We start from the raw sequence: 57,671 nt of genomic DNA on the forward strand, positions 1-57,671 counted from the left end.
GTGGTTCGGCGCGTTGGCGCAACTCGTCATCGCTGAGGAATCCTTGGCGCCAAGCGACCTCTTCGGGAGAACCGATTTTCAGGTCTTGCCGGTTTTCAACTGTCCGGACAAAGTTGGAGGCATCATTGAGATCACTGAAAGTCCCGGTATCCAACCATGCTGTGCCGCGCGGCAGGATTTCCACCTGGAGTTTTCCTCGCTCGAGATAGGTCTTGTTCACATCGGTGATCTCCAGCTCGCCACGGGGCGAAGGTTCGAGGTTCTTGGAGATTTCAATGACGTCGTTGTCATAGAAGTATAGGCCGGGCACCGCATAGTTGCTCTTGGGTTTGGCAGGTTTTTCCTCCAAAGACAGCGCCTTGCCATTCGCGTCGAACTCGACGACACCATAAGACTTGGGATCCCGGACCCAGTAGCCGAAGACCGCGCCGCCGTCGATATTGGCATGCCGGCGAAGCTGTGAGCCCATGCCTGCACCGTAGAAGATGTTGTCGCCAAGAACAAGAGCGACTGTTTCATTGCCGATGTGTTCTTCACCGAGGATGAATGCCTGGGCCAGGCCGTCGGGGGAGAGCTGCTGGACATACGTCAGGTTGACACCAAATTGTGAACCGTCCCCAAGGAGCCGTTGGAACTGCTCGGCGTCGTGGGGTGTCGTGACGATGAGGATGTCCTGGATTCCTGCCAAGATCAGGGTCGACAAAGGATAGTAGATCATCGGTTTGTCATAGACAGGCACCAGCTGTTTGCTGATGCCCAGAGTGATTGGATGAAGCCGTGAACCGGTCCCGCCGGCCAAGATTATTCCTCGCATGGATTTAATCATGGCCCAGATGGCATGCCACAGCAAACTGGTGGGCTAGTGGATTTGGCGTCCGCGAGCGAAACCTACCTTGCAAGTGACCAACACCACGTCTTGGGGTAACAATAGGAGATAAAAAGAGAAGGTTCAAAAGTCGATAGGACAGGCCCGCGTGGCATAGGATGATGGCTGGTTTTGTAGACAAAGCGGGAAATAATCCGGACTGATTCACACCCACAATTGTCACCCACCACGCCGGGTAAACCGATCTTCGCGAACGTCTTTTTTGCGGAGTTCCCCCAATGAAATTGCTGGGTTGCCTTATCCGGGTGCTTAGAACAGCTCGCTGTGGACGCTGTCCTTCGAATTTCTTTGCTACCTCCTCATCGGATTTCTAGGAACATTCGCCTTCTTCAAGAAGACGCCGTGGCCCATGATGGCAGCCTTTCTGCTTAGCGTCGCAGTGTGGGCGAACCTTGAACGCCTTAATCCATATATGCAGGGGAATCAAGATTTTCAGTTATTGGCCCGTCTGGTGCCGTTCTTTCTCGGTGGTGCCGTCGTTAAGGTTCTTTCCAAGCGGATTGGTCTGGGCTGGCAGGGAGCCCTGGTGGCCGCGATTGTGGCGGCAGCCTGCATCTTTGGGCTGGACGGTTTCGGGAACCAGATGGCCGCCCCATTCCTGGCGTATCTGCTGCTGTGGATTTCGACGTGGCTGCCGTGTCCCAAAATCGTCATGAAAAACGACGTGTCCTACGGAGCGTACATCTACGCATTCCGGGTCCAACAGCTACTGGCTGTCTTGGGGGGCTACCACTGGGGTGTTTGGTGGTTTACCCTTGCTGCCGTTTTCGCGACCATGCCACTGGCCATCACAAGTTGGCTCGCTGTGGAACAACCCATTATGCGAATGGCGCGCCGCCGAATTTAGGCAGCAACCCGACCGAGTGTGGCCCTAGTTGAACGTCAAGTACATTAGCTACTTATTGTTTCTTGCATCCCGAGGGCTGCCAGCCCAGGCATCAAGCTTCACCGGTGTCTTGGCCGTTGCTTTCTTGGCAAGGAACACGCGTAGCTCTGTTCTGCGACTGTTTGGTACGCTTCCGGGGTTGCCAACAGCTATGGCCAATGGGTCGACGTTGCCACCGCTGCGTGCAGCCTCCTGCAGTAACAGTTCTACAGAACCGCCGGAGTCACAGGAACGCTCTGCTGGCAGTTTTCAAGCTGGAGTCCGGGGGCCAGAACGCCCACGGAGCCCGTCGAGGATCCCAGCCAATACCGACCACAGGCGATTGCCCCGCCCGGGCGCCAGCGTGGTCACGATGAATAGGTGGCGGTAATCAGCCAGCAGCCCCTTGACTGCCCACGACGGCTGGGACCTCCAATACCTGCGGACCAACAGCAGGCGGTTTCGGAAGATGTAGTAATACCGATAACTGGCGGCGGTGCGGATCTGCAACGGTTTGCCCCGAGGGGACAGAGCGACTCCAAAAATTGAGGCTGGGACCATACTGCCCAGCGCATGCCCCAGAAGTGCGTCCGGAGCAAGGACGGACTCCATGCCGGCCTTCCTGGCACGCAGATAGAACTCCGTGTCGACGCCGTCGATGAACAACTCATCCATCAGGAGTCCTAGCGTGTCCAGGACCTGGCAGGGGACCAGCAACCCTGACTGGATCGGTTCCCCACCCAGAATAACGCCCTTCAAAACGCCTCGCCGGCGGGTGGGTAGTCCGGCTATGGAAGCCGGTGCCACCATGGCAACGGCTATGCCAGCTGAGGTCGCCGCGTCGTGGGCACTTAGCAGTTTGCCCGTGTAATCGGGTTCGAGCATAGAATCCTGGTCCATCGTCAGGATGAAGGAGGGGGCATGGGGATGCTGCCGAGCGGCACGGATGCCTGCGTTCAGTGCTGTGGCAATACCCAAATTGCGTTCGAGCCGGAGAACCTGGCAACCCAGACCCTCAAGCTCGGCGAGGATGCCGGCAACGTCGTCTGGGCTGCCGTCGTCGACCGCCACAACGTGGCCCACCTGCTGCAGCAGGGCAGCACAATGGGGCACAACAGCTGAATCCGGGTTGTAAAGGGAGACTACCGCCGTGATGTTTTGTTCGGCACCCATTTCCACCGCAGCCGACTAGGCCGGCTGGACGTCGGGCTGGGCGTCGATCCAGTGTGCCAGCAGATCAATTCCCTGGGCAAGGCTGTAGCGGGGGGTCCAGCCGAGGATCTTTTCGGCGTCGCTCACATCGGCCCAGGCATGGCGCACATCGCCCTGGCGATACTGTCCGGTCACATGGGGGGCGGGTGCGTTGTAATGCTTGGCGATCAGCTCGGCGGCCGTGCCAATGGTCTGGAACTCCCCGGAGCCAATGTCCATGGGCTCACCCTGGACAGTCTGCGAAAGCGCCCCTGCAACGATGGCTGAGGCAACGTCGTCAATCAGGATAAAGTCGCGGCGGACGTCGCCGTCCTCATACAGCGGGATGGACTTGCCGCCCATCGCCATGCGGCAGAACAGGCTCATGATGCCCGTGTAGGGGTTGATGAGGGACTGGCCGGGGCCGTAGACGTTCTGTAGGCGCAGGATGACGGTCTCCACGCCGAAGGACTTTGCCCACGCCTGGATGATGTGCTCCTGGGCCAGCTTGGTGCCTCCGTAGACGCTGACGGGGGCCGGGAAGGTGGTGGCCGCGTTCATGGCGACTGGGCTGGCGCCGGGGAAGTCCCACTCGGCTGTGTCAAGCGTGGTGCTGGTGCGCTGGCCGGGGTAGAACGTGCTGCCATCCTCGCGTACCCAGGCGCCTTCGCCGTAGACGGCGCGGCTGGAGGACAGAACGATGCGCCGTGGGAGCTTGTCGTGGCGGGTCAGGCCGTCAAGCAGTTGCGTGGTGCCGACCACGTTGACGTGGGCGTGCCGCGTCGATTCGTTCAATGACTGGGCAGTGCCGGTCTCTGCGGCGAGATGAATCACGACGTCGGGGGTGACGGAAGCCAGGACGGTGTCCCAGGTCTGTGCCTCGGCAACATCGCCGATGATCAGCTCTGCGGCTTCGGCCAGTTCTGCTGGCCGCTGGCCGCTGGCGTGAATCTGGGGGTGCAGGTTGTCAACGACCACAACGCGGTCGAAGGCCTCCACCAGTGCGGCGGAAATGGCACAGCCAATGAACCCTGCGCCGCCGGTGACAAGTACTGTGCCGCCGGGACGGGATGAAGAAGTGTTAGTCATGATTGACCTTTCGAGGGTGGCGTTTAGCTGCCGAAGGCATGGCGGGTGAGGGCTTTGAGGGCCACTGCATGACGGGTAAGGGCTGCCTTGGGGAGCAAGGCCAGGGCATGGGCGCGGGAGGTCAGGCGAAGTTTCGCGGCGCGGTTTGCCTTGGTCCAGCCCAATTCGGCAGCCTGGCCGGCCGCGAAGGCAAAGTAGTCCCGTTCGCCGGCGAAGCGCGAACCGTCAACCAGCTTGGTGGAGGATGCGCTTTCGGAATGGCGGCGGTAGGAAAAGCATACGGTCGGGTCAACCAGCAATTGGGCGCCTTGGTAGATCATGTCCATGGTCAAGGCCACATCCTGGATGATGGGATAGCCATCGCGGAAGTCCACCTGGCGGATCTTCTCGGTCCTAAAGGCCAGCGATGGCCAGTACAGCCACACTCCGTGCATGAGATTCGTGGCCAACGATTCACCGGAGAGCAGCTGGCGGCCGTGGCTGCGGGGCTTCACAAGGTGCTGTTTGACGGTGTCGGCGAGGGTGTGGACGTCCTGCCCGTTTTCGTCGATGACCTGGACGCCGGGTTGGATGATGGAGGCATCCGGGAATTGCCGATGGCCGGCCAGGATCGTTGAAACGTAATTGGGGTGCATGATGTCATCGCAGCCCAGGATGACCATGACTTCTTGTGTCGCCAGTGCAACGCAGCTGCGGTAGTTTGCTGTGATGCCCTCGTTTTCTTCCTTGCGGATGTAGGTTATCCGTGGGTGCGCCAGCCCCGCGATGAACGTCTCCACCGTAGGGTCGGGGTAGGCATCATCGACGATTGTCAGGACCCAGTCGTCACTGTCCTGTGCCAAGACACTGCGGACTGTGGCTTCCATGTATCCGGGATCTCCCCAGTAGGGGATGAAGATATCCAACGGCATCTACTCGCCATCTCTTTTCTGGGGCTCGGCAGGTGTTGCATTGTGGGTGATTGCTTCGATTTGCGTTCTTAGGATGGCGACTTCTTCAGCCAGGGTGCGTGTCTCATCCTCAATGACTGAGAGTTCCCATGACAGGTGCAGGCACACACCCAAGAGCAACAGGATGCTCATGATGAACAACAGGTTTGATGGCAGCTGGATGCCCAGCAGATCCGAGGCGACGCTCAGAAGTTGCGGGAAGGCGGCCAGGACCACAGTGAGGGCACCGATCACCAACCACAAGGTGGCATATTTTTCTCGGAATTTCTTCCGTCGAAGCATCTCCAACACGAGGGCAACGATGGCAATGGCCAGCACAAGCGCGGCAAGGTTTGGCATGGGCTATTCTCCTGTGGCCAAGGCGATCGGCAGTTGGGTGGCAGGGATCACCGAGCGCTTACGTGTGAAAGCGAAGAGCAGGGCGAAGACTGACCTCCCCAGGTAGATTGCAGCCTTCATCGGGTTGTGGCTGGGGGTGCCGCCTTGTCGTGGGCGCATTTCCACCGGTACCTGGATGACGGTGCAGCCGGAGCGCAGCGCCACAACCAGTGAGTCGATGGTGTCTCCGAGGTATTCTGCCGGGTAGTGGTCAAGGTACTGGCTGATGGCCCGTTCATTGCCGGCGCGAAAGCCGCTGGTTACGTCGGTGAGCTTTGTTTTTGCCACTTTCGATATGACCCTGGCCAGCACCAGCATGGCCCACTTGCGGGGGCCGCTCACCGTGTAGTCGCCGCGATCGGCGAACCGGGCACCAATGCAGATGTCTGCGTGTTCAAGGCCGGCAAGGACCTCGGCAATGTTGCGGGGGTCATGCTGGCCATCGGCGTCGACCTGGATGACTCGGGTGTAGCCAAAGCGGCGTGCGTACTTGAAGCCGGCGCGCATGGCACCGCCCACCCCCAGATTGAAGGGCAGGTTCAGGACAGTGGCACCGGCCTTTTCGGAGACGGCAGCAGTGGCGTCCGTGGACCCATCATTGACTACCAGCACGTCATAGGCGGCATCGGTGGCCAGGACCTCCGCGACGGTGGCTCCGACGGCTTCTTCTTCATTCCAGGCAGGCATGATGACCAGGACGCGCTGGGTGGGCAGGAAACTCATATCATCCAAACTATATCAATTGGCTACGGGGCCCGTAGAGGTGCCCGGCGGGTGGGAGCAGTTCTATTTGAGCCGTTGTTCCTGTTCCTCCGGAAACTGGCCCAGCCTTCCCCGTGACGCGTCGGGGAAATTCGCCATCGCCACGGTGACAAGAGTCACTCTATTTGGGTTCAAGAGGAACCGTAACAAGTGCTCCATTAATTCCTCCAAAAGACACCGGGAAACCCAGCCCGGATAGCGGCGGAATGACCGTTTGCTCAGCATGGTTCCATTGCTGCAAATGTAGTAGACCCGGCAGGGGGAATGGTAATTGAAGGAGATGTCCCGGCTGAGGATGCGCACCTGACGCCCGAATACGGTGGCTTGCCCGCGCTCACCCAGGTCATGCTCGATCGTGCAGCCAAGTTCGATGATCGTGGCCCGACCGGCCTCCCTACAGCGCATCGGGGGGGAGTCCGAATCAACACCGTCAATGAAGAAATCGCCTCCAAACAAGCCAACTTTTTCAATCGTTGAGCGGGGGATGGCGAAGCCGGATTGCGTAGGATCGGAGACTTGGGCAGGTCCCGTAACCCGGTGTCGCTGCGGACTCTGATGGCCGCCATAGCTTTCGGCGCAGGCACAGCCGACAGCTACGTCTGCCGACTGAACTGCTGTCATGGTGTCAAGGGGGCGGGCGAGGTAGTCATCGACCAGCACTGAGTCCAGGTCAAGGGTGCTGAAGTTTGCGGGCTGCCAGTGGGCCTGTGGGTAACCGCCCCCGGCATTGAGGATGGCCCCGATGCCCTGGTTCTGTGGCCGGCGCAGGTCGGGTGCACCTACGGATTCAAGGTCAACAAGGATGGGTTTCGTCTCGCCTGGAGAGCCATCATCGACGATGAGGACAAGATCCACCTGCCGGGTCAATGCAAGGACAGTCTCGCCCAGGACGGGCGATGGACGGTAGGAGGCGAGTACGGCGACGGTGGTGCCCCAGGTTAGCTCATGAGCCATGGTTGATGGAGTCCCTTTCGTGATGGAGAACACGCAAGGCGGGGAAAAGGAGGGTGAGGAACAGTAAGACTTCGCTCAGTGTCATGCCCATGGCGATGCCGACAGCGTTTCCAGAGAATCCGGAAACAATCATGACTGCAACGCCAAACACGGCCGAGACGAGCGTCCAGCGAAGGATCAGAACCCGTTGGCCGGCGGGAATTAGGAGGTTACGCATCAAGGGGGTACTGGCGGACAGAAACGCGAACGCCACGCCGTAGTAGAAGCAAAGCTCGGTGCTGGCCCGGATCTGTCCCGCGAAGACAATGCTGCTCACCCATGGGCCCAGGACTGTCAGGACTCCAGCCCCAGCGACGCCGAGGATGGTATGAGCCCAGATCGCCGTCATGTGCCGCCTATGGGAGTTGGTGGCGCCGGGCTCAATGGTCCAGCTCTGAAAGGCGTTGCCCAACGCCACCACCGTGAACAAGCCAAATCGATACAATGTATCTGCCGTGGCCAGAGCTCCGGAAGCCGCCACCGGCGTCGTGGCGGTGGCAATGGGGGTGGGGGTTGATCCGTAGGCGTTGCCAGCCAGGTTGATCCCAGCCGTATGGCCCTGTTTCTTGATCTCGTCAAACGTTGTCCGCAAGTTCCCCGGCAGCCAGCGTCCGACCGGTGCCAGGCGCCGTTGAAAGAAGATCAGGGCCAGCAATGTCGCAGCGGCCAAGACCAAGGTGTAATTCCAGAGTTGCTGGGTCAGCAGGAGCAAAGGTGCTGAGATAGCCGTGGCCAGAAACCGCGGGATGGTGTCGTACATAGCGAGCGAACGGGGTTTTCCCATGCCAATGCAGAACCAGGCTGGCGACATTCCGGCCAGGACGGACGCAAGCGCCATGCTGATGGCCTCAATCCTGAACTCGGGTATGGCCACCGCTGCGGAGAGTGCCGCAACGAGCGGAACGACAGGGAACATCAGCACAATGCGGGTCCTGATGCTGGCCAGATAGATAGCGCCGCGTTCCTGGCCATCCGTAGCCCTGGCAATGGCCACGGGCCCGTCGATGTTCCAGCCCCACATCAGCACCGTCGCGCCGAAGGTGCCAATAGCCTGCCCCGCAATGACGCTGGAGATGCCGCCCGAACCGACAATGCCCGAGATGATGGGTAGCAGCAATAGCGGGGTCACCAATGACAAGAGCGGCAAGAAAGTGAATCCGGAAAGGCGCAGCAGAACGGTTTTCATGTAGGGAAGGGAATCCTTGGGCAGGGGAGTGGTCTTCCGATCTTACGGGAGATGGCTACGGATGGTGATCATCTAGAATGGCCGGTGGCGGTCGGCAATGGTTTCTGGCAGCCGTGCCAAGAACCATTAAGCGAAGAGTGAGTCCCATGAGCAACTGTCTGTCCGAGGCGCAGCGCGCCATTCGTGCAAGTGTCTGCATGGCAAGTTACCGTGGTGCCCGCTATATCGGGGAACAGATCGATTCCATCCTGGTGCAACTGGGACCGGCGGATGAACTAATCATCGTTGATGATGATTCTGGGGATGACACGGTGGAAATCATCAGGGCCGTCAAGGACTCACGAATCCGCCTCATCGTGGTGGCAGCGAACCAGGGCTATGTGCGTTCCTTTGAGCAGGCCGTGCTCGCCAGCAGCGGAGCGTTTGTGTTTCTGGCCGACCAGGATGACCTGTGGGTTCCGGGCCGGCTTGAGCTCATGATTGAGTCGCTGGGTCACAGCGGCGTTGTCGCCTCAAACTTTACCGTTCTCGGCGGAGGTTCCCGAGGGGGGGTACCTAAGCTCAAGACTCAGGATTCCACGCACTACCTGCGCAACATTCTTGGCACAGTCATCGGCTACCGGCCGTACTACGGCTGCGCCATGGCCATGACCCGCGATCAGGCACAAATCTTTGCCCCGATTCCTCGTTACCTCGTGGAATCCCATGACTTGTGGCTTGCCCTGTGCGGCAACGTCGGGAAAACAATGACACACCTTGCGGAGCCGACGCTTTTGCGCCGGCTCCACGAAGAGAACGTGACCCCGCGGGGATGGCGCTCTTTGGGCACCATCCTGCGGGCGCGCATCATGATCCTGCGGGCCTTGGCCGAGGCTGCGCGCCGGACCAGGGCCGCGCGCCGTTAGAGACGGACCGGGTCCACTGGGCGCTTCTTCAGGTTGTTCTCTGTTTGGGTACGGAACTATGTCGCCGCCCGGGGCCGCTTCGTGATTGATTCCACAGGCACGCGCACCGCTTCAGCGCCAACCTAGAGCCGGAAGAAAGGCATGACGGTGACTTAGAATCTGCTTGCCTTGAACGGGCCGGACGGCATCGTGGACGATTGTGCTCGGGTAGTGCAGGACTGTTGGTAAACTTGGCGTGATCCTTGAAAACTTAGCGACTGGAACTTTACATGCTGTCAGCACCGGCGACTACGATTGAAGCTACCCCGCCGGACCGACGAACAAACCATAGGCGGCGTCTGGATATCGAGGGCCTAAGGGCAGTTGCCGTTGGCGCTGTGGTGTTGGATCACCTTCTCCACTGGCCAAAAGGTGGATTCATAGGCGTCGACATTTTCTTCGTAATATCGGGATATCTGATCACGGGCATCCTGCTTCGAGAGGCGCAAAAGACTGGCCAGATCTCGTTCAAAAGATTCTACTCGCGCCGCATCAAGAGAATTCTCCCCGCCGCGGTCCTGGTCCTCTCCGCTACGGTTACGATGGCCTACGTCATCTACTACGGTGGTCGTGCTGGAGCCATTGGCATAGACGCTTTTTGGTCACTTCTGTTTTCCGCTAATTGGCGCTTTGCGATACTCGGCACTGACTACATGAACTCAGGATCTTCAGTCTCTCCGCTACAGCATTATTGGTCATTGGGTGTTGAAGAGCAGTTCTACATCGTGTGGCCATGGGTCATCCTTGCCGGTCTTTTCATTGCCAGGCGGCTCCGGCTCAACGTCCGTGGAACTACGCTGGTCGTTAGCACATCAATAGCGCTTCCGATGCTTCTTTCTTTTTGCTTTTCGCTTTGGGAAACCCAAGCACACCATACCGTCGCATACTTCTCGACTTTTTCGCGCGGATGGGAATTGGCTGCCGGTGCGCTTCTTGCCGTCGTCACAGCCAATTTCAAAGGATTTCCTAATCCTGTTCGAATTACTCTCCTGTGGACGGGTCTGGCTGTCCTCGCTGGATCACTTGTTCTTGTTGGGCCCGATGCGGCGTTCCCTGGCCCGGTGGCTTTGTACCCCGTGGTTGGCGCGTGCCTGATCATATTGGCTGGGAGTGGTGATCATTCGGATGGTTATGAGAGAGCCGCCTGGGCGCTGGCCAACCCGATAAGTCGATATATAGGCAAAATTTCTTACTCTCTTTACCTTTGGCATTTTCCCGTCATCATATTCTTGGCAGCCTTTGTGCCAGCAGATGGCGTGAAATATTATGCGCTGGCTATAGTGATTATGTTTACGCTTTCAATCGCTTCTTTCACACTTGTTGAGGATCCTATTCGGAAGGGTAATTTCGGCCTTCCAAGGGAAAAATTTGGGGCAGCCCGGCGTTCGAAGACACGTAATCTCAACCGTGGTGTGATTTTCCTGGGAGCATTTTGTACTTTCATCGTTGTTGTACCCCTGACTGCATATGCAGTACTTGGTAATCAGACTCAAGGTACTGGCGGCTCCAACTCAGGAGTGAATTCCGCCATGGAACCTGCCGGGGACCCATTGGAAGTCCGGCAACAGCAACTTAGAGTGGCTTTGTCCGCCAGTGAATGGCCGAGCTTAACTCCGGATCCAGCAGCGATGGGTCCTGACGGCTCGCTCGCAAAGCCGGACGAGTGGATCAAGGATGGATGCTTGGGTGGTGAACTTGTTCCGATAGCACATGACAAGGACGTCATTAAAAACTCCGAACGCTGTGTGTATGGCAACGAGAACGCGCCAAAATCCATGATTGTTTTTGGTGACTCAACGACCATGAGTTTTGTCCCTGGGATTCGTGAATCGTTGGCAGGACAAGATTGGCAAGTCTTTGTCTACACGGTTGCCGGGTGTTCACCGACGTTAGTGGTGCCGGCCAGCAACGACGGTTCCGCGGAGGAATGCGTTCGGTTCAAGGATTGGGTAGTGGGCGAGATCATTCGAATCAAGCCGACACAAGTCGTATCTTCCTTCTTGCGAAATGATAACCAACTCAAAGACGGCGCAACTGGACCCGCCGCCGATTTACAATGGCAACGACAGATCGCTGGCATGGGTAAAATTGTGGCCCAGAATGGAGGTCGTTATGTACTCCTCGGTGCGCCGAATCCCGCCAAATCAGAACCGAGTCAGTGCATTACCCGCTACAGCCGACCTTCTGATTGCGTGGCGACACTTCCTCAGGAATTCTACGCTCAAGAAGGAGCGATGAAGAGGGCAATCGCGGATATTGGTCCTCGGGCGAGCTTCGTAAGTACTCAAGGATGGTTCTGCGTGGATGGTCGTTGCCCAGCATTCATAAGAACGACCGGAATGTATGCTGACATCAACCACATTAGCGCTCAAGCTTCGCGGGAATTGGCTCCACTATTGGCGCGAGTACTGGGGAACAGCGTGTCGCAGCCCTAATTTCACGACAGGTGGGCCTTGTCAGGTGGTCAGTTCTTGCTCGAAGATTTCATAGTGGTCGCTGTTGCCGGTGTTGTGTGAGCGTTGTGCCCTTTTGGGCTGACGTTGGTGTTTTCGTTCTGGTGATTGCGCCTGTATTTTCTGGGAAGGCGTCAGGTTCCACGTCTTCCGAAAGCGTCATTTGGGAGGTTGTAGGGGCCAGGGTTCAGGACTCCGGACATGGTGAAGATGTGACTTTAGTAGTTTGTTGAATTGCCGCGGTTCCTACCTAGGCTCAGGCTGTTAATTCCATGCTTACTGTGAGATAATAAGGGCGTGATTATTTCCTGCGTGGGTGGGTGAAATAATGGTTTCAATGACTACCCAAACCGCCCTTCCCGTACTGCCGGACCTCGGCGCTGTGCTCATGGGCGAGCGTGCGGCACTGCTGGAAAACGCCACTGGTGGCAAGGTCTTCATCAACGGTCAGTTGGCCTAAGTGTGGGGTGCGGGCCAAGACGGTCTGCGCCGGCTGGCGGCCTCCCAACTAGTCGATACCGGTGCCGCCCAGGTCAACGAGGTCGCCGCAGCTTTCGGTGTCAACACGGAGTCGTTGCGGCGCTGGCGCAAGTCCCTCGAAGGTACTGGCCTGATGGGGCTGGCGCCGGTGAAGAAGGGCCCTAAACGGGCTCTTCAGAATCCAGAGTGTAGTTTCGGTCTGAACCCTCCAGATTCCAGCAGAGACCGTGCGATGTAGTTGGTGAGGTTGCGGAAGCCGAGGGCAGAGCCGCGGAGGTGTTCCAGCCTCCCATTGATGGATTCGGTTGGGCCATTGGATGTTCCTGGTCGGTCGAAGTAGGCCAGCACATCGTCGGCCCGCCGTTTCAGGGTACGTCCGAGTGTCTTGAGTTCAGTGAGCGCGGCCGGCGCTCCAGTGCTGAGGGAATCAACAACGGCCTGCATGAGCTTCTTGCCTTGGGCCCGGTCTTTCTCCCTATAGGCAGCAATCATATGTTGGTAGATTCCCCACGTGGCCTCCACCTCAACATGAACATCAGCGGCAAACAAGTCCTCCAGGCGTGTTTGTTGCTTCTCAGTCAACAGATCAGCGCCAGTGTGCAGTGTTCGCCGTGCTTTGTAGAGCGGGTCTCCAGCTCGTCCACGATGACCGCACGATGCTTGCTGAACGCGTCGGCGGCAGTTGTCCAGGCATCCCCTGCTAAGCGGATGACGTGAAATGGATCCATCACAGGAACAGCGTCGGGTAGTTCATCGGCGGCGGCGCTTTTGAAACCGGAGAACCCGTCCATGGCCACGACCTCTACCCCGTCCCGCCATGCCTGTGGGCGTCCCTGCAGCCAGGTGGCGAAGACTTGCTTGGAGCGGCCCTCGACCATGTCCAGCAAGCGGGAAGGACCGGTTCCGTCACGTATCGGTGTGAGATCGATGATGACGGTGACGTACTTGTCCCCTCGTCGGGTGTGCCCCCAGACGTGCTCATCAACACCGATGACTTTCACCCCGTCGAAACGGTGCGGGTCATCAATGAGTACACGCCGTCCTTCGGCGAGGACGGCCTTGTTTGCGGTGTTCCAGGTGACGCCAAGGCCTTCAGCTACACGGGCCACGGTGAGGTGTTGACACACGATTCCCTCCAACGTCCAGCGCAGCCCACGGCGGGAAAGCTTCGCCCTGGGCTCGGCCGCTTTCGTGGTGTCTTGCCGCCACGCATGCCCGCAGCCGGTGCATTGATAGCGGCGGATACGCACCAGCAACTTGGTGTGTCGCCAACCGAAAGGTTCATGGCCGAGCTGGCGGGTCACGGTATCACGAGGGACTCCTTGAGATCCGCACCGGTGGCACCAATCATCGGGATCAACAACACGGCAGGCAAGGACCGCACGATCCGGGCGGACATACTGCCCGGTCACCTCGAGTCCGAGGCCTTCAAGACGGCAGAAAGTAGTCAGGTCAGGGCATTGAAAGGTAGCGTTGAACACGAGGGCCTTGCTGTAGAAAATTTCGATCTAGACAATCTGATTCTCTACCAAGGCCCTCACCTATGCCGAACCGAACTCTCCGCCCCGGAATTCACACACGGCTGCCCTAACTACACCCTGGATTCTGAAGAGCCCGTTTACCGCGTATTGCTCACGCGACTGGTAGCAATTCAAAACAGGCGTGAATCGGTTTAGCGGATTCCTATAAATGCGTACGGCGGTTTCCCCCGAAATCTCTGTGGACCAGCAAGTCAGAGCCACCAAACCTGACGACCTGTGCAGGATTAACTTTTTTTGTGTCATACGGCCACGAAAAGCCCACAGCCCAGACGCTTCGCGGTATCCCGGGTTGGTCAGGGCTGTGGGCTTCACCATATCGCGGCCGAGCGCTGTTTTGACGAGTGGAGTCCAGCTTGCAGGAACAATTTGCTAACGAATCACGATGTCTATGGTTCGTTTGGCGTTGTTGTTCGTCAGGGCATATTGCCCCGATCGAAAAATACCAATTGTTGTTGACTTGTTCCCATCCCAGTCGCCGACAATCGCTTTGTCGCCTAGTTCCCCAAACATCCATGAATCGGTTACTTGGCTGGATGCTACGGAGTTGTTCAGTGCGAAAACTGTGCCGCGGAAAATACCGATCCCTGCCTTCCCCGTTCCGTTCCAGTTGCCAATCAACGGTTGGTCTCCGGACTGGCCAAAACGGACAACGTGCGCGACTGGGGCGCCACCACTAATGCTGTTGCTCAGTGCCCACAGACCATTTCTGAAGATACCGATACTGGTTTTTCCATTCCCATCCCAGTCCCCAGTTAAGGCGATATCGGTTGGCTCACCAAATGATGCAATGTAGTCAATGGTTGGCCTAAACGGGCTGTTACTTAGGTACCATTTGCCTGCTCTGACTATACCAATGGAAGCTGTGCCATTCCCATTCCAATCGCCTACGACAGGTTGATCCCCGGGACTACCGAAACCAAAACAGTTGGGAGCTTTTCCTGAGAGGTTTTGGAGGCACCAACGTCCATTCAACATCCAGCCAACATAAGATTTTCCGTCACCGTTCCATTTGCCACTGAACGTCTTGGCGCCTGCGGGCGTTGTAAATGTCAAGTACGTCGGGCTAATTGGCTGGGGGGCGGTCGCCGGTGGTTTCGGTGTGGGTGCCGGCGACGGTGTGGGAGTGGGAGGCTGTGTGGGCTGGTACGTTCCTTTGGCGAACTTGCGCAACTGGTCCATGGAACCGTTGAACACATTCTGATCACCCGGGAATGTTGCCGGAATTTGCTGGCCCTGATCAGCAAAATTGTCCGCGTACTGCCAGATCGTGTATTGCGGCCATTTTCCGGGCATCCACGGGCTGGATGCGTAGTACGCGGCAATCCAGAGCGGGTTGCTGTTGGCAAACGCGGAACTACCGCCCAGGCACTCCTGCCAGAAGTAATAACTCGTGTAGATCAGTGCGTCCGTACCCGCCTTCGCCTTGATCGTGGAGGCAAAGTCCTGGATCCAACGGACAAGTTGCGGGGGTGTCATGCCATAGCAGTTGTTCGTTTTGTCCGAAGCGACATAGGGGTTGTCCTCAATGTCGAGCGCGGGAGGCAGAGTGATACCGTCTGCACTCCAGCCACCTCCGGATTCCAACATGACTTGGGCCTGCGATGCGCCATTGGAGAGGTTCGGGCGGGCAAAATGATACCCGCCACGCAATAGTCCCGCCGCAGTGGAACCGTTGTACTGCTGGTTGAAGTAGTCGTTCAGCGTCCAGGGGCCCTCGGAGGTTTTGATGTAGGTGAATTTGGCTCCGGACTTCTTTACAGCGGCCCAGTCAACATTCTTTTGCCAGCCGCTGACATCTAGGCCCAGTGGGTTGCCTTTCGTGCCAGCCGGTTGTTCATCTACGGTTGGCTCGGTATTTGCCATCATTGGGCGGGCCAAGGCCAGGGTAGAGTCGGTGGCGTCCTTGCCTGCTTGGCCCATGAAGGCGCCGGCACCGCTTGGACGCTCGATGCCTGTGACGATTGGGGCATCTGGGATAGGTTCTGCGATGGAGGCATTTGCGCCAATTCCCCCGACGGCGCTCGTCGCGAAGGACAAGGTAAGCAGCCACGCAGTAGTTCTGTTGAGTTTCATGGGTTCCTAGCATTGGGATTTCAATTGGCACAGATTGGCGCCCCCGCATGAATGCCAGTTGGGCGCCTGTTCGCCCTGACGATAGCCGAGCCGTGATCAATTTGCCAATGGTTTGTCTTGTCGGCATTTTGAACTGGTGCAACCAAGCATGGGGACCGAAGAGTGACAGTGCCCGAATGGAGAGCACTCGCTCCCGTATGCTGGAATCATGCAAAATATCATTGTGACCGGCGGCGCCGGCTTCATTGGGTCGAACTTTGTCCACTACGTCCTTGAAAATACCAACATGCATGTGACTGTCCTGGACAAGCTGACGTATGCCGGAAACCTGGCGTCATTGGACGGGTTGCCTGCCGACCGCCTTACTGTCGTCGAGGGCGACATTTGCGATGCACAGCTCGTTGACTCCCTAGTCGAAGCAACAGACGCCGTTGTGCATTACGCGGCTGAGTCTCACAATGACAATTCCCTGCATGACCCGCGCCCGTTCTTGGACACGAACATCATTGGCACCTACACGTTGATTGAAGCTGCGCGGAAGCACAACAAACGTTTCCATCACATCTCCACGGATGAGGTATATGGTGACTTGGAACTCGATGACCCGGAGCGGTTCACTGAATCCACCCCTTACGCACCTTCCAGCCCTTATTCGTCAACTAAGGCAGGATCGGACCTGCTGGTCCGCGCGTGGGTACGTTCCTTCGGCCTGCAAGCCACCCTGAGCAATTGCTCTAACAACTACGGCCCCTACCAACACGTTGAGAAGTTCATCCCCCGCCAGATCACCAATGTCATCGATGGCATCCGGCCCAAGCTGTATGGCAAGGGCGAGAACGTCCGCGACTGGATCCACGCCAACGACCACTCCTCCGCCGTGCTGACCATCCTGCAGAATGGCCGCATTGGGGAGACATACCTTATTGGCGCCGACGGAGAAAAGAACAACAAGGAAGTCGTCGAACTCATCCTCACCCACATGGGCCTGCCCGCGGACGCCTACGACCATGTTGTGGACCGCCCCGGCCATGACCTGCGCTACGCCATCGAATCGGCGAAGCTGCGCACCGAACTTGGCTGGACGCCGTCGTTCGCCAACTTTGACATGGGTTTGGAAGACACCGTCAAGTGGTACCGGGAGAACGAGTCTTGGTGGCGCCCGCAGAAGGCCGAGACTGAAGCCAAGTACAAGGAACAGGGCCAGTAAGAGATGACGATCGAGTTCTCCAAGAAGCTCACGGCCACCGAAACACCGATTCCCGGCGTGGTCTTGTATGATCTGCCCGTCCATGGCGACAATCGGGGATGGTTTAAGGAAAACTGGCAGCGCGAGAAGATGGTGGCACTGGGCCTGCCCGATTTTTCCCCGGTACAGAACAATATTTCCTTCAATGAAAAGGCCGGTACTACCCGCGGCATCCACGCGGAGCCGTGGGACAAATTCATTTCTGTGGCCACGGGCAGGATCTTCGGCGCTTGGGTGGATCTGCGTGCGGGTGACTCCTTCGGTGCCGTTTTCACCACCGAACTTGATCCGTCCCAGGCGATCTTCATTCCTCGCGGGGTCGGGAACGCCTTCCAGACGTTGGAAGATACAACGGCGTACACCTACCTCGTAAATGACCACTGGTCAGCGGACGCCCAGGGCCAGTACACGTTCTTAAACCTGGCCGATGAGACCGCCGCCATTGAGTGGCCCATTCCCTTGGCCGAGGCGGAACTTTCCGATAAGGACAAGGCACACCCGCGTCTGGCCGACGTGACTCCGATGGCGCTGAAGAAGATTCTCGTGCTCGGTGCGGACGGGCAATTGGGCAAGGCTCTGCGGGCCGCTTACTTTGGCGAAGCAAACGTCGAATTCGCCGCTCGGGCCGACTTCGATCTCACTGCCGAGAAGTCCTACATCGGCCGAAATTGGAAGAACTACTCCACGATCGTCAACGCCGCAGCCTACACGGCCGTGGACACTGCCGAAACACCCGAAGGACGCAAGGCTGCGTGGGCCATCAACGTCACCGCCGTGGCGAACCTTGCCAAAGTCGCGGCAATCCACGGTATTACTTTGGTGCATATCTCCAGTGACTACGTTTTCGACGGCAGTAAGGAAATTCACACCGAGGACGAAGCTCTGACTCCGCTGGGCATTTACGGCCAGACCAAGGCCGCGGGCGACGCGATTGTGGCCACTGTGCCACGGCACTACATTGTGCGCACCAGCTGGGTCATCGGAGATGGTGGTAACTTCGTGCGCACCATGGCGTCCCTGGCCGGGCGGGGCATTGAGCCCAGCGTCGTCGATGACCAAGTGGGACGGCTGAGCTTCACCGAAGATATCGCTGCTGGGATCCGCCATTTGCTGGATGTCAACGCCGAGCACGGCGTGTATAACCTCAGCAACGACGGCGACCCCCAGTCATGGGCGGATATCGCTGCCGATGTCTACGAGCTCACCGGTCACAGCCGGGACGCCGTCACCGGCGTCAGCACCGCCGAGTACTTTGAGGGCAAACAAGCAGCCCCGCGCCCCCTCAACAGCTCCCTGGACCTGGACAAGATCAAGGCCACAGGGTTCGCGCCTGCAACGGTGGGTCAAAGGTTGGCAGAATACTTAGATGAAGGCGCAAACACATAAAATGAAAGTTTTGGTAACCGGCGGAGCCGGCTATATCGGATCACACACAGTCCTTTGCCTGCTGAAAGCCGGGCACAGTGTTGTGGTGCTGGATAATCTTGCGAACTCGTCCGTTGAATCACTGCGGCGTGTGGAAGAACTGACGGGGAAGCATCCGGACTTCGTCCAGCTTGATTTGCTGGACGCGAAGGGCTTGGATGCGCTTTTTGCCACATCCGGCTTTGATGCTGTTATTCACTTTGCAGGGCTGAAGGCTGTGGGGGAGTCCGTGGCCGAGCCGCTGCGGTACTACCAAAACAACATTGTGGGCACACTGAACCTGCTCGCTTCCATGGACAAGCACGGTGTCCGCTCGATCGTCTTCAGCTCCTCCGCAACGGTGTATGGTGCCAGTGAAGAAGTGCCGCTCATCGAGAAGATGCCCCTTGACGCCACGAATCCCTATGGCCGCACCAAGGAGCAGATCGAGGATATCCTCACCGACCTCGGCGCCGCCGAACCCACATGGCGGGTGGCTTTGCTGCGCTACTTCAACCCGGTAGGGGCGCATGAGTCAGGGCGCATCGGCGAGGACCCCACAGGCATCCCGAACAACCTGCTTCCTTTCGTGGCACAGGTGGCCGTGGGGCGCCGCGAGAAGGTCATGGTTTTCGGCAATGACTATCCGACGCCGGACGGCACAGGTATCCGCGACTACATTCATGTCATGGATCTTGCTGCCGGTCACCTTGCCGCACTGGACTACCTGACCAGTCGTCAAGGTGTTTTCACGTGGAACCTAGGAACAGGAAATGGCTCCTCAGTCCTGGAAGTGATTCAAGCCTTTGGCGATGCTGCGGGCAAGCCTATCCCGTTCGAGTTCGCTCCGCGTCGTCCGGGGGATGCTGCCGTGAGCTATGCAGATTCCTCGGCAGCACTTGCTGACCTAGGCTGGTCAGCACATCGCAACCTGGCACAGATGTGTGAAGACCATTGGCGTTGGCAGTTCAATAATCCTCAAGGTTACTCCGGGTAGGAATCAGGCAAAGTGGGCTCCCAGCCAGGACGGTGGGGCCCACTTTTTGCTTGGCCAGCCCTGTGAACTTAATCTCCATAGATGAGAAATTGCCTGTGTGGCGATAGGGTTAAAGAAGGGGATTAGTGCCGCGCTTGCGGTAAGGAAACCATGTCGAGGTATTGATTTATGAGTCAAGGCACCATCCAGAGGCTGTCGCCAACAGGCAGACGGGCAGCTTCAAAGGAGCCTTCCGTGTCACAAGCAAGGCAACGAAAATTTCTTCCGGAAGTGCAGGGCCTCAGGGCCTTGGCAGTTCTGATGGTGGTCAGCTACCACGTATGGTTTGGCCGTATTTCCGGTGGAGTGGATGTTTTCCTACTGGTCTCGGCATTCCTGCTGACAGGCCAATTTACCCGGAAACTTGAATCGGGCAAGGCGCTTGAGCTGCTCAAGTACTGGGTTCACCTGTTCAAACGCCTTCTGCCAATGGTCGTCGTCACACTCCTGGCAGTCCTGGGCGCAACTTACGTGTTTCTGCCTGAATCCCGGTGGAGCAGTATTTTTGGGCAGGCGTGGGCTTCCCTGTTCTACTACCAAAATTGGTTCCTCGCTTCTGAAGCCGTGGACTACTACGCAACCGATCACAGCGTTGCCAGTCCGTTGCAGCACTTTTGGTCCCTGTCGATCCAGGGACAGATCTTTATCCTGTGGCCACTCGTTTTTGCGGTAGCAGGACTCATAGCACGGACTTTCCGCCTGAAAATTCGTTTGCTTCTGATCTACATCTTTGGTGCGATACTCGCCAGCTCCCTCACTTTTTCCATCATCACAACCCATACCAATCAGACGTTCGCCTACTTTGACACCAGGGCCCGGTTGTGGGAATTTGCCTTGGGCTCCCTTCTTGGCTTGGTCCTGCCATACCTGCGTCTAGGCCGCAGCGCACGAATTCTCTTGGGCTGGCTGGGTGTGGTCGCGATGCTGGCTTGTGGAATTGTCCTCCAGGTTGGTCAGCAGTTCCCCGGCTACATGGCCCTATGGCCCACCTTGGCCGCAGCATTCATCATTGTTGCGGGATTTACGGATAGCAAATTTGGCGCAGATAGATTCCTGAGCGTGAAACCCCTGGTCAAATTGGGAGACAGTTCATACGCCTTGTACTTGTTCCACTGGCCCATACTTGTGATTTTCTTAGTTGCTTCAGGAAGAGACCATGCCGGCCCGAAAGCTGGGCTCGTTATTGTCTTGGTGTCTATCCTTGCAGCGTGGGCATTGACCAAGTGGATTGATACGCCTCTTCGCAGAAACAAGTGGATTGAGCAGAACCGGCGCCGGGCACTTACTCTCATCGTTGCCTGTGCTACACTTGTCGCGCTCCCGCTGGCAGGGTGGCAGGTGCACATTAACAATGCCAACAATGCATTGCTGGCCTCTGCCAGCACCAACAACCCCGGCGCTGCATCTTTGTGGCCGGGATACGTTGACAAAGCCGACCCCGGCGCAGAGGTTCTTCCTTCCTTTTCAGCGGTAGACGCTGATTGGCCGCAATTCCCTGAACCTTGCAAGTCTGATAGCGCAGAACTGACCAACCGCTGTTCAAACGGAACTACGAACGCTTCCAAGTCTGTGGTTGTATTGGGCAGCTCACATGCCCACGTCCTTAATACACCAATCCTGGCGATGGCTGCGAAGAACAATTGGTCCGTCACCTCCATATCCAAGGGTTACTGCCCCCTCGGTACCGACACCTCGGCCGGAATCAGCCAGAGTTGTGCCGATTTCAACAAGGCGACCATGGGGGAAGTTCTTGAGATGAAGCCTGATCTGGTGGTGACAACCAGCAGCCGCACTGACGCAGCACCTGGCGTCGCCGAGCGCCTTGACCCATCATGGGTGGAGGAAGTGAAGGTACTCAACACAGCAGGTATCAAGGTCTTGGCGATTCGAGACACTCCCCGATTCACACAGTCTGTGCCCGCCTGCTTGGAGAGAAACACGGCAGACAGTGCCGCTTGCGGGGTCCCAAGGGCGGATCTCTTCGCCGCAACGTCCCTGACAGATTCGGTGGCAAAAGACTTACCGGACACTACCTTTATCGATATGACGGATAATTTTTGCAATGAAAGCTCATGCCCGGCAGTGATAGGCAACGTGATTGTTTACAAGGACGGTAACCACGTAACTGCCACGTATATGAAAACCCTCGAGCCTGTTTTTGAGAGGGATTTCAAAGCCGCCACCGGCTGGCCAATGCAATAATCGACTTAGTCCCCTGTGTTTCAACGGCCACTGAGCGTCGATGAGGCACAGGGAAAGTGATCAAAACCAGTTCATGTCTGGTCATTTAGACAAGTCGCTGAAGGTGATATCCATCAGCTCGGCGGCACGCAGGTTCAGCCGACGGGACTCGTCGAGGTCACGGTTCAAGGTATCCGCTGTGCTCCACAATTCTCGAATTTCTCCCTCCAGCTGGTCCAGCCTTGAGCGTGTGCCACATTGCGCGGGCCCCGGCCAAATGACGGGCTGACGCTGTCCACAATGTTTAGGGCGATTTTCTTTGGTGCGTTGAAGATGCTCATTTTTTGGGGATACTTTCCAAGGATGTAGCTGAGGGTTGTGCCGGCTGAACCGGGCTCGACGAGGAAGTTGTTTGCCACGATGTTAAGGCTAAAGTGGGCTAGCCGCTCGCTGAACTCCCAAGGGTCGAAGATTTGTTCGCCAACTGGCTCACGTGGATCTCGGGATACTAAACCCATCTTAGGGTTGCGCACTTGCAAATACGCTTGCCCTCCGCGGTCTAGTAGATGCGAAATTGCCAGCAGGGCGTTGTCGCGGCCCAGGTAGTGCAGGTTGTCGAAGAAGTTTCGGGAGACCACTGTAACGGGGGTGCCGGGGCACGCAAGTTCCACCATGTGCTTGAGGGTAGCTGCAATATTGCGGATCGAGTTGACGTTCGCCACCTCAAAGTGCACAGATCCGTCGGTGGAGCTGTCCCCGGCGTGTTTTTCGGTGGCCATGCGGGCTCCCCGGGCAATGGCCGGACGGCTGAAGTCCACGCCGAGAACCCTGTGACCGGCATCGGCCAAGAACTGGGAGTCGGTACCGAGTCCGCAGCCGAGTTCCAGTAAGGCTGAACCGGGTGCCAGCTCTGTGCCCAGCCACCGGGCGAGTGATGAAGTCTCTTGTTCCGAGCCGGTGCTGATCAAGCTGCGGTGGAAGTCCTCCCAATCTTCTCTGAACTGGTCAAAATGGTTCAGCCACCAATAAAAGCGCCGCCCGGGTGACTCCGGGGTGACAAACCTGAACGCAGGGTCCGGGGTGTGCCAGCTAGGGCCGTAAATGGCGGTTAACATTTGCTCGGTGTTGGCTGGGACGGGCAGATTCAGGCCATTGTGCTCCAGCGTACCCAGCGGATATAAGGTCAGATCTTTCGCCTTCTCACGCGCGTGGAACGTGCCGTAAAACCAATCGTTCGCGACAAAATATATGAAGATGTCAAACGTGGAACCCGTCGGTGTATTCGCTTCCACCGAACATAACCTGTAGATGGCCGCTGGAATGCCGAACGGATTCCAGCCCGTGCTCGGCCCGTGCTCGTTCAATGGCGTAAGACTCCAAGACCACATCGCTGGGGTTTTCATGAGCGCTGAGATAAGCCAGATCGGCGTCGTCGTCGCTGCTGATCAGTTTCCCATCGCGCACCTGTCCGAGCAAGGTGCCGCCTGTGAGGAATAGTTCCAGCCCTAGGGTCTCCTTTACGTACGAAATCAAATCATGCGCGGATTTCAGCACGTTTTGCTTCAGTTCCTCATCGGCAGCTTCAAAAGATGGGGCAAGACGCCCCCACTTATTGACCACCAGATCGGAGCCGGTCAGCGAGTCCACCAGTTTGAGTTCCTCTGCGGATCCGCCAAAGTCCACGGTCCCCTCCGCCGTGTACGACGCCGGTTGGTCGGGTTCGGTGCGGATCTCGAGGCGGGCGCCGCTTACCCCGGCGAGGTTCGGAACCAATGCTGCCGGCCAATCGACGTCGAACATGTTGCTCGTGTTATCCCAGTGACCTGGCCCCACACGAAATGTCCAAATTCGCCGGCACCCGAAAAAGACATAGGCCAATGAGTCTACCGGGGTAGTACTGCCGAGGAGTTTCGCTTGGAGTTTGGTGGTGGAGGCGGTGAGTGTTTCATTCATTGGTTTGCTTCTTCAAAAGTTGGGGCGGGGTCATTGTGGGGCAGGCGAAGATCGAACACATGCCCGGAGTCTTTAGAGGCAAGTACGGCTGCCCTGGCCTGTGCAACGAAGTCGCTGGTGAGAAGCGTGGCGGGATCTTCGTCGCCAAACGCTTCCGTGCGCATAGGTGTGGAAGTGCGGGACGGGTTGATGCAATTGACCCGGATCCCATCGAGGAACCATTCGTCCGCTAAAGCCTGGGTCAGATTCACAATGGCGGCCTTCGTCGCTGAATAGACTCAGTAATTGGCTCTGCCTCGGGTGTAGGAACTTGAAGTGTAAAACAGCAGAGAGCCGCGGGTTTCCTGCAGATGGGGATGGCTTGCCTGTGCAACCCGGATCGGCCCGGTGAGGTTTGTATTCAGTGATTCCGTGAGCTCCTCTTCTGTGAGCTCTGTCAGAGGACCTATGCGCAAGATCCCGGCCGTCAGGACGACGTGGTCTATGTGGCCGCTGGTGGAGATGGCCTGATCCAGCGCTGCGGTTTGTCCTCGCGGTGGGCGATGTCGGTGCCGGTGCTACTGCGGCTGAAGCCGTGCACGTGTGCTCCGGCTTTCGTCAAGAGGTTTGCCAATTCCAAACCAATGCCATGGCTGGCACCGAAAATAACGATTGATATTCCATTGAGATCAGCAGCTGATGCACCACCACTTGGATGGGAAAAGCCCCGCAGCTGGAAGAGTTTGTCGGCGATATGGATATCCACTGGCTCTGTGATCTTGATGTTGGCGTTACTGCCGTTGACCACGAAAATTGGCGTTTCAGGCAGGTAGTTCAGCACTACGGAAAAATCGTCGGTAGCTTCGAAAGCTGGGTCTCTGGCCGCAATTTGGTAGGCCGGGACAGGATGCCACGGCGGAATGCTTGAGGGGTTTGGCCGCGGCGCAGGGTGCTGCGGCGCGGGACTGCCGTAATACAATTCTCGGCATCGACTTCAATGATGGTATCCACCGAGGAAATGGCAGCCTCTACGGCGTCGTAGTTCTCCAACGCATCGATGTAATCCTGGATGATGCGGTGGTCCACGAGCGGCCGGCCGGCGTCATGGAAAAGGACCTTGGTATCGGGGTCCGCAATGGCATCTAAGGCAGCACGGGTGGTGTCATTGCGGGTTGATCCGCCCGGATACACAGCCTTGAACTTGGCGAACCGTCCGGATGTGAGAATTTTCACGGCTTCGTGGATGTGGGTGGCCTCCATCATGACGATGATGGAATCAATTCCCTGAGCACTGTCAAAGACCGCCAACGTATGTTCAAGCGATGTTTGGCCAGCCACGGGAAGCAGTTGTTTGGGAATCGGCAGGCCAATGCGGGAGCCAACACCTCCTGCAAGGATAACGGCTACAACCCCCTGAAGAGGCTTCTGAATCAACAAATCCACGCGCTACAAACCACCTTCACACTGGCAGGAACCTCGGCCGATTCCGCCCCGAATACTTCCATCCAGCTTAGCTGTGAGTTGCCCTACTTCTCGTAGCCCAGTCGGTAAAATCGGGTATGTTGCGGCGACGCTCGTACTGGGCGGGAATACCAATGTGCGGTGGACGGCAGGTAAACTCCTTAGGGGGCTATCCGAATCCATGTGTGGATCCAACCAAATCTCTGAAGGTGTTTTGTAATGTCGCTTGCCATACGTGAAGCCGATCCTACCCGCAGGCAACTGCGCGCCGGGGCCTCATGGAAGCGCCCGCAACGCAATGATCAACGCAAGTTCCTGCCGGAAGTACAGGGACTGCGGGCTGTTGCCGTACTGATGGTGGTCACATACCACGTCTGGTTCGGGCGCATTTCCGGCGGAGTGGACATCTTCCTGCTGATCTCGGCCTTCTTGCTGACAGGCCAGTTCACCCGCAAGCTGGAGTCCGGACGGGCGCTTGAGTTATTCAAGTACTGGGCGCACTTATTCAAACGCCTTCTGCCCATGATTGTCTTGACGCTACTGGGATCCTTGGTGGGTGCCCGCGTGCTCTTGCCGGAAACGGTCTGGACAAGCATGTTCGGGCAAACGTGGGCGTCTTTGCTCTACTACCAAAACTGGTTCCTCGCATCAGAAGCGGTTGACTATTACGCCACCGACCACAGCGCGGCAAGCCCGCTTCAGCACTTCTGGTCGCTGTCAATTCAAGGACAGATTTTCATCTTGTGGCCCTTGATTTTCGCAGCGGCGGCATTGGTCGCGTGGAAAGCCAAGCTGAAAATTCGGCCCGTGCTGATGTACATCTTTGGTGCTATTTTTGCCATCTCACTTGTGTTCTCCATCATCTCCACAAACAACAACCAGGCATTCGCTTACTTCGATACCCGAACCCGGTTATGGGAATTTGCCCTGGGCTCACTTCTTGCCCTGGTCCTTCCATATCTGGCATTTGGACGCGTCACCCGTATAGTCATGGGTTGGATTGGTGTTGTTGGGATGCTTTCCTGCGGCATCATTCTTCAGGTTGGCCAACAGTTCCCTGGCTACATGGCATTGTGGCCAACCCTCGCCGCGGCCTTCATCATTGTGGCTGGTTTCACTGACAGCAAGATGGGCGCCGACAGGGTCCTCAGCTGGAAGCCCCTGGTAAAGCTCGGCGACAGCTCTTATGCCCTGTACCTGTTCCACTGGCCGTTGCTGGTGTTTTTCTTGGTATTCACTGGCCGTGAACAAGCAGGTCCCAAGGCCGGCGCAGTCATCATCCTTGTTTCAATCCTGGCCGCCATCATCGCCACGAAGCTTGTAGACACGCCTATCCGTCGCAGCAAGTGGATCGAGCAGAAACGGCGTCGGGCAGTTTTGGTCATTGCCATCTGCGTTGCCCTGGTTGCTGCTCCCTTGACTGTCTGGCAGTTCAAGGTCCACGCAAAAGAAATGGAGTTGGAGGCCAAAGCTAAGGCCGCGCAAGCAGAAATCTTCAGGAACTATCCCGGTGCGGTCTCACTGCAGCCCGGGTTCGTGAATGCTGCAGACCCTGACCTGCCGATGCTCCCAGCCTTGACTGCCCTTGATAAGCAGTGGGTTAATCTGGGCAATGATTGTGCCGATGGATTCTTGCCTGTTGAGAAGGTATTGGCCGATAAGTGCAATCAAACTACTTTCATTGCGAAACCAAAGAAAACTATAGTGATTGTTGGCGATTCGCATGCGGAGCAGTTGGCGGGGGCATTGATTCCCGTGGCCGAAAACAATGACTGGCAGCTAGTTTCACTGCTTTTAGGCGGCTGTGATTTTGGAAGCGAATCCGCTCCATCTGGCAGGGGCGACGAGTGCCAAGCATTCAACAAAGCCGCAATGGACTACGTGCTCAAGCTGAAACCGGATGCAGTCTTCACGCTGTCCACGGATGCCGTCCCGGATTCACCTGCCGAAACCGTTATCCTGGGATATGAAGCTGCAGTCAAGACGATCACACAGGCTGGCATAGACGTCATTGGTGTCCGGGATAATCCGCGCTTTGCCGACAGCAAGTCTGCCTGTGTTGCAAAATCAGGGGCCGATGCCTGTACCTTCGAACAGGCTACACATCTGGCTGAAAGCGATCCGGCCGATCCGCTCAACCGGATCGACGGCGCCCACATGATCGATCTCACGGACCAGTACTGCAAGGACGGCACCTGTTTCGCGGTGGCTGGAAACACTCTGGTATATCTGGACAACAACCACCTCACGTGGGATTACGCCCGAACCATGGCTCCGGCCCTTGGTCAACGGATTGCTGCTTCAACGGGGTGGGACGTCAAGTAGCCCAGATCTGGGCTGTAGCCCCTACTTATCCACAGCCACACGATTGCCCCTAGCGCGTCCCTATTGAACGGGTCTAGGCTCCTGACCATTGGCAAGGGCGAACACCGCAAAGGGGCGGACGTGGTCTGATTGGATGCGCTGACACAAGTTGAGGATGAAGTCCGGGAACTCATCCGCCGTAAAGGTCTTGACCCGCTGAGGCAGGGCATGGAAGTCCGTGCCTTGGTTGAGGCAGCGGTCAACGATTATGGCGAGCGCTCCCTACTCGGTGCGGTCCCAGCCCTCGCCCAAGCTGCCGATGCCAAGCTGACGGTGTTCAACGCCGTCGCCGGTTTCGGTGCACTGCAACCACTCCTTGAAGATCCGGACATAGAGGAAATTTGGCTCAATGCCCCGGACCAGGTGTTTGTGGCTAGGCACGGCGAATCTGAGCTCACCGATCTGGCCTTCACCGCAGAGCAAGTGCGTGACCTGATGGAACGGATGCTGAAAAGTTCTGGCCGCCGGCTGGATTTGAGCAGTCCGTTCGTGGACGCCGCCCTACCGGACGGCAGCCGGCTGCACGTGGTGATCCCGGACATCACCCAAACCCATTGGGCCGTGAACATCCGCAAGTTCACTGCCCGGGCCAGCCGCCTGGACCATCTGGTGGAGCTGGGTTCCCTCACACCACAGGCGGCACGTTTTTTGGGGGCAGCCGTCAGCAGCGGGCTGAACATCCTGGTCTCGGGCGCAACCCAGGCTGGTAAAACCACACTGCTGAACTGTTTGGCCTCCGGTATTGGTTCCCGCGAGCGTGTGGTTACCGTCGAGGAAATATTCGAGCTGAAGCTTCCCCTGCGCGACGTGGTGGGGCTGCAATGCCGCCAACCCAACCTCGAGGGCATGGGCGAGATCCCGCTGCGCCGCCTCGTCAAGGAGGCACTGCGCATGCGCCCGGACCGGCTCATTGTGGGTGAGGTGCGTGAGGCGGAAAGCCTGGACATGCTGATCGCCCTAAATAGTGGTCTTCCCGGGATGGCCTCGGTCCATGCCAACTCTGCGCATGACGCCGTGGTGAAGATTTGCACCCTCCCGCTTCTCGCAGGAGAGAACATCACGGCCGCCTTCGTCCTGCCAACAGTGGCGGCCTGTATAGACCTGGTGGTGCACTGCGTCCGAGCCCCCAACGGGCGGCGGTCCGTGGGGCAAATCCTGGCCCTGGGCCGCCGTGTGGAAAACGGCATCATCGAATCGAGCCTCGTCTTTGACACGGTCAACGGCCGGCTGGAAGCCTCGGACACCGCTATGCCGGCTCCTGAGAAGTTCGCAGCGGCAGGCTACAACGTGGCTGCCTTGATGGGGGAGTCCTAATGTCCGCGGTCCTCGGGCTGCTGGCAGGCCTGGGGATGTTCCTGATCTGGATGGCCTGCTGGAGTGAACCTGCCCGCAGCGCTGTCCCGGTCCGGGGTAATAAGGTGGCCTCATTGCTCCACCGGGCCGGCGTTCCTCAAGTCAGCCCTGCCTCCCTGCTGGTCAGCACCGCCGTGTTTGCCGTGGTGGTGGTCCTGATTGTTGTGGTGCTGACGCGCGCCCCGGCCATAGCCTTGTGCTTTGGCTTGTTCAGCGCCTACCTGCCCTTTGCGCTGCTGGCGATGCGCGCACGACGCCGGGCGGCAGTCATGCGCGATCTCTGGCCTGACGTTGTGGACCATTTACGCTCAGCCATCAGAGCCGGGCTTTCACTTCCCGAAGCTCTGACTCAGCTGGGGAGCAAGGGTCCGCTCCAACTCCGTGAAGAATTCAAAGCCTTTGGTGCCGATTACCGGGCCACCGGGCACTTCGAAAGCGCCTTGCAAAGACTCAAAGGATCATTGGCCGATCCCGTTGCGGACAGGATCATTGAGGCGTTGCGTCTCACGCGCGATGTTGGCGGCTCCGACTTGGGCAAACTGCTGGGCACGCTCTCCGAATTCCTGCGGGACCACGCCAGAACCCGGAGCGAACTTGAAGCCCGGCAGTCATGGACGGTCAATGCAGCCCGCCTGGCCGTAGCCGCGCCTTGGATTGTACTGATGCTCATGGCCACGCGCCCCGAAGCCATTGGCGCGTATAACTCAGCGCCCGGGTGGGCGGTACTGGGAGGGGGCCTTGTGCTCTCCGTGGTTTGCTACCGGATCATGCTGCGCATTGGGGCGTTGCCAGAGGAACAGCGGGTGCTGCAATGACGGGGCAGCTGCTGCTGGTGACCGGCGTCGGGCTTGTCCTGGGGGCCGGGCTATGGCTGACGTTGGTGCGGCTTCCTGCCATGCGTCGGCCCAGCTTTGCCCAACGTGTGGAACCTCAATTGCTGACGGCTTCCAGGCGTTCCCGGCTTCTGGAGAAGGAAGAACAAGTGCCGCTCTTTGGCCCACTGGAGCGTATTGCGCGCCTGGTGCTCAAGGATGCTGTGCAGAGACTTAGCCGGAGCAATATCAGTGTTCACGGACTCAGTGCCCGTCTTGCACAGGCTGGGCGGCAAGAGAGTGCTCTGGAATTCCGCGCCGCACAGTTGCTTGTTGCCGGGGTGGGGCTGCTTTTAGGGGTGCTGCTGGCCCTGTTTTTACTGTGGCAGGGCCGCCTGAATCTTCTGGGCGCTGTGGTGCTCTCTGTGGGGCCCATGATGGGCGGGTACGTGTTGTATGACTACCTTCTGAGCTCACGGATCCAGCGCCGGCAGGCCCGCATGCTGGCAGAATTCCCGGCGCTCGCAGAGCTGATGGCTTTAGCGGTGGGTGCGGGGGAGAGCGCCGTCAGTGCGCTGGACCGGGTGGCCCGGTCCTCATCCGGGGTGCTTTCTGCCGAATTTGGCGCGGTCCTGGCTCAAACACGGACGGGGATGCCGCTAGTAGAAGCCCTGAACCAATTCTCGGCCAGAGTCAATGTGCCGGCCCTGGCCCGGTTTGTGGACGGCATCAGTGTGGCCATCAATAGGGGCACCCCGCTGGCCGAGGTACTACGGGCACAGGCTCAGGATGTGAGGGACGTAGCCAAGCGTGAGCTGATGGAATCGGCGGGACGCAAGGAAATCGGCATGATGGTGCCACTGATCTTCGGGGTGCTGCCGCTGACAGTTGTTTTCGCCGTCTTTCCCGGCCTGGCCCTGCTGCAGTTTGGTTTCTAGATGGGCAGACACGGGACTACACGCGGAGGAAAGACTTTAGCAAAACAACAGCATCAGCAAAAGGAGAGGAAACATCATGCACGTTTTCAACAAGGCCAGGGAAAGGGCAACGGCGCGGTTCAGGGCAGTGATGACGTTCAGCGGCGGGCTACACGTCCGCGCGAGGATGTGGATCAGTGTGGCGAGGGAGTACTTGGTACGGCAGTGGCAGCGGGCCAACTACCGGTTGTCCCTGCCACTGGCCCTGCGCCCAGCTACTGGCAGAAGCCAAGGAGACGTGCCCGGGTGGGTTTTAATAACCCTCATGAGCGCCGTTCTGGTGGCCGGGTTGCTGGCCATCGCCGGGCCCGCACTGGAGGGCCTGTTCAACCAAGCCATGGAACAAGTTCAGCCTTAGCTTCGGTGCGGGAAACCGGGGCTGCGGTGGTCGACTTTGTTCTGGTGGGAGCGTTGGTGACTGTGATCTTTGTGGCCCTGCTCCAGCTGGCGTTGGTGCTGCACGTGCGCAACACTCTGGCTGATGCCGCCTCATCCGCTGCCAGATACGGTGCCTTGGGGGATAGGACCGCGGCCGATGCCAAGGACCGGGCCATCCACCTTATGGATGCTGCCCTGGGGCCCGGCTATGTCCAGGACGTGTCCGTCAGCATTGACACACAGGACGGCCTGGATATTCTCCAAGTCTCGCTCAATGCTCCCTTGCCGTTGATAGGACTCTTCGGACCGGCACGATCCCTGGAGATGACAGGCCATGCCGTCATCACCCGTTGAAGCAAAGCCGCCGCCCGGCGCTAAATCAGAAGAAGGCAGCGCCATTATTGAGTTCATCTTTCTCGCGGTGCTGCTCATGGTGCCCGTGGCTTACCTGATTCTGACGGTGGGACAGCTCCAAGGCGGAGCATATGCGGCAGTGGGGGCCGCAGATCAAGCCGCCAAAGTGTTCGTTTTACACAAGGACCTCCCCTCCGCACACCAAGCCGCTGAGCGTGCCGTGCGGCTGGCCGTAGCGGACATGGGCTTTGACCCCGATGCTGCAACTCTGTCCATTACCTGCGATCCCGGCTGTTCCACCGCCGGAGCCATAGTCCGCGCCCACGTGCAGCTCACAGTGGAACTGCCCGTGGTGGGCTCGCTGCCAGGAGTCAATGCCACGGCCGCCACGGTGGAATCCACTGCCCAGCAAAAGGTGGGACGCTACAAATGAAAACCCGCAGGAAAACTGAAACATCTCCAACAACCAACACCGGAGAAGAAACCGGACACGTCATGATCCTATTGATCGGCTACGTCCTGATCAGCCTGTTGGTAGTCACCGTGGTGGCAGCGGCCGGCAGCATCTACCTAGGGCACAAGAAGCTGCTGTCCATTGCAGACGGCGCTGCGCTCGCAGCCGCGGATACCTTTGAACTCAGCGGAGGCAGTGCCACCGCTGATCCCGGGACCTTGCTCACCGCTCACAGCGTTCTCGGGGCAGCCCAGGATTACCTTGCCGGGATCGGCTCCCCGGAGGGTTTGGGCAACATTGTCCTGGATTCGGCCACCGGTGTGGGGGACGGTAGAACAGCGGTGGTGGGGGTGAGCGCCGTCGTCCATCCCCTCTTTATCAACTTCCTGGTCCCGGAGGGGATCAGTATCAGTGTCAGCAGCACAGCACGGGCCAACTTGGTGCTGTGAAAAGTGCTGTGACGCCCGCGCTGGGGCCGGCCGCATGCAGCCCTGCCAATGCCGTAGGCTTGAATATCATGGCAGAGATTGACTTTCCCGCAGAACTCCGGGCCCTACGCGCAACCTACACTTCCATCGAGCAGGTCTCCGAAGTGGAGAAACTCATGGAAAACATTGAGGATTTATCTGACCAGGCTGGTTCGCCCAACCTCTGGGATGATCCCGCAGCCGCGCAGATAGTCACCTCAAAGCTCAGCCATGCCCAGTCCAAGCTGGAGAAGCTGCGTTCCCTGGAATCCCGGATCGATGATCTTGAGGTCCTTGTGCAGCTGGCTCAGGAAGAGGGCGACGCCGATTCCCTCACCGAAGCTGTCAAGGATCTCGCCGCGTTGCAGAAGTCCCTTCAGGATTTGGAAATCGTGACTCTGCTCGCTGGTGAATACGATGAGCGTGAAGCCGTCATCACCATCCGTTCCGGCGCTGGTGGCGTGGATGCTGCCGACTTCGCCCAAATGCTGTTGCGCATGTACCTGCGCTGGGCCGAACGCCACGGATACCCTACAGCGGTTCTTGACACCTCCTACGCGGAAGAAGCCGGGCTGAAATCCGCCACGTTCGAGGTCAAGGCTCCGTACGCCTTTGGCACACTCAGCGTTGAGGCCGGCACGCACCGCCTGGTGCGCATCAGCCCCTTCGATAACCAGGGCCGCCGCCAAACCTCGTTCGCCGCCGTGGAGGTCATCCCGCTGATCGAATCAACGGACAGCATTGAGATCCCGGATAACGAGATCCGGGTGGATGTTTTCCGCTCCTCAGGTCCGGGCGGGCAGTCCGTGAACACCACCGACTCCGCCGTACGCCTGACCCACCTTCCCACCGGCACCGTGGTGTCCATGCAGAACGAGAAGTCGCAGATCCAGAACCGGGCGGCCGCCATGCGCGTGCTGCAATCGCGCCTGCTGCTGCTGAAGAAGGCTGAGGAAGACGCCACCAAGAAGGCCATGGCCGGTGATGTCAAGGCCTCGTGGGGGGATCAGATGCGTTCCTACGTACTGAACCCCTACCAAATGGTCAAGGACCTGCGCACCGAGCACGAGGTGGGCAACGCTGGCTCCGTGCTGGACGGTGAGATTGATGACTTCATAGACGCCGGAATCCGCTGGCGCGCCGATCAGCGAAACGCCGAAAAGCACTAGACCTTTCGAATTCCCCGTCACAATTGCCGCACAGCTGTGGCAGGGTGGCCGCCAGCAGTAACGTGACTGGCGTTACTCTGTCACACGGCCCGGAAGCCTCCGGTGCTTCCGGACAGCATGGGGTGGCTGCGTGCTTGCAGCCATGGTGGGGAAATGGGAATTTGGGTCGGAAGCTGTTTGGCGACATATCCCCGTTGACCTATGCCCTCGCCGTGAAACGGCAGATCGCCCAACGCACGCTGCGCGATTTCATCCGCCTGTTAACGCTGGCCTCCACCCGCGGGCAACAGGACCTACCGGTGGTCGTGTACAAGCACAATTCCCTCATCCGGCGTAAACTGGGAAATGTGGATGCGGCGCTGCAGGAAAACAAGGCTGTCAGCCTGGGCTTGGCCGCGCCGCATGTGGACGGGATCCTGATCAAGCCCGGCGAAACATTTTCCTTCTGGCACCTAGTGGGGCATTGCTCGGAGAAGAAGGGTTACAAGACGGGCATGACCGTCAGTAGCAACGGCCCATCCTCCGGGATTGGTGGGGGCCTATGCCAGTTCACCAACCTGCTGCACTGGATGGTGCTGCATAGCCCGTTGGACATTGTGGAACACCACCACCATGGTGGCATCGACTTGTTCCCCGATTTCAACCGGCAAATTCCGTTTGGCACGGGAACCTCCATTGTCTACAACTATCTGGACTACCGGGTGTACAACCCCACGGAGACCACCTTCCAGGTCAGGGTTTCGGTGACCGAGGAATACCTGCGCGGAGAACTGCGCGCCAGTGAACCACTGGGCGTGAAGGTCCATGTCAAAGAAACAGACTCCCATTTCCAGGAAGTGGGGAAGGACGTGTACCGGCGCAACAAGGTCTACCGCAGCGTCATCGACAAACGCACGGGCAATGAGATTGCTAAAGACGGGTCCACCCGGAGTGCGAGGCCTCGCACAGCTAAGGTCGCGCTGCCGGGTGGCCCGGGGAATAATAATCGCGTGTGCAATTATTATGAGTAACTAGACTTGCGGATAAAGCGTAGGCGCTCCCCGTTAGGCGACGGCAGCCAGAAATGGTGCGTTGTACATTGCCAGGATCCGCCGCTTCATTTCCTGCGGGTTGGCAAGGTCCTTCCATTCGAGCCGGACGAAACGCCAACCCAATTCCATGAGCCGCTTTTCGCGCTTCCGTTCCTCCAAGATGACCTTGTCGGTGCGTTCATAGGCGAAGTACTTGATATCGCCGTCAAACTCGACGATCAACTTTTGCCTTTCCCAGAGAAAATCAGGGCGATAGATCCTGCCACCCGCAAGAAGTTCCTTTTGCAGGACTGGCTGGTCAATGGCCATGCCGGCAATGATCAACCGGGTCCTGCTCTCGCCCGGTGATTCCGAAAGACCGTCCAATGAATGCAGCACCCGGCGCGCCTTGCGAACGCCGCGGCGCCCCGGCATCGAATCGACCAAGGCCAACATGACCGCCATCCGGGCTCCCTTGGACAGTGCATGGTCACCAATTATTACTGCTTCTGCGAATCCGCCTGCCCTTGCACAATCAACGACCGTGCGCTCCAACGTTGTTACAGTCACGGACATGCCGGTGCGCAGAAGCAACGAATGGGAATCCGTGACGGGCACAGCCTCGTGGTGTTGGACAACGTCCCTGGCACCGCTTGTCCCGGAGCTGGCCGATGCCCCGGTGACATGAATGCGGGCATCACTGTTCCAGATGAACAGCCCGTGCAGCCGCGCGGCCGTGAAGTACGAGTAGACGGGTTCGCCCCGGACCGTCATGATGTGCGCCAGGATCCGCAGTTTGTCCTTGTCCCAGGGCTTCAACGCTGCCCAGTGTGCGGCTCGCACGTAAGCACCCTTCCGCAGTCTGAAAACTAGTCTCCGGTCCAAAGCGGTGGCGAGCAATCGTTCGCCAAAGCCCGCTTCGGCCAGCTGGGCAGAAGTGGCAACCTGATAGAACGCTGGCCAGGCCTGAACCAATCGTCGCTCCAATTTGTTCTGTTCCATGCCCCGAGTCTGTTGATGCGTTAGGACGTTTTCAAGGAGACTTTGTTGAAACCACCCATTCTGTGGACAACGTAGCCAGTATGCCGCGTGAAATCATCAGCTTCTTCCTTGTCCACACCGCAGAAGCTATACCTTGACATGGCAGGGGCGTGAATGTCAGAGGAACAGAAAGGGCTTCCCCGCGGGAATTGAACTCAAACGGGGCCAACCCGCGAACCACCCCTCAAGAAACGCCGTTCTTGCGGGGTGACACCGGTTTCGGGAGTATACGCAGCCCGGTCCCCTTCTCTCAGCAGCGTTCGCCCGGCTTGGCCCCGTTCTCGCGGAAACGTGGCCGCGTCCCGGGGAGCGGGCCGGCCGCAGTGAGAAGCCTGAAGCCGGTGCCTCGGCACCCCGCCCCGGATTCACAGCAACCCCCAACCTCGACACACCGCTGTGGAACCAGCAATAGCGCGGCCACACGCCTATAGTCGTTAAGCTGGCGGCTTCTTCCCCCAAACACCTGCCCGGACGCCAGCATGCCAGCGAATTGCGCTGGCCGGGCAATGAAAAAGTCATGATTCGTTTTGAAAATGTGAGCATAGCTTACGATCGCAAGGATAAACCTGCGCTCGACGACGTCTCCTTCGATGTGGAACGCGGCGAGTTTGTGTTCCTGGTGGGCTCCTCCGGTTCCGGCAAGTCAACCCTGCTGCGCTTGATTTTGCGCGAATACCGGACACCACACGGGCAGATTTACGTTGCCGGACAGAATGTTGCCAACGTCCCCAGCTGGCGCGTGCCCAAGTTCCGCCGCGGCATTGGCGTGGTGTTCCAGGACTTCCGCCTGATCCAGACTAAGACCGTGTTCGCCAATGTGGCCTATGCCATGCAGGTGCTGGGCAAGAACCGGGCCGCCATCAAGTCTGAGGTGCCGCGCGTGCTGGAACTGGTGGGCCTGGAAGATAAGGCGCACCGCACACCCACGGAACTCTCCGGTGGTGAGCAGCAGCGTGTGGCCATTGCCCGCGCCATCGTGAACCAGCCAGGAATCCTGCTGGCCGATGAGCCCACAGGAAACTTGGATCCCATCACCAGTGCCGGCATCATGGCCATCCTGGACCGGATCAACCAAAACGGCACCACGGTGGTCATGGCCACGCACGACGATGACATTGTCAACACCATGCGCAAGCGAGTCATCGAGCTCCACCATGGCCAAGTGGTCCGGGATGAGGCTACAGCCCTTTACACCTCCGCGATTCCGGTGGTGCAAGCAGGCGCCGCGGGACCCGCTGTGGTCCCCTTCAAGACGGACGACGCCGAACCCATGACCCGCCGTCGCCGCGCAGCAACTGCCGCGGCAGCAGAGGACGGCACTTCCACGGAGGAGAGCATGCCGCCACGCCTTGAACGCAAGCTGGGAACGCCGCTGGGGGAAGCGGCGCCAACGCCTGCCGATGAGATGAATGACGGGAACAAAAAGTGAGACTTGCCTTCATTATGAGCGAGTTGGGAAGTGGCCTGCGCCGCAACCTGACGATGGTCATTTCAGTGATTCTGGTGACGTTTGTGTCGCTGACGTTCGTGGGAACGGCCGGACTCTTGCAGATGCAGATTGGCCAGCTCAAAGGATTTTGGTATGACAAGGTCCAGGTCACCATTTACCTGTGTACCGACATTCCTGCGAACACCAACTGCGTTTCCGGCCCGGTCACGGATGAGCAGAAGACAACCATTGAGGATCTGCTGGAATCACCGGCTGTGAAGCCTTATGTGGAGACATGGACGTTTGAGTCCCAGGAGGAGGCGCTGGGCCACTTCCAGGAGCAGTTTGCCAACTCACCCATGGTGGACTCGGTGGAAGCTGCCAACTTGCCATCCTCATACCGCATCAAGCTGACTGATCCGACGAAGTACCAGATCATCAACGAGACCTTCGCAGCAACCCCGGGCGTGGATTCCGTGGTGGATCAGCGCAAGGTGCTGAATAAGCTGTTCTCCTGGATGAACATTGCCACCTATGTGGCCATGGGAGTTGCTGCTCTCATGACCATTTGTGCGGCGCTGCTGATTGCCACCACCATCAGACTGTCGGCACAATCGCGAACGCGAGAGATTGAAATCATGCGCCTGGTGGGCGCCTCACGGACTGTCATCCAGCTACCCTTTGTGCTGGAAGGTGTCATTGCAGCCACAATAGGGGCGCTTTTGGCCTCAGGCGCGGTCTGGTCCATTGTGCACTTCTTCTTTGGCGGTTACCTGGCCTCTTCCAGTTCCGGAACCCCCTACATCTCAACGGCTGATGCCTTTGTGATCTACCCGGTCCTGATACTGCTGGGAATCGTCTTGGCAGGCATCGCATCAGCCGTTTCGTTGCGTAAAAATCTCAAAGTGTAAGGTAGGTAGGGGCCTTGTTACCGAGGAGGCCCCTGTGACTGGAGTTGTTAGTGTCAATCGTCAAGGAGCTCAAGGCATGAATTCGAAATCAAGCGGGGGAATTGGAACCGTGAAATCCCCCCGGCTTGGGCGTTCTCTGCCCGGGTCCCGAGCGCTGCGGCACCGTTTCGGTGCTGCCATTGCAGCTCTTCTCGCCGTGGGTTTACTGGGGCTTGTGCCCCCCGCCCAGGCCGACGATCTTGGCGATCAGGCCAGCGCCCTTGAACAGCAGGCTCACGATGTTCAAGCATCGCTTGAGTTTGTGGACTCCGGGATTGCCAAGTCTGCCGCGGATCTTGTCATGTTCCAGGGCCAGCTTCCAGGTGCCCAGGCGGCGCTGACACAGGCACAGAGCCGCGTGAGCGCGGCAACGGCTGAGGTTAACTCCCTCGCAGCACGGATGGATCTTGCCCAGCAGAACAAGGACAAGATCACAGCCCAAATAGCCACGGATGCCAAGAAGGCCACCGAAACAAAGGCGCTCATTGGCCAGATCGCCGCCCAGTCTTACAAGGCTGGCGGCTTGCCCGCCAACCTGACCTTGATTCTGGGCGCTGAATCCACCACGGACTTGGCTAACTCCATAGACTTGGCCGAACAAGCCTTGCGCAGCCAGACCGCGGCTCTGGAAGAGTTGACGGCACAGAAGGCAACCAACCAGAATGCCCAGGCTCGTCTGGTAGCGGTGGAAGCTGAAATCACTGACTTGAAGTCGCAGGCCGATGCGGCACTTATTGCCGAACAGAGCGCCCGTGATGCTGCCGCCACGCAAAAAGCCACAGTTGATAAGCTCATCACCGATTCAGCTTCACTGAATGCCAAATTAGAAGCTCAAAAGCCGCAGATCCAGGCCAAGCTCAAGGAAGTTCAGGGCAAAAAGGCTGCTGTTGCCGCTGAAATCGCGGAGATTCAGCGCAAAGAGCGTGAAGCTGCCGCGGCCGCTGCCAAGGCAGAAGCCGAACGGATTGCCCGTGCGCAGGCAGCAGCAGCCGCAGCCGCAGCAGGTAACAATAACGGTGGCGGTGGCGGTGGTGGCAATAGCTTCGTGCCTCCGCCCTACGTGCCGCCAGCACCGGGTAACCCCTCCGCGTTCGGACTCCAGCACCCCTTCTCCGTCAATGTCCCCATTACCTCCGGTTTCGGCTGGCGGCAAACACCTGCTGGCACCATCGACTTCAACGGCACGGGCGGCTACGTCCACACTGGCATTGACTTCGGCGCCACGTGCGGTACCCCCGTGTACGCGGCAGCAGCGGGCACCGTGGTCATGGCTGGCTGGGATGTTTGGGGAGGTGGCTGGGGTGTCAAGATCAGCCACGGTGTCATTCAAGGGAACGCTCTCCTGACGGCCTATTACCACAACACCAATGTCCAGGTCAGCAATGGCCAAAAGGTCAGTCGCGGCCAGTTGATCGCCATCTCCGGTGGAACAGGCAACTCCACCGGTTGCCACGCGCACTTTGAAACGTGGCTCAACGGTGTTGCTGTTGATCCCATGACCTTGCTCTAGGCTCTAGAAAAACCCTATTTTGCACCACCCGGCAGGCCCGGCTGAGAGTTGCATGACCCTCAGCCGGGCCTGTCGTTGTTAGACTTATACCTTGCGCCGCTGATGCGGCACCCAACCATCCGTGAAGGAGCCAGCTGTGCCGAAGGAAAGTGGCCTGAAGGTAGTGGCCACCAATCGCAAGGCCCGGCATGACTACCTCGTCATGGATACCTTTGAGGCCGGGTTGGTCTTGATGGGCACCGAAGTGAAATCGTTGCGTGAAGGCCGGGCCTCCCTGGTTGATGGCTTTGCCACCTTCTACGGAGATGAACTATGGCTTGAGGGTGTTTACATCCCCGAGTATCTAAATGGAAGCTGGACCAACCACACAGCCCGCCGCCGCCGCAAGCTGCTGTTGCACCGTGAAGAGTTGGAAAAGATTGAACGTAAAACCCGCGAATCCGGGTTCACCATTGTGCCCCTGCAGCTGTACTTCAAGGACAGCCGCGCCAAGGTGGAAATTGCCATTGCTCGCGGTAAGAAGGATTACGACAAACGCCACGCCCTGCGTGAACAGCAGGACAACCGTGAGGCGCTCCGTGCCATGCGCGAGAAGAACCGCGGCAGCGAGTAGGCAAGCAGGTTAGACCATGACGCGTGCTGGGCTTGAGAGCCCATCTCACCGGACGGTTTTATGAGTTGTTTGTGGGTGGTGTGTCCTAAGCTGACAGGTGAAGCATCTGTGGCGGAAGGAGGATCGTGACTGCGCTAAAAGATAAACGCTGGTGGATCGGCGCCCTTGGGCTTGTTGTTGTTGCGCTGGTGGTATTTTTTACCCTCCAATTCTTTCGCAACAATGCCCCTCAAATATCGCCCGCCAGTACCGCGCCGGCACAGACCGGCCCACCCGCCACCAGCACGGCCCCGCGGTCATCGTCCCCAGGCAACGCCTCGGTGCCCCCAACGCAGGCAAGTCTGGCTCCTGCGCCACCTGCGCCAAGCTTGGCTGAGGCAAAACTGGCGGCTATGACGTTAGAACAACGGGTGGGTCAAACGCTCATGGTTTCCTCGCCCGTGACCGGGGCAGACGCTGATTCTTTGTACGCCTTGGACACCCTGTACGTGGGCAATATTTTCATGGCGGGCCGCAGCGCGGCGGGGCAGGCCGAGATTGGAGCGGAAGTGGCTGCCATTACGGGTCATGTTTCCGGCTCGAGGACAGAGGGTGCGCGGCCATTCGTTGCTACCGACCAGGAAGGCGGGTTCGTGCAGATCATGCGCGGGCCAGGTTTTGCGCAGATACCCCAGGCCATTGAGCAAGGTCAGCTTTCGCCCGCGGAACTGCTCCGTGAGGCCACGGTGTGGGGGCAAGAGCTGGCCGCCGTGGGGGTCACCGTGAATTTGGCTCCCGTGCTGGACACAGTGCCCAGCGCAGAGTTCGCGCCACTGAACGCACCCATTGGGACCTTCGGACGCGAGTTTGGTTACACGCCCGCGGCAGTTTCGAGCCACGGGTTGGCTTTTGCTCAAGGCATGATGGATGCGGGCGTAGAGCCTACTGTGAAACATTTTCCGGGTCTGGGGCGGGTGACTGAAAATACTGATGTCTCCGCCGGCGTCACGGATGGCATTACGGTGCGCAATGACACCTATGTGGCCCCGTTCCGGGACGCTGTCAATGCTGGAGTGCCGTGGCTGATGATCTCAAATGCCTCATACCCGCGCATTGATCCGAACAATATGGCCCCGTTCTCCCGGATCATTGTGCACGACATGGTGCGTGGGGACCTCGGCTTCAAGGGTGTCATCATCAGCGACGATATTTGTAACGCCGTCCAAGTCTCGTCAGTGCCAGTCTCACAGCGTGGCGTGCTTTTCCTGGAAGCTGGCGGCACCATGGCGTTGTGTACCAATCAGGGGTTGATGCCGCAAATTTATGCGGGCATGGTTGACGCTGCCCGGACGGATCCCGCTTTTGCCGCAACAATTGACGCTGCGGCGCTGCTGATTCTGCAGCAAAAGCAAGCCAAGGGCCTCATTGACTAGCCCGAAGGAATATATTTGGCCCCGCATGCGCTAGCATGGATAGTCCACGGACAGTTCCCAACGGGCACGGTGCGTGGAATTGAAAAAACAATAGGGGATGATCGGTTTCGACGGTGTTCGTCGAGACAGGTGAAGCGGGTCGAGGATACAGGGTTATCTCGTAAACGATCTCTGTAAAACAATAAGTGCTGAATCAAATCGCACTGACTTCGCTCTTGCTGCCTAAGCAGTAAGACAGTCCGTCAGCCCGGGAATGCTCTCGTCCCGGATCCTGACGTCATTTAGAGGGCCACTGCTTCAAACGCTCGTTGTAGGCGTTTGAGGGACTCTTATACAACTGGGCCTGGCAGCTACTTGTTTGCGAGATAGCTGGGGCCGAGAAAAACCGACGCAAACTGCACCCGGAGAAGCCCTGACAACACAACATCGGACGGGAGTTCAATTCTCCCCATCTCCACATCCCTATTGGGACCTGTTCCCCACCATAGCGGTGGGGGACAGGTTCTTTTTTGTTCCGAAGCCTGGTTTTGCGGGTGGGGACTAGCACTCCACCACGTTGACGGCGAGCCCGCCCAGGGCTGTTTCCTTGTATTTGGAGTTCATATCGCGGCCCGTCTCCCGCATCGTGACGATCACCTCGTCGAGTGAAACCCGGTGCTGCCCGTCGCCCCACAGCGCCATTTTCGCCGCGTTGATGGCCTTGGCTGCGGCAATGGCGTTGCGCTCAATGCAGGGGATCTGCACCAACCCGCCAATGGGATCGCAGGTAAGCCCCAGATTGTGCTCCATGGCGATTTCCGCCGCGTTTTCCACCTGCTCCGGCGTACCTCCCATGACCTCGGCAAGTCCCGCAGCTGCCATGGACGACGCCGATCCCACCTCCCCCTGACAGCCCACCTCCGCACCGGAAATGGAGGCCTGCTCTTTGTACAGGACACCCACAGCCCCGGCCGCGAGGAGAAACTTAACCACGACGTCGTCCTTCTCCCGTTGTGTGGCAGTTGCCATCCCGTCGGTGTAGTGGGTGGCGTAGAACATAACTGCCGGGATGATGCCGGCGGCGCCATTAGTTGGTGCTGTGACCACCCGCCCGCCGGAGGCGTTTTCCTCATTGACGGCCAGTGCCACCAAGTTGACCCATTCCTGCCAGAACTTCGGGTCCCGGTGAGGGTCCTCCTGCTTGAGGCGGGCATGCCAGTCTGGTGCCCGGCGTCGAACTTTGAGGCCTCCTGGCAGCAAACCGGTGCGGGCCAAAGAAGCGTTCTTGCACTCCTCCATGACATCGCGCAAGTGCAGAAGCCCGCTGCGAATATCCAGGGCGCTGCGTTCCACTAGTTCATTGGCATACATGACTGCGCTGAAGTTCGCGCCGGCGGTGGCGCAATGGCCCAACAGTTCGGCCGCCGTTCTGAAGGGGTAGGGCAGTAGCGCCTTGGAACTCTCCAGCTCGGCCGTGGCGCTATCCACTTCGCCCTCACGCACAATGAAGCCGCCGCCCACGGAGAAGTAGGTGGCTTCGTGGATGGCATTGCCGGCGTCGTCGAGGACTGCGAATTTCACGCCGTTGGTGTGGCGGGGCAGGACCGTCAACGGGTGCAGGATCATTTCTTCGGCACCGTAGGCTAACTCCTTGCTGCCGGCAAGCAACAAGGGGGCGCCGGTGGCAAAGGCGGCAAGCCGTGATTCCACCTCCGCAGGGAGGATGAGTTCTGGTTCTCGGCCCTCGAGCCCCAGCAGTACTGCAGTCATGGTGCCGTGGCCGCGGCCAGTGGCAGCAAGGGATCCATAGAGGTCAACTCGTATAGCAGCAACTCGTGTCAGTACGCCGGCCACTTCGAGTTCGCGGACGAAGGCTGCGGCGGCCCTCATCGGTCCCACGGTGTGGGAACTGGAGGGGCCAATTCCTACGGTGAACAGATCAAATACGCCGACGCTCATGGCAGGGCCTTCCGGGATCATTGGGGCGCAGAGTCCAGGGTGTTGACCTGCTTTCCCATGGTACCGCCACGCCACGCGCACAGCCCCAGTCCGCACTTATCAGAGCCGGTGGTGAGCTCGAAAATTTATAGTTTCAAGCTAATGGTCATTTGATGGGCCGGTGGAAGGCCCTGGAAACGCTTATTGAGATGGGCGCTGATTGCACGAAAATCGTGTTCCGCGTTGGAATCAGCGGCTTCTTTCCGAGTAAGACAAGCTCCTCAGCGTTACTAAGTGAAGGTCCATCAAAAAAGGCAAAGTGAGAGCAAAAAATTGAGTGGTGGTCTGGCTCTGCAGCCAAACCACCACTCACCCCCAAAGTTTCATGCGAACCCTCGCAACATCCCGTGTTCACACATTCATTATTATGTCAGAGACTAATGGAAAAGTGTACATCTGGGCTCGAAATAATACATCGAAGTGATTATCAGCGGACTTACTGCTGGGCGGGGCGGCGGATGAAAGAGAACCAGACAAGAGACATCCCGGCCGCTACGAAGAGAATGGAGCCAAAGGAAAGTAACTGAACAAGGCTGCCCACGGGTAGAGGCGCGAGCTTGAGTACCAGAGTTATGCACACGAGGAAGAACCCCATGGACAGGCAGGCAGCTGCACTGCGGTCCACCAGGGCATACCCTGCGGAGAGGGCCGTCTTGGCCGTCGCGGGAACAAGTATGGCCGCAGCATAGGCCGTATAGCTCAGTCCAATCCACATATAGGCCGCCACAGTGGGCTGGTCGCCAAAACGGGTCAATCCAGGGCTGGAGCCCTCCACCTCGGAGAGCAGAAAAGTGATAAGAATACCCACAGTGCTGGCGGCCAGCACCAGCAGCCCGACTGGCCCTCGGATGAGCTTGAGAGCTCTTGGTGATTTATAGGCCGCAGCGACTCTGGAGGCCAGTAGAAAAAAGACAGAAAACAAGCTCAGCCGCACAATCACATTCGCCAGATTGTGCCCACCCAAGAGTTTATCCACGGGAAAATAAATACTGGGAATGCTCAAAGCCACAGCGATGGATGCCAAAGTAAAGATCCAAAATAACCCACGGTTGTGTCCGGACCGTAGGGCTGGAAGGCGCCAGGCAGTGCACAGGAGGCAAACTCCCAGCACCACCCACTGCAAGATTGAAATCATCCGAGATTCTCCCAAATACTTTGCACTGCTGCTCTGTCATCTTCACTGCGGCGCATGAGCCGGCCAAGAATTTCAAGCCGCTGAGCGGCGAGGGTAGCTAGAGCGCTGTTTGCGGTCTGCCTCAAGGCGAGTTCTCTAGCATCAGGAGCCCACCCTGCCTCTGTGGGGGAGAGAAAGCCGGTGGCAACCAGACCGTTGGTCAAGCCCACGTTGGCAATCCGGGCTGTGGCTACCGCAAGCTCAGCTGAGAGCCTGTTGGCGCTGATTTGGGCTGAGAAGTTCTGGGGTGCCATGGACGCATCCCGAGCCACTTTCTGGCGCAGCTCACCCACATCCACAGCGTCAAGCCAGGCCCGCACTGAGGATCTATGGGGAACAGGGTTCAAGGGCTCGGGTTTAGCCGCCAATGCACTCTCTCCTTGCGCCTGCCGGTGCAGGATCTCTTGGAGCAGGTCATAATCTGAAATTTGGCTCAGCAGCTCAGCTTGCGTCGGCGCTTTGATGCCTGTGGCCAGGTCAGTAAAAAGGGGGAAAGTGGAGAGGGAGGCCACCACGGGTAGGTTCAATGAACGGCTGACGGCGGCTACGGTGGCTACTGAAACCCGCCCCCGAACCAGCTGCTGGGCCAAAGTTGAGCGCTTAATGCCGGCGGATCGGCACACCGCTGCTTGGCTGGTATCGCCAGCAACAGTGCGCAGCCACTGCTGGAAGAGTTTGGCCGGAACTGTCACGTCAAAACTCTACTCGATGCAGGCCTGCAGCGCTGTGGCAAGCCGCGAACAAACCACACCGCCCCCACGCCCCGTTGCCTAACTACTGGTCTTGGGAATCGACGATGCCAATAAAACGGCTCCCCACGCCGTCGTACTGGCTGCGACGAGAACCGGGCTCAGGCTCAGGCAGCTCCGAGGTTTCATGGAAGTCGCAGATGACATAAGTGAATTCCGGCCACCACTTTTTGGGGCGGGCCACTTCCAGGAAATCGCACAGGTAGCAGCGCAGATCCACCCAGACCGGACGTTTACCGGTGGCGTTAGCCCGGGATTGCGCCAGCCACGCCGGGGGATTGGTGTCAAGGGCGGCAACTTCGGCGGCGCTCAAACGCGAGGGGATACCGTTGCGGGCTGCCATCTCCGGCGGAATATTCAGAGCTTGAGCCACTTGCCGGCGGTTGAGCGAGACGCGGGGGGAATTGTTGTTTGCCATGGTGCTATCAAGAATAGGTCTAAGCCTGCGCGCTGGCGATTCCTGCTCTCCGGCAGGGCACCGCAAAAGTTGCGTGGAACACGCCAAACACGCTCGGATGGCGCTCTATGGGGTCCAAACGGGGCCCTCGGGAGGGTGATAATCGCCACAAATTACCCATGGCGCAGGGCGCCGTGAGAGCAAATTTTGCGAGAATACAACAAATTTCCATACCATCCCCTATGCTGTGGGAAAACATCGAGGAATTTAAGGCGCGTTTCCAGCTTTCTAGGGCTAGGATGGGGCGCTGAAAGACCCCGCCACTACCACGAGTACTTCAGGAGTTTGAAAACCGCATGGCAACGGATTACGACGCACCCCGCAACAAGGACGAAGACCACGAGACAGAGTCGCTTCAGGCGCTCCAGGTTCAGCGTGGCGGTGCACAGACGGCTCATATTGACGTCGAAGATTCAGACACCGCAGAGGGCATGGATCTGCCCGGCGCGGACCTCTCCAACGAGGAACTGGTTGTTCAGGTCATTCCCGCCCAGGATGATGAGTTCACGTGCTCATCATGCTTCCTGGTCCGCCACCGCAGTCAGGTAGCACGTGAAAAGAACGGCATGCTGTTCTGCAAGGATTGCGAAGGCTAAAGAGGCCGGTACAGCCCGCGGCAGTTTAAGCGCTGCCGCAGGCTCAGCTGCGCTGCCGGCACGTAGCGTTCGTTGCAGCCGGGCGTCATTAAGCAGGAGAGCAAATCATGGTTGAGCATGTTCAAGAGCGATTGGCGCGGTTTGCCGCGCCCGGCGCTAATGCGCCGTGGCTACTGTGCGATAGCCATCCAGCTGGTGAGGTTGCCTTCACGGTGATTGGCGCAGATTTAGAGAGCATAGACATCAGTTACGGCGAACTGCGGACGAAGTCCATGCAGTTCGCCGCAGCTTTGCGCTCTCTTGGAGTCAAGCGCGGAGATCACGTGGCCACTCTCATGGCGAAGTCTGCCGAGCTGGTGATTGCCCTGCTGGGAATTTGGCGGCTGGGGGCCGTTGACGTTCCCCTCTTTACGGCTTTCGCCCATGACGCCATTGACTTCCGCCTCAAGTCCAGCGGTACGCGGCTGGTCATTTGCGATGCCGATCAGCGCCGCAAGCTGATGCCGCCGGGCGAGGTCCCCACCGATGCCTCCCTGCCGGTGGTGGTGGCTCACGGTGACGCTTTTGGTTACGATCTCTCACTCGATGAGATGGTGGCCGGGACCGGCGCCTTTGCCGATTTGGCGGAACTCTCCGCCGCAAATACAGGCCCGCCTTCCGCCGAGGATACTGCCGCGGATACGGCCCCGTACGACGCCGGACCGGTGGCCGTGGGTGCGGGTGGAACGCTGGCGCAGTTGTTTACCTCAGGGACCACTGGCGCGCCTAAGGGTGTGCCCATTCCCCTGCAGGCGGTAGCTTCCTTTGCTGGCTACCACCACTTTGGTTTGGATGTCCGCAAGGACGATGTTTTCTGGAACGCTGCCGATCCCGGCTGGGCTTACGGCTTGTACTTCGCTATTTTGGCGCCTCTGGCCGCAGGTCACCGCTCACTATTGCTCCGTGCCCCCTCCACGCCAGAGCTGGTGTGGGCCGTCATGGAGAAATTCTCCGTCACTAACTTTGCCGCAGCCCCCACGTTGTACCGTGCATTGCGCGCAGGATCTCCGGACGGGCTCCACCACCAGCTGCGCCGGGCCTCCAGCGCCGGTGAGCCGCTGACTCCCGACGTGATTGCCTGGGGCAAAGAGCGCTTCGGCGTGGACGTGCATGACCACTACGGCCAAACCGAGTTGGGCATGGTGGCTGGCAATGCCTGGGATGAATCCCTACAGGCACCCTTGCGGCCCGGCTCCATGGGCGTGCCGTTGCCGGGCTGGAGCGTGGACGTGCTGGCCGAGAATGCTGATGTGCCAGCCGCTGATGGGGAGCAGGGCCGCATAGCAGTCAATGTTCCACAAAGTCCCTTCATGTGGTTTTCCGGCTATGTGGATGCCCCGGCAAAGACTATGGAACGGTTCAGCGCTGACGGCCAGTGGTACCTCACCGGTGATGCCGGCCGCCGAGATAGCGATGGTTTCATTTACTTCTCTGCACGCGATGATGATGTCATCATCATGGCCGGGTACCGTATTGGCCCCTTCGACGTGGAATCCGTCATGGTGCGGCACCAAGGCGTTGGTGAAGTAGCGGTCATTGGTGCCCCGGATGATATTCGCGGTGAGGTTTTGGAAGCTTTCGTGGTGCTGCGCCCCGGATACCAGGCCTCCGATGAGCTCTGTATGGAATTGCAGCAGTTGGTAAAAACCGGATTTGCCGCCCATGCTTGCCCGCGGCGCATTCACTTTGTTTCAGAACTGCCCAAAACACCCAGCGGCAAGGTGCAGCGTTTTGTATTGCGCCGGGACCGGGCAGCGATGACCGAGAAAAACTAGCAGGCGGAGAAATCTAGTGGGACGACGCAGGGTGGATGGGCCTCAGGCCGCACGCTTGGACATAGTTGCGTTGAGCCCTGCGCTCCGGGGCGCAAGCCAGGTCCTCGGCTTCGTGCTGGAGGTGGCCATGCTGGCCGCATTCCTCTACTGGGGGTTCGCCCAGGCTGCACCCTGGAACCTAATCCTTGGCATAGCGCTCCCAGCGGTTGTGGTTGTTCTGTGGGGCGCCTTCTTGGCTCCTCGCAGCGAACGCTTTGTGGGGGCCCAACGCGCACTGTGGGCGGCCCTGCTCCTGTTCGTAGCCGCGGCTGTGGCCCTGTTCAGCGCAGGCTCAGCTGTTCTGGGCATCCTCATGCTGGTGGGAGCGGTGAGCCATTTTTCCCTGGCCCGCTGGCTCAGTGACCCGAAGTAATAGCTGGGAAGCTGCCGGTCAGAGCCCGGAGATTCAGAGCCCGGACATGTGGGGGACCATCAGGGTTCCTCCCGTGGGCTCCTGAACGCAGCAGCCAGCGTGCTGTCCTACCGATGCCAGCCACAGCGAAACCGCAGCGTCAGGGCCCAAGGTGAGAGGGCCGGCGTCGTGCGTGGCAGTTCTCAGGCCCACCTGCCAGCCGGCGCCAAAGGGCAACTGGCCAACTACCAACAGCTCCGTGTCAAGCCCCAGCCCCTGCTGCTCAAAGTAGCGCAAAAGCTCAGGGTCATGATCGCTGATGCGGCTAATCCGGCCTACATGCCCAGGATCGAGCTCGTCCAGACGGTGTGAGGGGACCATGGCGATCTGGCCCTGCGCATCGGGGATGGGATCGCCATGAGGGTCACGGAACGGGTGGCCCAACTTGGCGCTCATGCGTTCAATGAAATGATCAGAGACGGCATGTTCTAGCTGCTCCGCCTCGTCATGGACCTCGTCCCAGGTGTAACCGAGCTCGTTCACCAGATACGTTTCCAAAAGCCTGTGCCGCCGGACCATGGACAAGGCAAGGCTCAGACCCTTGGGTGTCAGGTGAATGGGGCTGTAGGGCTGGTGATCCACAAGGCCCTGATCCTTGAGCTTGCGCACCATTTCTGAGACGGATGAATTGGCAACGCCCAGGCGGGTGGCCAGCACCGATGAGGTGATGGGTTTGTCCTGCCACTCGGTGTAGGCATAAATGACCTTCACATAATCTTCGAAGCTGGAGGAAGTGGCAGTTGGTTTCACACCCTTCAGCCTACCCGTTAGCCCTGCCCCGTGAAGGTTAGCCACAGCAGCAGCGCGTTGAGAGCCACGATCAACACCACGCTCACCAATGCGGCCAAGCGCAGGAGCAGGCCGTCACGGTGTTCGCCCATCAGTTTTTTGCTGGCCGTCAGGCGTAGGAGGGGAATCAGCGCAAAGGGGATGCCGAAACTGAGCACAATCTGGCTAACAATCAGCGCCCACGTGGGGTCCACACCGACGGAGAGCAAGATGATAGCCGGGATCAGGCTCACCATTCGCCGGGTTTGCAGGGGGATACGCACCTTGAGCAAGCCGTTCATGATGGTGGAGCCTGCGTAGGCGCCCACCGAGGTTGACGCGAGTCCTGACGCTAGCAAGCCCACGGCAAAGACCACGCCTATCACCGGCCCCAGACTGGCGACAATGGCGGCATGGGCTCCTTCAATACTGTCAGTTCCAGAGATTCCACCCAAGGTGGAGGCCGCTAGCAGTAGCATGCCAATGTTGACGGCGCCGGCAAGAATAAGGGCCAAGACTACATCGATCCGGGTCGCCTTGATGATCTGGCGCAGGCGCTCTGGGGTGCTGCGGGCATCCGTATGGCGGTCCTTGGCCAGCTGTGAATGCAGATAAATGGCGTGCGGCATCACCGTTGCACCCAGCATGCCAGCCGCCAGCATGATGCTATTGGCGCCGTCGAACCGGGGTACCAGCCCGCCGATCACACCTGCCGGATCTGGTGGACTGAGCACCAGGCCTGCCAGAAAACCGATGGTGATAATGACGAGCAGAACAATAATGACGCTCTCAAAATGGCGTTGGCCGCGTCTATTCTGAACTGTCAGCAGAGCCATGGAAGCCAGGCCCACAATGAGCCCGCCTATGGGCAACGGAACTTGAAACAGCAAGTGTAGGGCGATGGCGCCGCCCACCACTTCCGCCAGATCGGTGGCCATGGCCACGAGCTCGGCCTGCACCCAAAAGAGCCGGCGGTTGCGGGTGCTGAAGCGTTCACCCAAGTGCTCCGGCAGGGATTTGCCCGTCACTACCCCCAACTTTGCGGATTGGTATTGGACCAGCATGGCCATGACATTGGCTGCGACCAAAACCCACACGAGCAGGTAGCCGTACTTGGCGCCGGAGGTGAGGTTAGCGGCCACGTTGCCGGGATCAACGTAGGCAATGGCAGCGACAAAGGCCGGGCCCAGCAGCAGCATCATGCCACCGCGAGGCCTGCGCCGTGCTGTCCTCTTGGCCGTGTCGAGCAAAGTCTCGCCTTTCGATGATCCTAAGTCAATTATTTAGGTCTACCGAAATTCTAAAACGTGGCAGGGGTGATTGTCGAGCCGGGAACGACTTATAGAAACTTTACGGGTGCCCGGGCTGCAGCTAGCGTTTTTGCGCCCGCCATGTTTGGGAGCTGTACGGTAGCTCAATGCTTTCACCGGGCGCGTGTTCCAGATGCTCATACAAGTACCACTGCAGATTGGTGATGACCTTGTCCCTGACCTGGTCTGTTGCCCTGAGGTAATAGCTGCGTGACTTTGCCAGATCGATGATCTCCTCAGCCGTGCGCTGCTGGGACCAATGGGTGGTGTGAGGTTGGGCTGGGAAGAATTCCGGACCAATCTGAGGGCTGAAATCTGCCTTGTGCACATCCCCTGCGTGCATGATCCGGGCTAAGCGGTGAACCCAGGGGAGTCCGACGTCCAGCTGGTTCCAAATCAGGCCCAAGGTTCCCCCCGGACGCAGTACGCGGGCAATCTCAGTACTTGCCGCGAGAGGATCCACCCAGTGCCAGGCCTGTGCCACCACGGCCAAGTCCATGGATTCATCTGGTAGGAGCAACTTTTCGGCGGTACCCACAACGGTGGTGGCCTGGGGCAGCTCCGCGCCAAGGTGCGCCAGCATGTCAGCCGAGGGGTCCACCGCCGTCATCGAGAAGTTGTGACGGGCCAACAGCTGCGTGTATTTGCCCGTGCCTGCACCAATGTCCACCACATTTTGGACGCTCCCGGCAGTTTCCAGCAGCCACGTCAAGGAATCCTCAGGGTAACCCGGGCGCACCAAATGATAATGCCCGCCGCCTTCCAAAAACGCGGCGGCCATGTGTTTGCGCCGCGCCGCATCAAAGACCGGTCCACCGGTGCCTGCCATGGTGCTCCTGAAAGTTGTGCCGGTCAATGCCGTTCAACTTTACCCCCAGGTGCTCCCCGCCCCGCACTTCCGGACGCTACTGCGTCTGCAAAATATGCCCGAATCTAACCGAGCGCTGGTATGGGGGTGGGTTAGTCGATGCTGCAGGGGGCTGCCCCTGCTGTCCCTGGCGTGTTCGGGGCCCAGCTGGGGTACTCCCGGTTGTCATTGGCGGGGACCCAGCGGCCGGAATCCACCACGTAGTCCCAGCCCAAGCCCTCCTGCAACAACGTTTGGATTCCAGCCACCAAGCGCTGAGCGTCCTCCAGCTGTGAGCCCACACCAAAACTTGCGCGCAGGGAACCCGCGGGCAGGCCCAAGCGGTTAAGCAGCGGGTGTGCGCAAAACTTTCCGTCACGCACGCCCACGCCATGCTCGGCAGAGAGGTATGCGGCCACCAGCCCGGCGTCGTACCCGGTGACCGAGAAGTTGACCACCCCAATGCTGCCGCAGTCCGGGTACGTGTCCGCGTCGCTAAAGAGCGAGTGGACAGTGACGCCCTCTAGCTCGTTGAGGCCGGCCACCAAGTGGGCGCGCAATTGCTGCTCGTGCTGGTGCCAGTCATCGGCATTCAGCGCAGCCAGCACAGACGTGGCCTTGGCCAAGGTGGCGGCACCCAAAACGTTGGGAGTGCCGCCCTCGTGGCGGGCCGGTCCGGTGGTCCAGCTGATGGATTCAAGCCGGACGTCCTTCACGGCTCCGCCACCGGCAAGGTGGGGGTGACCGGCGTCGAGCCAGTCAGGGCGGCCCACTAAAACCCCGGCGCCGAAAGGTGCGTAAAGCTTGTGGCCCGAGAACGCCAAGTAGTCAATGCCGGTGGCAGTCAGATCGATCCGGCGGTGCGGCACCAGTTGGGCGGCATCGAGAACAATCCGGGCGCCATAGCGGTGCGCCAGGGCGGTCAATTCGGCCATGGGCAGCACCTCCCCTGTCACGTTGGAGGCTCCGGTAACGGCCACGAGCAGCACGTTTCCTGCCCGCAGCGCCGTCTCAACACGGTCTAAGGTAGCGGCGATAGAGTCAGCGCCAACAACTGAACGGTGCGGCAGGGCCTGCCAAGGCAGCAGATTCGCATGGTGTTCAATGTCCAGGTAGAGCACCTCGCCGTGAACGTTGGAACGGCCCTCGGTGAAGCCCCTCTGTTGCAAAATCGATTCCACACAACCCGCCAACAAGTTCAGCGAATCTGTGGTGTTACGGGTGAAAATGACCGTGTCATCAGGCCGGGCGCCCACAAAACCGGCAACAATCTTGCGAGCATTTTCATAGACGGAGGTGCTGACCTGCGAGGCGAATCCAGCGCCACGGTGCACGCTCGCGTAGAACGGCAGCACCTCATTTAGGTGCGCTGCCACGTCCTTGATGGCCGGGGCAGACGCTGCATAGTCCAGGTTGGCGTAACGCACATGCCCGCCGTGAATCAGGGGGGCCGCCAGATCCTGGCCCACCACAGGCAGGAGCGGTGAATCGATGAGTTGTGTTGCATCCAAAACGGCAGAGCTCATGAGAAATTCCTTTGACACCAAAGGACCTTTTGGGGGTGCCAAGAAGTCCGCGCTTGCCAGAACCGAACAGGTTTGGCCAGGTCGTCACCCGGGGCACCCCACCGCGAAAGGAGGGTTGCCGGCCAGCAAACCGGGGTTTAGCGCTGGCACTCGTGACCTATGCCCAAAAGAGTAGCCCAAGATTTCTGCCGGTGCATCTATTACGTTTCATTTCGTACACCCTGGGTGAGTGCCGCGGATGGTGAAACAAAGAACGACGGCGGGAGGCCGCCGTCGTTCTTAACTCACTTGTACTTTATTATTTTGTGCGTCCAACGGGTCAGCCCAACAAGTCATCCCAATTGGGGTTCAGGCGTTGTAAAACTTCCGTGTGGAGGATGGAATTGGTGGCCAGGGCGTTGCCGCCGAAGGGGCCGTCGGCTCCCTCGAGCGAGGTGAAACGGCCGCCGGCTTCCTGCACAATGGGGACCAGTGCAGCCATGTCATAGAGGTTCAATTCCGGCTCACAGGCAATGTCAACACTGCCCTCAGCCACCATGCAATACGACCAGAAATCGCCATAGGCCCGGGTGCGCCAGACATCGTCGGTCAGGGAGATGAACTCATCACGGTTGCCACGTTCGGCCCAGCCCGTGAGCGAAGAGTATGAGAGTGAAGCATCTTTGAGCTCGGCCACATTAGAGACTCGGATGCGGGTGGCGGCGGCGAGTGACTTGCCCATGTATGCGCCCGTTCCTTGGGCCGCCCACCAACGCTTGCCCAGCGCAGGGGCACTAACAAGGCCGACTACGGGGACGCCGTCGTCAATTAGAGAGATCAGGGTGGCCCAGACCGGCACACCACGGACAAAGTTCTTGGTCCCGTCAATGGGATCGATAACCCAGCGCCGCGAACCGTGGCCACTGCTGCCGAACTCCTCACCCAGGACTGCGTCGCGGGGGCGGACCCGGGAGAGCTGGCTGCGGATGGACTCTTCTGCGGCCTTGTCGGCGTCGGTGACAGGGCTCAGATCCGGCTTGGTCTCGACGGCCAAATCCAAGGCCTTGAAACGGGACATGGTCAGGGAGTCAACACTGTCAGCAAGGACATGGGCCAGGCGGAGATCGTCGTTGTACGTCTGGGGTGCGAAGGTCATGGGTTCACGCTATCGCGGTTTAGGCCCAACACCCGTCAGGACGCCGCTGGGCCTGCGCACCATTTGTCCGCCAACGGTGCGCCACTCTTGAAGTGGAGCACCACTGACGGGTCAACCGTGCGCGGCACCAGGGCCGCGCTAGTCCGTGCTGCCAAGTTCCTTTTCTGCGGCACGGCCTTCGGTACGGTCGCTGGTGCCCAGCAGGCGCCGCAGCGAGGCAAGCCGTGCCGGCCCCGATGCGCCCGCGTGCCCGGCGGCAACGTAGGTATCCACACAGCAATTGACGGCGGCGCTGTCATGTTTGCAGCCGCGCTCACAATCCTCCGTGCCCGGTTGCAGATCCGGGAAGGCGGCAATAATGCGGTCGGGGTCCACATGGGCCAGACCAAAGGAGCGGATGCCGGGGGTGTCAATGATCCAAGAACCGGGCACTGCATCTTGCAATTTCAGCGCCAACGCCGAGGAAGAGGTGTGACGGCCGCGGCCTGTGACGGCATTGACGCCGCCTGTGGCCCGCTGCGAACCTGTCAAGGCGTTAACCATGGTGGACTTGCCAACGCCTGAGTGCCCCACCAGGACGCTGACCTTCCCATCGAGATATCCGTGCAATTGTTCCACGGCGCCACCGGACAGGAGCGCGGAGTGGCCGTCGTCGCTGCGTGCGTCGATGCCAAAGACGCCGTCCGCGGCAGTGCGGCTGATGATGACCGTCATGTCCAGGTGCTCGTAGTTGGCCAGCAACTCTGAAGGGTCCTTGATGTCTGTTTTGGTGATCAGCAGCAACGGCGCAATTCCGGAGTCATAAGCGGCCACCAGGGCCCGGTCGATGAAGCCAGTGCGCGGTTCCGGATTTGCCGCGGCCACCACAATGACCAGCTGGTCTGCGTTGGCCACCACCACCCGCTCCACAGGATCGGTGTCATCGGCACTGCGGCGCAGCAGCGTGCGGCGTTCCTCGATCCGGACAAGCCTGGACAAGGTGTCAGGCTTGCCGGTGGTATCTCCCACGAGAGAGACAAAGTCCCCGGCCACCACGGGATTGCGCCGCAGTTCCCTGGCACGGGCCGCGATCAGGACACGTTGGCTGGGCAGGTCCTCATCCACAATGGCCGTGTACCGGCCCCGATCCACCGTGATAATCCGGCCAATGACGGCATCTTCATGGGCGGGCCGGTCCTTGGTGCGCGGACGGCTGCCCTTCTTATTGGCTCGGACGCGGACATCGGATTCGTCCCAGTTGCTGTAATCCCGTGCCATACCCTAAACCCCGGCTTCAACCGCCGCGGTGCTACCGGTGCCAGCGGACGGTTCGGCGGTTTGGGCCACCATATCCGCCCACATGGCAGGGAAACCAGGCATAGTTTTGGCCGTAGTGCCAATGTTTTCAACCTCGACGCCGGGCACGGCCAAGCCGATGATGGCGCCAGCCGTGGCCATCCGGTGATCGTGGTAACTGTGGAAGACGCCGGCGCGCAGCGGTGCCGGGGTAATGATCAGGCCGTCCTCGGTTTCCACAGCATCCCCGCCCAAGGCGTTGATCTCGGCAACCAGGGCGGCCAGCCGGTCCGTCTCATGCCCACGCAGGTGTGAGATCCCGCGAAGGCGCGATGGCGTTGACGCCAACGCGCAGATGGCTGCCGTGGATGGGGCCAGCTCTGATGTGTCAGAAATGTCCACACCGCGAATTTGCGCCCCGCCCGTAACTGTCAAGACACCGTTTTCGAGTGTCACCGTGGCACCGAACTGGGGCAGGATTTCACGCCACTTATCACCCACCTGGGTGGTGTTGGCGGGCCAGTTGGGGATGCGGACGGTGCCGCGAGTAGCCAGCGCAGCCGCCAGGAAGGGGCCGGCGTTGGAGAGGTCCTGTTCAAGTTCCACGTCAAAACCGGCAATGCTGGCAGGCTTGACGAACCAGTGATTAGGGGTGGAATCATCCACAGAAACGCCCAAGGACCGCAGGATTTCCACAGTCATGGAAATGTGGTCCACGCTGGGGACGGACTCGCCAATGTGCTCAAGGTGCAGACCCTGGGAAAAACGGGAAGCAACCAGCAGAATTGCCGAAATGAACTGTGAGGAACCGCCCGCATCAACTTGCACATGGCCGCCGTGCACAGCGCCGGTGCCGTGAACAGTGAACGGCAAGAAACCATCCTCACCATCGTCAACCCGCACACCGAGCCCCTCCAGTGCCACCACAATCGGAGCCATGGGACGCACCAACGCCGCGGGATCGCCGCTGAACCTCACAGCACCGGAAACCAGTGCGGCCAGCGGAGGGACAAAACGCATGACAGTGCCCGCCAGGCCGCAGTCCACCAGAATCCCGGAATCGGGAGCAGAAAAACCGGCAGGAATGGGGGTGACCACCAGATCCGGGACATCACCGTTACCGGGAACTTCCAAGATGCCGGCACCCAAGGCACGCAGCGCGCCGATCATGAGGTCCGAATCGCGCGATTGCAGCGGTGCGCGCAGACGGGATTCACCCTCGGCGATGGCTGCGAGAACAAGATACCTGTTGGTCAGCGATTTGGAAGCCGGAATTCTTACAGTGGCATCCAGAGGCAGTGCGGAAAAAGGTGCGGGCCAATGGGCGGTGGTCATGGGTTCTTACTGTCCTGTCACATCGTGAGCGAGCGCGCGGACTTGCTTATCCGCATTCTTCAACTGGGTTTTGGCATTCTTTTTGCCGCTCGCAAGCAGTTTCTCGGTGCGCCAAGCAAGACCCGGACGCCCCTCGGTATCCATACTTGCCAGCAGAGCGCCGCCAATCAAGGCAATGTTGCTTGAGAGCTGATTGCGCCGGTGGGCACGGTTTTCCTTGGTGTCTGTGTTCGCATTGCGGTACTCAACCACAGTGGACAGCCCCGCCGTCAGGGCCAGCACGACGGCGGCGGGCCGGGAAAATTTGCCAGCGGCCAGCAGGACGCCGGCACCCACCTGGGCTGCGGCAAGTGCCCGGGCGAGAGTTTTCTCACTGACGTCAAGGGGCAGGGCCGCACTGAGCGGGCCCAAAACAGGTGAGAGTTGCTTGGCTGTCGTCTCTGCGTGGCGCAACCGGTCTAAGCCGGAAAAGATAAACGACGACGCGAGCATAGGGCGGGCGATTGCTCGGATAATGGACAAGGAGGCCTCCTTAGTGGTGCTGTCAGCCATCCGTGGGCGGCCTGTGCCAGCCCGCGGAAGGCTCATGCTGTGTACAAGTCTCCCACGAGTGTTAGTGCTCATGCGCTCATTGCGGAATATCCCGCGCCGTTACCCAGTTTGAATGATTAGAGATGGTTCCAGAGAGCGCCGGGTAGGCGGAAGAAACGTGTGAAGGAAAGGCGGCTATGCAGACTCTTAGCCCTGTGGCGCGTGCAGCAACGGACGGGATGCTGCGTCTGAGCATAGACTCATCAGTGATGAACACTTCCGAGCCTGAGCAAACCACCAGCAACGAAACTGTGAGCACGCCCACTGTGGCTATCACGGACGTTGCGGGTGTTGATGTTGCCAATGAGTCCATTGAAGCAAG

The 57,671-nt window shown here is 59.0% G+C and carries 54 protein-coding genes, 1 other RNA gene, 2 pseudogenes and 1 riboswitch (2 of these 58 only partly in view); of the genes and pseudogenes, 29 read left to right on the forward strand and 28 right to left on the reverse strand.

From position 1 onward, the window contains the following. A protein-coding gene (gene rfbA, locus RY113_RS01265) for a glucose-1-phosphate thymidylyltransferase RfbA (RefSeq protein WP_315913022.1) crosses the window boundary here: on the reverse strand, nt 1-814 show its 5' portion. The gene continues 59 nt to the left of window position 1, outside the view; 814 of the gene's 873 nt are visible here — the first part of the coding sequence; its start codon is at nt 812-814; its stop codon lies off the left edge, out of view. A gap of 334 nt (nt 815-1,148) precedes the next feature. On the opposite strand from rfbA, the gene RY113_RS01270 reads away from it, so the two are divergent. Then, on the forward strand, nt 1,149-1,733 hold the full coding sequence (locus tag RY113_RS01270) for an acyltransferase family protein (protein WP_396334192.1): 585 nt from the start codon (nt 1,149-1,151) through the stop codon (nt 1,731-1,733). Between the two features lie 288 nt (nt 1,734-2,021). On the opposite strand, the gene RY113_RS01275 is transcribed toward RY113_RS01270, so the two are convergent. From RY113_RS01275 to RY113_RS01305, 7 genes are all read right to left on the reverse strand, one after another. Next, on the reverse strand, nt 2,022-2,924 hold the full coding sequence (locus tag RY113_RS01275) for a glycosyltransferase (RefSeq protein WP_315913024.1): 903 nt from the start codon (nt 2,922-2,924) through the stop codon (nt 2,022-2,024). A gap of 15 nt (nt 2,925-2,939) precedes the next feature. After that, the gene (locus RY113_RS01280; RefSeq protein WP_315913025.1) at nt 2,940-4,031 is read right to left on the reverse strand and encodes an NAD-dependent epimerase/dehydratase family protein; all 1,092 of its coding nucleotides are present in this window, start codon (nt 4,029-4,031) and stop codon (nt 2,940-2,942) included. Nucleotides 4,032-4,054: 23 nt separating this feature from the next. Continuing rightward, entirely contained in the window at nt 4,055-4,942 is an 888-nt protein-coding gene (locus RY113_RS01285) for a glycosyltransferase (protein ID WP_315913026.1), read from the reverse strand. Then, nucleotides 4,943-5,320, reverse strand: coding sequence for a DUF2304 domain-containing protein (locus RY113_RS01290; protein WP_315913027.1), 378 nt, complete (start codon nt 5,318-5,320; stop codon nt 4,943-4,945). Nucleotides 5,321-5,323: 3 nt separating this feature from the next. After that, nucleotides 5,324-6,082, reverse strand: a complete 759-nt coding sequence (locus RY113_RS01295; RefSeq protein WP_315913028.1) for a glycosyltransferase family 2 protein — start codon at nt 6,080-6,082, stop codon at nt 5,324-5,326. 63 nt (nt 6,083-6,145) lie between these two features. Further along, nucleotides 6,146-7,075: a glycosyltransferase gene (locus RY113_RS01300; protein ID WP_315913029.1), complete on the reverse strand. Its 930-nt coding sequence runs from the start codon at nt 7,073-7,075 to the stop codon at nt 6,146-6,148. After that, entirely contained in the window at nt 7,065-8,300 is a 1,236-nt protein-coding gene (locus RY113_RS01305) for a polysaccharide biosynthesis protein (RefSeq protein ID WP_315913030.1), read from the reverse strand. The genes RY113_RS01300 and RY113_RS01305 overlap by 11 nt, the downstream gene beginning before the upstream one ends. Nucleotides 8,301-8,446: 146 nt before the next feature. On the opposite strand from RY113_RS01305, the gene RY113_RS01310 reads away from it, so the two are divergent. From RY113_RS01310 to RY113_RS18460, 4 genes are all read left to right on the forward strand, one after another. Beyond that, entirely contained in the window at nt 8,447-9,205 is a 759-nt protein-coding gene (locus tag RY113_RS01310; RefSeq protein ID WP_315913031.1) for a glycosyltransferase, read from the forward strand. Nucleotides 9,206-9,474: 269 nt separating this feature from the next. After that, a complete protein-coding gene (locus RY113_RS01315) occupies nt 9,475-11,679 on the forward strand; it encodes an acyltransferase family protein (RefSeq protein ID WP_315913032.1) in 2,205 nt (734 codons plus the stop codon). A 355-nt stretch (nt 11,680-12,034) separates the two neighbouring features. Then, nucleotides 12,035-12,157 (forward strand): hypothetical protein, encoded by a 123-nt coding sequence (locus RY113_RS01320; protein ID WP_315913033.1) that lies wholly within the window; start codon nt 12,035-12,037, stop codon nt 12,155-12,157. Beyond that, complete coding sequence (locus RY113_RS18460) at nt 12,158-12,415, forward strand: helix-turn-helix domain-containing protein (RefSeq protein WP_396334182.1); 258 nt, start codon at nt 12,158-12,160, stop codon at nt 12,413-12,415. On the opposite strand, the pseudogene RY113_RS01325 reads toward RY113_RS18460, so the two are convergent. Together RY113_RS01325 and RY113_RS01330 are read right to left on the reverse strand one after the other, a co-directional pair. After that, nucleotides 12,352-13,658, reverse strand: a pseudogene (locus tag RY113_RS01325) (ISL3 family transposase). The gene RY113_RS18460 and the pseudogene RY113_RS01325 overlap by 64 nt on opposite strands. A gap of 429 nt (nt 13,659-14,087) precedes the next feature. Beyond that, nucleotides 14,088-15,791 (reverse strand): GH25 family lysozyme, encoded by a 1,704-nt coding sequence (locus RY113_RS01330; protein ID WP_315913034.1) that lies wholly within the window; start codon nt 15,789-15,791, stop codon nt 14,088-14,090. Nucleotides 15,792-15,999: 208 nt separating this feature from the next. Between RY113_RS01330 and rfbB the strand changes: the two genes are divergently transcribed. The 4 genes from rfbB to RY113_RS01350 all read left to right on the forward strand — a co-directional run bounded on the left by rfbB (nt 16,000) and on the right by RY113_RS01350 (nt 21,679). Further along, nucleotides 16,000-16,998 (forward strand): dTDP-glucose 4,6-dehydratase, encoded by a 999-nt coding sequence (gene rfbB, locus RY113_RS01335; protein WP_315913035.1) that lies wholly within the window; start codon nt 16,000-16,002, stop codon nt 16,996-16,998. Between the two features lie 3 nt (nt 16,999-17,001). Continuing rightward, nucleotides 17,002-18,423 carry a bifunctional dTDP-4-dehydrorhamnose 3,5-epimerase family protein/NAD(P)-dependent oxidoreductase gene (locus RY113_RS01340; RefSeq protein ID WP_315913036.1) on the forward strand — a complete coding sequence of 474 codons (1,422 nt, stop codon included), beginning with the start codon at nt 17,002-17,004 and terminating at the stop codon, nt 18,421-18,423. A gap of 1 nt (nt 18,424) precedes the next feature. Next, nucleotides 18,425-19,438: a UDP-glucose 4-epimerase GalE gene (galE, locus tag RY113_RS01345; RefSeq protein ID WP_315913037.1), complete on the forward strand. Its 1,014-nt coding sequence runs from the start codon at nt 18,425-18,427 to the stop codon at nt 19,436-19,438. Nucleotides 19,439-19,672: 234 nt separating this feature from the next. After that, a complete protein-coding gene (locus tag RY113_RS01350) occupies nt 19,673-21,679 on the forward strand; it encodes an acyltransferase family protein (RefSeq protein WP_315913038.1) in 2,007 nt (668 codons plus the stop codon). 164 nt (nt 21,680-21,843) lie between these two features. Here RY113_RS01350 and RY113_RS01355 read toward each other — a convergent pair whose 3' ends face one another. The 5 genes and pseudogenes from RY113_RS01355 to RY113_RS01375 form a co-directional block, all read right to left on the reverse strand. Beyond that, nucleotides 21,844-22,950 (reverse strand): class I SAM-dependent methyltransferase, encoded by a 1,107-nt coding sequence (locus tag RY113_RS01355; protein WP_315913039.1) that lies wholly within the window; start codon nt 22,948-22,950, stop codon nt 21,844-21,846. Then, nucleotides 22,916-23,611, reverse strand: a complete 696-nt coding sequence (locus tag RY113_RS01360; protein WP_315913040.1) for a LicD family protein — start codon at nt 23,609-23,611, stop codon at nt 22,916-22,918. Before RY113_RS01360 ends, RY113_RS01355 begins: the two co-directional genes overlap by 35 nt. Next, nucleotides 23,608-24,126: pseudogene (locus tag RY113_RS01365) on the reverse strand (SDR family NAD(P)-dependent oxidoreductase). The gene RY113_RS01360 and the pseudogene RY113_RS01365 overlap by 4 nt, the downstream one beginning before the upstream one ends. Continuing rightward, a complete protein-coding gene (locus RY113_RS01370; protein ID WP_315913041.1) occupies nt 24,093-24,431 on the reverse strand; it encodes a hypothetical protein in 339 nt (112 codons plus the stop codon). Before RY113_RS01370 ends, RY113_RS01365 begins: the two are co-directional and overlap by 34 nt. Next, on the reverse strand, nt 24,431-25,033 hold the full coding sequence (locus RY113_RS01375) for an IspD/TarI family cytidylyltransferase (RefSeq protein WP_315913043.1): 603 nt from the start codon (nt 25,031-25,033) through the stop codon (nt 24,431-24,433). The genes RY113_RS01370 and RY113_RS01375 overlap by 1 nt, the downstream gene beginning before the upstream one ends. A 237-nt stretch (nt 25,034-25,270) precedes the next feature. On the opposite strand from RY113_RS01375, the gene RY113_RS01380 reads away from it, so the two are divergent. The 10 genes from RY113_RS01380 to RY113_RS01425 all read left to right on the forward strand — a co-directional run bounded on the left by RY113_RS01380 (nt 25,271) and on the right by RY113_RS01425 (nt 34,389). Further along, nucleotides 25,271-27,376: an acyltransferase family protein gene (locus RY113_RS01380; protein ID WP_315913044.1), complete on the forward strand. Its 2,106-nt coding sequence runs from the start codon at nt 25,271-25,273 to the stop codon at nt 27,374-27,376. Nucleotides 27,377-27,505: 129 nt separating this feature from the next. After that, entirely contained in the window at nt 27,506-28,729 is a 1,224-nt protein-coding gene (locus RY113_RS01385; protein ID WP_315913046.1) for an ATPase, T2SS/T4P/T4SS family, read from the forward strand. Then, nucleotides 28,729-29,583, forward strand: coding sequence for a type II secretion system F family protein (locus RY113_RS01390; RefSeq protein WP_110106568.1), 855 nt, complete (start codon nt 28,729-28,731; stop codon nt 29,581-29,583). The genes RY113_RS01385 and RY113_RS01390 overlap by 1 nt, the downstream gene beginning before the upstream one ends. Next, a complete protein-coding gene (locus RY113_RS01395) occupies nt 29,580-30,518 on the forward strand; it encodes a type II secretion system F family protein (RefSeq protein ID WP_315913048.1) in 939 nt (312 codons plus the stop codon). The genes RY113_RS01390 and RY113_RS01395 overlap by 4 nt, the downstream gene beginning before the upstream one ends. A gap of 166 nt (nt 30,519-30,684) precedes the next feature. After that, nucleotides 30,685-30,915: a hypothetical protein gene (locus RY113_RS01400; protein WP_245932227.1), complete on the forward strand. Its 231-nt coding sequence runs from the start codon at nt 30,685-30,687 to the stop codon at nt 30,913-30,915. Nucleotides 30,916-30,941: 26 nt separating this feature from the next. Then, complete coding sequence (locus tag RY113_RS01405) at nt 30,942-31,289, forward strand: TadE/TadG family type IV pilus assembly protein (protein ID WP_315913345.1); 348 nt, start codon at nt 30,942-30,944, stop codon at nt 31,287-31,289. Further along, complete coding sequence (locus tag RY113_RS01410) at nt 31,270-31,722, forward strand: hypothetical protein (RefSeq protein ID WP_315913049.1); 453 nt, start codon at nt 31,270-31,272, stop codon at nt 31,720-31,722. The genes RY113_RS01405 and RY113_RS01410 overlap by 20 nt, the downstream gene beginning before the upstream one ends. Further along, a complete protein-coding gene (locus RY113_RS01415; RefSeq protein ID WP_245932213.1) occupies nt 31,719-32,192 on the forward strand; it encodes a pilus assembly protein TadG-related protein in 474 nt (157 codons plus the stop codon). The genes RY113_RS01410 and RY113_RS01415 overlap by 4 nt, the downstream gene beginning before the upstream one ends. A gap of 68 nt (nt 32,193-32,260) precedes the next feature. Next, complete coding sequence (gene prfB, locus RY113_RS01420; RefSeq protein WP_315913050.1) at nt 32,261-33,379, forward strand: peptide chain release factor 2; 1,119 nt, start codon at nt 32,261-32,263, stop codon at nt 33,377-33,379. 212 nt (nt 33,380-33,591) lie between these two features. Next, a complete protein-coding gene (locus tag RY113_RS01425; RefSeq protein ID WP_315913051.1) occupies nt 33,592-34,389 on the forward strand; it encodes a VanW family protein in 798 nt (265 codons plus the stop codon). Between the two features lie 33 nt (nt 34,390-34,422). On the opposite strand, the gene RY113_RS01430 is transcribed toward RY113_RS01425, so the two are convergent. Continuing rightward, nucleotides 34,423-35,391: a hypothetical protein gene (locus RY113_RS01430; RefSeq protein WP_315913052.1), complete on the reverse strand. Its 969-nt coding sequence runs from the start codon at nt 35,389-35,391 to the stop codon at nt 34,423-34,425. A 556-nt stretch (nt 35,392-35,947) separates the two neighbouring features. Between RY113_RS01430 and ftsE the strand changes: the two genes are divergently transcribed. The 6 genes from ftsE (at nt 35,948) to ssrA (ending at nt 41,804) form a co-directional block, all read left to right on the forward strand. After that, nucleotides 35,948-36,859 carry a cell division ATP-binding protein FtsE gene (gene ftsE, locus RY113_RS01435; RefSeq protein WP_315913053.1) on the forward strand — a complete coding sequence of 304 codons (912 nt, stop codon included), beginning with the start codon at nt 35,948-35,950 and terminating at the stop codon, nt 36,857-36,859. Continuing rightward, entirely contained in the window at nt 36,856-37,770 is a 915-nt protein-coding gene (gene ftsX / locus RY113_RS01440) for a permease-like cell division protein FtsX (protein ID WP_110106575.1), read from the forward strand. Before ftsE ends, ftsX begins: the two co-directional genes overlap by 4 nt. Nucleotides 37,771-37,846: 76 nt before the next feature. Beyond that, nucleotides 37,847-39,319 (forward strand): M23 family metallopeptidase, encoded by a 1,473-nt coding sequence (locus RY113_RS01445; RefSeq protein ID WP_110106576.1) that lies wholly within the window; start codon nt 37,847-37,849, stop codon nt 39,317-39,319. A 136-nt stretch (nt 39,320-39,455) separates the two neighbouring features. Then, the gene (gene smpB, locus RY113_RS01450; protein WP_110106577.1) at nt 39,456-39,932 is read left to right on the forward strand and encodes an SsrA-binding protein SmpB; all 477 of its coding nucleotides are present in this window, start codon (nt 39,456-39,458) and stop codon (nt 39,930-39,932) included. 125 nt (nt 39,933-40,057) lie between these two features. Then, on the forward strand, nt 40,058-41,344 hold the full coding sequence (locus RY113_RS01455) for a glycoside hydrolase family 3 N-terminal domain-containing protein (protein WP_315913055.1): 1,287 nt from the start codon (nt 40,058-40,060) through the stop codon (nt 41,342-41,344). Nucleotides 41,345-41,437: 93 nt separating this feature from the next. Beyond that, nucleotides 41,438-41,804, forward strand: a transfer-messenger RNA (tmRNA) gene (ssrA, locus tag RY113_RS01460). 80 nt (nt 41,805-41,884) lie between these two features. On the opposite strand, the gene RY113_RS01465 is transcribed toward ssrA, so the two are convergent. From RY113_RS01465 to RY113_RS01480, 4 genes are all read right to left on the reverse strand, one after another. Then, complete coding sequence (locus RY113_RS01465) at nt 41,885-43,282, reverse strand: L-serine ammonia-lyase (RefSeq protein ID WP_315913056.1); 1,398 nt, start codon at nt 43,280-43,282, stop codon at nt 41,885-41,887. 475 nt (nt 43,283-43,757) lie between these two features. Then, nucleotides 43,758-44,345, reverse strand: a complete 588-nt coding sequence (locus tag RY113_RS01470) for a hypothetical protein (protein WP_146213045.1) — start codon at nt 44,343-44,345, stop codon at nt 43,758-43,760. Nucleotides 44,346-44,452: 107 nt separating this feature from the next. Continuing rightward, the gene (locus tag RY113_RS01475; RefSeq protein ID WP_315913058.1) at nt 44,453-45,187 is read right to left on the reverse strand and encodes a hypothetical protein; all 735 of its coding nucleotides are present in this window, start codon (nt 45,185-45,187) and stop codon (nt 44,453-44,455) included. An 82-nt stretch (nt 45,188-45,269) separates the two neighbouring features. After that, nucleotides 45,270-45,662 carry a hypothetical protein gene (locus RY113_RS01480; protein ID WP_110106580.1) on the reverse strand — a complete coding sequence of 131 codons (393 nt, stop codon included), beginning with the start codon at nt 45,660-45,662 and terminating at the stop codon, nt 45,270-45,272. A 335-nt stretch (nt 45,663-45,997) separates the two neighbouring features. Between RY113_RS01480 and RY113_RS01485 the strand changes: the two genes are divergently transcribed. The 3 genes from RY113_RS01485 (at nt 45,998) to RY113_RS01495 (ending at nt 48,523) form a co-directional block, all read left to right on the forward strand. Continuing rightward, complete coding sequence (locus RY113_RS01485) at nt 45,998-46,297, forward strand: DUF4193 domain-containing protein (RefSeq protein ID WP_062007187.1); 300 nt, start codon at nt 45,998-46,000, stop codon at nt 46,295-46,297. Between the two features lie 107 nt (nt 46,298-46,404). Continuing rightward, nucleotides 46,405-48,111, forward strand: a complete 1,707-nt coding sequence (locus RY113_RS01490; RefSeq protein ID WP_315913060.1) for an AMP-binding protein — start codon at nt 46,405-46,407, stop codon at nt 48,109-48,111. Between the two features lie 16 nt (nt 48,112-48,127). Beyond that, nucleotides 48,128-48,523 (forward strand): YrdB family protein, encoded by a 396-nt coding sequence (locus RY113_RS01495; RefSeq protein ID WP_315913061.1) that lies wholly within the window; start codon nt 48,128-48,130, stop codon nt 48,521-48,523. A 33-nt stretch (nt 48,524-48,556) separates the two neighbouring features. Here RY113_RS01495 and RY113_RS01500 read toward each other — a convergent pair whose 3' ends face one another. The 8 genes from RY113_RS01500 to RY113_RS01535 all read right to left on the reverse strand — a co-directional run bounded on the left by RY113_RS01500 (nt 48,557) and on the right by RY113_RS01535 (nt 57,280). Further along, nucleotides 48,557-49,312 (reverse strand): metal-dependent transcriptional regulator, encoded by a 756-nt coding sequence (locus RY113_RS01500; protein WP_110106583.1) that lies wholly within the window; start codon nt 49,310-49,312, stop codon nt 48,557-48,559. Between the two features lie 17 nt (nt 49,313-49,329). Beyond that, complete coding sequence (locus tag RY113_RS01505) at nt 49,330-50,580, reverse strand: Nramp family divalent metal transporter (RefSeq protein WP_315913063.1); 1,251 nt, start codon at nt 50,578-50,580, stop codon at nt 49,330-49,332. 121 nt (nt 50,581-50,701) lie between these two features. After that, entirely contained in the window at nt 50,702-51,469 is a 768-nt protein-coding gene (locus RY113_RS01510; protein WP_315913064.1) for a class I SAM-dependent methyltransferase, read from the reverse strand. Nucleotides 51,470-51,600: 131 nt separating this feature from the next. After that, nucleotides 51,601-53,013 carry an aminotransferase class V-fold PLP-dependent enzyme gene (locus tag RY113_RS01515; protein WP_315913065.1) on the reverse strand — a complete coding sequence of 471 codons (1,413 nt, stop codon included), beginning with the start codon at nt 53,011-53,013 and terminating at the stop codon, nt 51,601-51,603. Nucleotides 53,014-53,057: 44 nt separating this feature from the next. After that, nucleotides 53,058-53,171: riboswitch (SAM riboswitch) on the reverse strand. A gap of 161 nt (nt 53,172-53,332) precedes the next feature. Next, entirely contained in the window at nt 53,333-54,148 is an 816-nt protein-coding gene (gene hisN, locus RY113_RS01520; protein ID WP_110106587.1) for a histidinol-phosphatase, read from the reverse strand. A gap of 138 nt (nt 54,149-54,286) precedes the next feature. Then, nucleotides 54,287-55,405: a ribosome small subunit-dependent GTPase A gene (rsgA, locus tag RY113_RS01525; RefSeq protein ID WP_315913066.1), complete on the reverse strand. Its 1,119-nt coding sequence runs from the start codon at nt 55,403-55,405 to the stop codon at nt 54,287-54,289. A gap of 3 nt (nt 55,406-55,408) precedes the next feature. Next, complete coding sequence (gene aroA, locus RY113_RS01530; protein WP_315913067.1) at nt 55,409-56,758, reverse strand: 3-phosphoshikimate 1-carboxyvinyltransferase; 1,350 nt, start codon at nt 56,756-56,758, stop codon at nt 55,409-55,411. A 6-nt stretch (nt 56,759-56,764) separates the two neighbouring features. Further along, on the reverse strand, nt 56,765-57,280 hold the full coding sequence (locus tag RY113_RS01535) for a DoxX family protein (protein WP_110106724.1): 516 nt from the start codon (nt 57,278-57,280) through the stop codon (nt 56,765-56,767). 278 nt (nt 57,281-57,558) lie between these two features. Between RY113_RS01535 and RY113_RS01540 the strand changes: the two genes are divergently transcribed. Beyond that, a protein-coding gene (locus tag RY113_RS01540) for a sigma-70 family RNA polymerase sigma factor (protein WP_396334194.1) crosses the window boundary here: on the forward strand, nt 57,559-57,671 show its 5' end (the start). 577 nt of this gene lie beyond the right edge of the window; 113 of the gene's 690 nt are visible here — the first part of the coding sequence; the start codon lies at nt 57,559-57,561; its stop codon lies off the right edge, out of view.

The sequence above is a fragment of the Arthrobacter sp. lap29 genome (assembly GCF_032458965.1).
Taxonomy (GTDB): domain Bacteria; phylum Actinomycetota; class Actinomycetes; order Actinomycetales; family Micrococcaceae; genus Specibacter; species Specibacter psychrochitiniphilus.

Excerpts from the sequence above, each read along its gene's own strand:
- RY113_RS01310 (WP_315913031.1), top strand. The coding sequence starts at position 8,447 with ATGAGCAACTGTCTGTCCGAGGCGCAGCGCGCCATTCGTGCAAGTGTC.
- RY113_RS01400 (WP_245932227.1), top strand. The coding sequence starts at position 30,685 with ATGTGGATCAGTGTGGCGAGGGAGTACTTGGTACGGCAGTGGCAGCGG.
- RY113_RS01300 (WP_315913029.1), bottom strand. The coding sequence starts at position 7,075 with ATGGCTCATGAGCTAACCTGGGGCACCACCGTCGCCGTACTCGCCTCC.
- prfB (WP_315913050.1), top strand. The coding sequence starts at position 32,261 with ATGGCAGAGATTGACTTTCCCGCAGAACTCCGGGCCCTACGCGCAACC.
- RY113_RS01320 (WP_315913033.1), top strand. The coding sequence starts at position 12,035 with ATGACTACCCAAACCGCCCTTCCCGTACTGCCGGACCTCGGCGCTGTG.
- RY113_RS01360 (WP_315913040.1), bottom strand. The coding sequence starts at position 23,611 with ATGAATGAAACACTCACCGCCTCCACCACCAAACTCCAAGCGAAACTC.
- RY113_RS01280 (WP_315913025.1), bottom strand. The coding sequence starts at position 4,031 with ATGACTAACACTTCTTCATCCCGTCCCGGCGGCACAGTACTTGTCACC.
- RY113_RS01395 (WP_315913048.1), top strand. The coding sequence starts at position 29,580 with ATGACGGGGCAGCTGCTGCTGGTGACCGGCGTCGGGCTTGTCCTGGGG.
- RY113_RS01330 (WP_315913034.1), bottom strand. The coding sequence starts at position 15,791 with ATGAAACTCAACAGAACTACTGCGTGGCTGCTTACCTTGTCCTTCGCG.
- galE (WP_315913037.1), top strand. The coding sequence starts at position 18,425 with ATGAAAGTTTTGGTAACCGGCGGAGCCGGCTATATCGGATCACACACA.
- hisN (WP_110106587.1), bottom strand. The coding sequence starts at position 54,148 with ATGACCTTCGCACCCCAGACGTACAACGACGATCTCCGCCTGGCCCAT.
- RY113_RS01315 (WP_315913032.1), top strand. The coding sequence starts at position 9,475 with ATGCTGTCAGCACCGGCGACTACGATTGAAGCTACCCCGCCGGACCGA.
- RY113_RS01285 (WP_315913026.1), bottom strand. The coding sequence starts at position 4,942 with ATGCCGTTGGATATCTTCATCCCCTACTGGGGAGATCCCGGATACATG.
- RY113_RS01410 (WP_315913049.1), top strand. The coding sequence starts at position 31,270 with ATGCCGTCATCACCCGTTGAAGCAAAGCCGCCGCCCGGCGCTAAATCA.
- RY113_RS01485 (WP_062007187.1), top strand. The coding sequence starts at position 45,998 with ATGGCAACGGATTACGACGCACCCCGCAACAAGGACGAAGACCACGAG.
- RY113_RS01390 (WP_110106568.1), top strand. The coding sequence starts at position 28,729 with ATGTCCGCGGTCCTCGGGCTGCTGGCAGGCCTGGGGATGTTCCTGATC.
- ftsE (WP_315913053.1), top strand. The coding sequence starts at position 35,948 with ATGATTCGTTTTGAAAATGTGAGCATAGCTTACGATCGCAAGGATAAA.
- RY113_RS01445 (WP_110106576.1), top strand. The coding sequence starts at position 37,847 with ATGAATTCGAAATCAAGCGGGGGAATTGGAACCGTGAAATCCCCCCGG.
- RY113_RS01275 (WP_315913024.1), bottom strand. The coding sequence starts at position 2,924 with ATGGGTGCCGAACAAAACATCACGGCGGTAGTCTCCCTTTACAACCCG.
- RY113_RS01490 (WP_315913060.1), top strand. The coding sequence starts at position 46,405 with ATGGTTGAGCATGTTCAAGAGCGATTGGCGCGGTTTGCCGCGCCCGGC.
- RY113_RS01295 (WP_315913028.1), bottom strand. The coding sequence starts at position 6,082 with ATGAGTTTCCTGCCCACCCAGCGCGTCCTGGTCATCATGCCTGCCTGG.
- RY113_RS01380 (WP_315913044.1), top strand. The coding sequence starts at position 25,271 with ATGTCGCTTGCCATACGTGAAGCCGATCCTACCCGCAGGCAACTGCGC.
- RY113_RS01515 (WP_315913065.1), bottom strand. The coding sequence starts at position 53,013 with ATGAGCTCTGCCGTTTTGGATGCAACACAACTCATCGATTCACCGCTC.
- RY113_RS01480 (WP_110106580.1), bottom strand. The coding sequence starts at position 45,662 with ATGGCAAACAACAATTCCCCCCGCGTCTCGCTCAACCGCCGGCAAGTG.
- RY113_RS01415 (WP_245932213.1), top strand. The coding sequence starts at position 31,719 with ATGAAAACCCGCAGGAAAACTGAAACATCTCCAACAACCAACACCGGA.
- RY113_RS01340 (WP_315913036.1), top strand. The coding sequence starts at position 17,002 with ATGACGATCGAGTTCTCCAAGAAGCTCACGGCCACCGAAACACCGATT.
- RY113_RS01430 (WP_315913052.1), bottom strand. The coding sequence starts at position 35,391 with ATGGAACAGAACAAATTGGAGCGACGATTGGTTCAGGCCTGGCCAGCG.
- RY113_RS01510 (WP_315913064.1), bottom strand. The coding sequence starts at position 51,469 with ATGGCAGGCACCGGTGGACCGGTCTTTGATGCGGCGCGGCGCAAACAC.
- RY113_RS01465 (WP_315913056.1), bottom strand. The coding sequence starts at position 43,282 with ATGAGCGTCGGCGTATTTGATCTGTTCACCGTAGGAATTGGCCCCTCC.
- aroA (WP_315913067.1), bottom strand. The coding sequence starts at position 56,758 with ATGACCACCGCCCATTGGCCCGCACCTTTTTCCGCACTGCCTCTGGAT.
- RY113_RS01290 (WP_315913027.1), bottom strand. The coding sequence starts at position 5,320 with ATGCCAAACCTTGCCGCGCTTGTGCTGGCCATTGCCATCGTTGCCCTC.
- rsgA (WP_315913066.1), bottom strand. The coding sequence starts at position 55,405 with ATGGCACGGGATTACAGCAACTGGGACGAATCCGATGTCCGCGTCCGA.
- rfbB (WP_315913035.1), top strand. The coding sequence starts at position 16,000 with ATGCAAAATATCATTGTGACCGGCGGCGCCGGCTTCATTGGGTCGAAC.
- RY113_RS01305 (WP_315913030.1), bottom strand. The coding sequence starts at position 8,300 with ATGAAAACCGTTCTGCTGCGCCTTTCCGGATTCACTTTCTTGCCGCTC.